The sequence below is a fragment of the Saccharospirillum sp. genome (genome assembly GCF_040881935.1).
In the GTDB taxonomy this organism is placed as follows: domain Bacteria; phylum Pseudomonadota; class Gammaproteobacteria; order Pseudomonadales; family Natronospirillaceae; genus Saccharospirillum.
This window is the reverse complement of sequence record NZ_JBBECH010000075.1, coordinates 1-57,671: the sequence shown is the minus strand read 5'-3', so window position 1 is coordinate 57,671 and position 57,671 is coordinate 1. Positions and strand designations below refer to the sequence as shown.

Below are 57,671 nucleotides of genomic sequence, written 5' to 3'. Positions count from 1 at the left end.
CGCAATCTTGATTTTGTCGCGGCTGACCGGGCTGCGGGGGCTACCTCGGGTCAGATTATCCGCCAGGAAATCCTACCCAATCTGCTACCACAGATTATTGTCATCTTCACCTTTGAGGTGGGCATCGCCATTCTGGCCGAAGCCAGCCTGTCGTTTCTCGGTGTAGGCATTCAACCTCCGACTCCGTCCTGGGGTCTGATGATCGCCGAAGGAAAGATAGCCATGTTCTACCGGCCCTGGCTAGTGGTACTGCCTGGCCTGTGTCTGTTTATTCTTGTCATTGGTGCCAACTTGCTCGGTGACGGCCTGCGCGATATCACGTCACCGGAAGGGAGAAATTAAAATGACGAGCCCCCTGCTGGAAATAAATAACCTGTCTATCCGACTGAAAGTACCGTCGGGTGTATTACACGCCGTGCGCAATACCACACTGACACTCAACCGGGGCGAAGCTCTGGGCATTGTCGGCGAAAGTGGCTCCGGCAAATCACTGACCGCCATGGCGCTTATGCGTTTACTGCCCAAGGTAGCGAACGTAGAATTCGATACCCTAAAATTTGATGGTACCGACCTGGGAGACGTACCAGAGGCAACCTTCACCAGAGACTATCTGGGCCCTCGTCTCAGCATGATTTTTCAGGAGCCCATGACCTCACTCAACCCGGTATACACCATCGGCAGGCAGTTGATCGAAGCGTCGGTACGTATCGGTCGAATGACAAAAGCCCAGGCCAACACCAGAGCACTGGAGCTGCTCGACCGTGTGGGTATTCCAAGCCCCAAAGCACGTATGGCCCAATACCCCCATCAACTGAGTGGCGGGCAACGCCAGCGCGTCATGATCGCCATGGCGCTGATGCTGGAGCCCGAGCTACTGATTGCAGACGAACCGACAACCGCACTGGATGCCACCATCCAGACGCAGATCATGACGTTGCTCAACGACCTGCGCCGGGAAATGAACATGGGCATGATTCTAATCACTCATGATCTTGCCGTAGTCTCCGAGAACGTAGACCGCGTAGCGGTCATGTACGGTGGCGAAATCGTTGAATCCGGTCGCTCGGGCGACGTGCTTGCGGCCCCAGCTCATCCGTACACCCGCGCCTTGTTGACGGCCATACCCCATATGGGTGGAGAACCGAAACGCCTGGGCGCCATACCCGGTACCGTGCCTGCACTGCTGCAGCCACCCAAAGGCTGCGTATTTGCACCAAGGTGCGCCCATGCCGAACCCCGGTGCGCCACTGAAAGGCCACCCAGCCAGGGCGACAAGCACCACCACCGGCTCTGTATCCTCACTGAAAAAACATTGGCTGAGTTACCTCCGGCTGTTCCAAGCGACCCGCTACCCAAACGTGAAATGGCTCATGAAGTAGTACTGGAAGCACGTCATGTCAGCCGGGTGTTTCATTCTCGAAGTGGCCTCTTTGGTCCGCGCCATGAAATCCGTGCGGTTGACGATGTCAGCCTGTCGCTTAAACGCGGCGAAACCCTGGCACTGGTTGGCGAAAGCGGCTCTGGCAAGACAACGCTCTCACGTTTGCTACTGGGGCTGGATACACCAACCTCAGGAGAGATCCTGCTGGATGGCCAGCCCGTGGAAGCCATGGATGGGCTGCGCCGTGCTGACCTGGTCCAACCGATCTTTCAGGACCCATATTCCTCGCTTAACCCTCGGCGGACACTCGCCGACATCATTGCGCGGCCACTCGCGTTGCGGGGTGTTGGAACAGTCCGCGAACGTCAGTTGAAAGCCCGGGAACTGATGGAACGTGTGCGTCTGCCTGACCGCCTGATGCACTCCTACCCTTCCCAACTCTCCGGTGGTCAACGGCAGCGGGTCGCGATTGCACGAGCCCTGGTAACTTCGCCTGAAATTCTAGTATGTGACGAGCCCACTTCGGCACTGGATGTTTCCGTCCAGGCGCAAATTCTGAACCTGTTAGTCGACTTGCAAGCCGAGCTCGGCCTGACGTGTTTGCTAATCACCCATGATATGGCTGTCGTCCATCAGATCGCCTCACGAGTAGCCGTCATGCTCGACGGAAAAATAGTCGAAGAAGGCCCGGCGGCCGAATTGTTGGCCAACCCCAAAATTGCTTACACCCGCACGCTACTCGACGCAGCGCCTCAGTTCCGACCGACGGAAACGCCGAAAATGGAAGCGACCTCATGAACAACCAAACAGCCAACCCAGCCCCCGAAACCTTATTCTCCCAGGAAGCGGTATGGCAGTCCTGGCTTGACGTCGAAGCAGCCCTCGCGCGGGCGCAGGCCAACATCGGCATGATCCCGGCGTGGGCGGCTGCAGACATCAGTGCCAACGCCTTTCTGGATCGCATCGGCACCGATGCACTCAAGGCTTCAATTGAAAAGACCATGGCCCCCGTGCTATCGCTCACCCGATTACTCGTGGAACGTAGCGGTAAGAGTGGCGACTATGTCCATTGGGGTGCAACTACCCAGAACGTCATGCAAACCGGTAACCTGCTGATCATGCGCAAAGCTCACCAGCAAATACTGGGTCAACTGTGCAGATTCTTCGAGAGTCTAGCCACGCTAGCTGACGAGCACGCTGACACCCCGATGGCCGGACGAACTAACCGGCGCCACGCATTGCCCATTACGTTTGGTTTCAAGGTCGCCGGCTGGATCGAAGAGCTTTGCCGCGCCCATGAACGGCTGGCTCAAATAGAATCCCGTACGTTCTGCCTGCCTTTTGGTGGAGCAGTCGGCGCCATGCATTCTTACGGCAAGCAAGGCCGTGCACTGTCCAGCGCGCTGGCAAAAGAATTGAACCTTGGCGAGCTGTTAGTACCGAGTCGGGTCGTCAACGACCTCTTTGTCGATTACGTACTGGGAATATCCATGCTGGCGATGAGCATTGAGCGCATTGCACTCGAACTCTATACGCTGATGGAAGAGGAGATTGGCGAGATTTCGGAACAGTTGGCCAAGGGCGTGGTAGGCAGCTCAACCATGCCGCACAAAGTAAACCCAAAACGGGTGGTTAAAATCATAGCGAATTGCACACGGTTAAGAGCACTGGCAGCCCCCGCCATGGAGGCAGGCCGTCCAAGCCACGAAGCCGATGCATCGGCCAACTACCTGCTAACCAGCGTCATAGATGATGCCTGCCGTCTGGGCTGGGAATTGACGACAAGTTTCGCAAATTTATTGGAGAAAATTACTGTAAACAAAGCGCGAATGGCAAAGAACCTGAAACTCTCCGGCCCGGCTATGGCTTCGGAAAATTTGATGATGGCGCTCGCACCGCACATAGGTCGTAACCGGGCACATGACATCATTCACCATGTCATAGAAGATGCACCAGGCGACGACATAACGATTAACCTGGCGAGCCATCCGGAGATAGCTCCTCATCTTTCGACCGAACGGGTTACCGAACTGCTCAATGTTTCCAACTACACGGGTGACAGTGAATATATTGCCAGGGACGCAGCGCGACTGAGCCGGGCGACCGCAAACGCCATTGCCAATTCATCTAGATAAGTTCCAGACTGGCCGCCGCGTGTGGATCAGCCACACGCATGGCCTCCACGTTGGCGCGAACGGCCTCTAAAAACGATGCTGAAAGCGGCGCCCGCTGGCCTTCCGGGTGAAGCGACGCATAGGTTGTCCACTGCTCCTCAGCCAGTGGCCGCAACACGGCCGCATCGTCTGACATCAACCGGGTTGTGACCCGGTCTGTTAAAGTAATGCCCAGGCCATCGCGCACCATTTGCACGGTTACAATCGTAGAGCTGGTTTCGATCGGCACGCTTACGGTCAGTCCGTTGCGGCCCATAATGTCGTCCAGGCGTTGCCGCCAGCGCTGACGTGGGCTCAAGGCGACAAAACGCTCGGCTGCGATATCCGCTACCGACAACACCTCCCGATCAGCCAAAGGATGATTACGCGGCAACATCACTTCAACCCGACTCTTCAGGAATGGCTCGACGTCCAGATCGAGAATTGCATTCTCTACAGGCAACGAAATAAGCCCAAGGTTATAGCCTCGAGCGGATACTTTGCTTTCAATATCAAACCGGGTTTCAACGTTAAGAGTGCACTGCAGCCCTGGTCGCTCTTTTTGCATACTCGCCAGGGCGGGTGACACCAGAGTACTGGCCAATGGCGCAGCGGTAACCACGGACAACCAGTTGGAACTGCGGTTGGTAATCTCTTTTGAAATGGCCGGAATTTCCTCCAGCCCGTCCAGCGTGTGCGCAATGCGGCGGTAAAAAAGATCGCCTTCTTCAGTCAGTATCAGACTTCGTTTTTCTCGGCTAAAAAGAGTCAGATGGAGTTCGTGCTCCAGAATGGTCAACAACCGACTGGCTGCGGATGTCGATAAGAACATATTTCGGGAAGCCTCAGACAACGACCCCGTCAGAACGATTTGCCGGAAAAGTTTGAGGGAGCGTAGATTCATGTTGACTGGGTGACCTCGATAAGTGGCCAACGGAAGCCTGAACTTTCAGAATTCATCCTACTGCATGAACTAAACAATACCAAGTAGATTAATCCATGCCAGCACCTAAAAACCCGATTAAGTCATCCCTCGTCCATATCGAAAGGAACCCGTTTGATCATATCGGCCTCCGGCTTGGATAGCACATATTATTCACTGCTTAAGAAACAATTCGAATTATCAATGGCTTACATTTTTTAGCTACTATTAGCCAGGTTCTTCAGTGCCTGAATAACTGCTGCAGGTGTCGCCAAGCCTTTCCCGGCAATATCCAGAGCACTCCCATGGGCGACTGAGCCAAACAAAACAGGCGTCCCTATGGTGATTGCCGATGCCTGTCTTGGCGAGGCAACTTTAATCGGGATGTGTCCCTGGTCATGGTACATGGCGAGATAGGCATCAAATGCACGATCGGCAAACAGCGCATCAGCCCCATAGGGCCCATGGGCGTTAATACCCTCTTCAACCGCATCATCTATTGCTGATTGTATGAACAGCCCCTCTTCTGTTCCCATCAAACCACCCTCGCCAGCATGGGGGTTTAATCCGCAAACGCCAATGCGTCCCTCTGGCAAGCCAAGGACAATGAGCGCATCTCTCGTCGCTCGCAAGGCGTTCAGGATCAAAGGCCCATCCAATCGCAAAAGGGCATCTTTCAACGGTTCATGGAGCGTAACATTCACCACCCGATAGATCGGGGACATTAACATCAGGAACGTCTTGTCCAGCGGGGTACCCGTCAACTCAGCTACCAGGCCCGGATAGCCTCTAAAATGAATTCCGGCAGCGTTGACAGCGGCCTCCGTGTGAGGTGCCGCAACAACGGCATTGACTGACTGACTCTTCGCCAGTTCAATCGCAGCACTGGCATACCGATAACAGGCCAAGCCTGTAACGGAACTTACCTCCCCAAACCGCCACTCCTGGCCCTCTAGCGCTGGAACTACATGGAGTGGAACGGTTCGGCCACCGGGTAGGGAAATAGTGCCACCGTCTATCGATACTGGTAACTGGCAAGCATCAATATGTCGCCTGAGTGGTTCAACCTCTCCAACAACGATCAGATCCATCTGCCCATACAGTGACTCTTCCAGGAGAGCCTTCAACACGACCTCTGGCCCGATGCCAGCGGGGTCACCTATGGGCATTGCAATGGTAGGACGTTGATCGCTCATCACAGAGGAATCGCCAGCAGCGTATCGAACTTCTGACTGTCGCATACGACGATGCGTTCTTCGAACAATGCGGTATCGCCCTGAATCCGAATTCGATCGAGGTACATGCCGGTCGCAAACAGATGGATTTCCCCAGTGTGCATCGTACGTACCACCATGAAGTTAGACTGAACCGTTGCGATGTCGTTTTCTAAGGTGATTAGCCGAACCGCATCACCAATATGGCGGTATACCTGCTCTTCATAAATGTTTGCTTCACGCAGGGCGCTTACCCGGTCTTTCAGCATGCCCCTGGAGTTAGCCCAGATTGCGCCATGCGCGTAACCCTGGGCATGGTTTTCACGGTTAGTGACGCTATACAGGCACTTTTCAGTAAACAGTTCAGGCCATTGTTCAAGCTCGTCATTGTCAATGAAGGAGACATACTCAGCCATCAGGTTTTCGATGAGGTTACGGGTTTGTTCGTTCATTCGAATCTCCTTGGATTCAGCTTCAGGCATTGGGAACCTGGCCTTCGATTAAGGTTCGATACTTTTTCCAAAAGCCTCTAACCGAGGTTTCAGTTGCTCGGAAAGCTTGGTTTTCCGCTGTTTCGCCGCCCATCATGACCACACTGGTATCCTCTTCAGTGCCATTGATACCGCGTTGAACAAAGTTGCCAACGGCGCCATCTTCCATGGAAATAAATCCGGCGGGGCCAGCAAGGTTTGCCTGTTTTAGCCGGCGTTCTACCATGGCATCGTCATCATCCTGGAAACCCAGATAGGTCCAAACCAACTCCGTCGTCTCGACTCCAGTGGGCACTATTTGACGTATAGCGATGGCATTTTGAATTTGTTGCAAAACCAGCCCCGGGAAAACAGTCAATATCTGAAGCGTAACGCCATCACCGTATTCATCGACGCCATCAAGCAGGCTGGGGTCTTCCAATCGATATTCATCTTTACTGGAACGAATGTTCTGATTGCCATAATCATCGTTCGACAGGCTAGGATCGATCATAGAGTAGGAGACATGGTTGCCGCCGCTTTCATCCACGATGATTCCACCTTTTTGATTGAGCCTGTTTAGCTCAAAGGTAGTGAAAAAAGTATGAAGAATACTGGCATGATAGCTGTCTTTCGTATTCTCCATATAAAGCTTCCAGTTATTGTTTAATATCTGAGTATTATGCCCCAGTATTCGCACAGGTCGATTCAGCACCCGACGAATTCGGCCCGCTATTTCGCTGCCCAAATACGTCTCGATATCTGGCGCATCGTCCGAGAAGGAACCAAATACCAGTCCGGAAAATTCGGTGACGTGGATTTTCCGAAGGTTATGGTTTTCTTTCTTAAACTGCTCGGGCATTCCACCCTGGCGTTTCACACCTCGTTGAAAGGCAACCCCTGTCAGGTTACCTTTAAGATCATAGCTCCAGGCGTGGTAAACGCAGGTCAGGTTTTCGGCTTTACCTTTATGCTTCAGACACAACAAGGATCCGCGATGCGCACATCGATTAACGAAGCCATTTAACTGACCTTCTTCATCGCGAGTAATAACGATTGGTGTCTCACCAATCCTTGAGACAATAAAGCTACCCGGTTCTGGCAACTCAGCGTTAAGGCAAAGATAATTCCAGGTTGAACCCTTGAAGATTCGCTCGTTTTCAATTTTGTACTGATTTTCATCCGTATAGACCTGAAACGGAATCGTAGATACCTTGTCCGAAGGCCATTTGATACCGCCTGAGGTCGCAATTATGTCGGTCATATTCTGTATCCCCTTAGCTAACCTTCTTGAGTAATTTCTTGACGATGGGCACCAGTGGCTGGTGCTCATCTTTAAGCTCATGATCTGAAACTGGTATCACCCGCCCAACCAGCTTTCCCATGGCATTGACATCTTTCGCGGTATCAATCCCCAGTACGGCCTTTAGCACACGATTTTTATCCAACATGAAGCTGACGTGAGCGCCGCTTTCATACTGCCGTATCAGCGTTGTGGCTATCTCGTCATCAATCAAACCCACGCCCTGGATCCGCTGTTCATATTGATCTGACCAAAACGAGGCGAGGGCTTTGTATTCATTTTCCTGACCAGCAGCATTCATCCCGACACACCGCCCATGATCTTGTGCATGTCGCCATGTTTCGAGTCTGGTCAGGCCATGTCGCCCCGGTACAGGCAAACTTGCAATATCACCAGCGGCATAGACGTTGGGAACACTTGTTCGCCCCAAACCATCGACAACAACGCCATTGTCAACGTCAACACCCGCTGCCTCTGCAAGTTCTGTATTAGGAATTACGCCAATGCCAACGACCATCAGGTCTGCTTCAATGGCAGCACCATCACTCAAGCCCAAACTCACCGACCCCTGGGCCGACTCAGTGACTGATTCGATGGATTGCCCCAAGTGAAGCTCGACTCCGTGATCAGCATGCAAGCTGGCTATACGGTCGGCGGTATATTGGTCGCAACTACGCTGCAGAATTCGTGAGCCTGCTTCAACAACCTCAACCTTCAAGCCTCTGGCCCGGGCAGCGGCGGCCACTTCCAGCCCGATCAGTCCTGCACCGACGATGACAAGGCGCTTTGAATCATCCAATGCACCCTGAAGGCGCAGGGCGTCCTCCGCGGTTCTCAGCGTGTGTATTCGGGTCGATTCAACCTGCCCAAGGGAGACTGGCAGCTTACGAGCACGGGTGCCCATTGCGAGCACTAACGCATCGTACTTGATGGTTTCACCCACACTGGTAGAAAGTGATTGAGCCGCGGTATTTATGCTCTCAATACGGGTATTCGATTCGAGCTGTATTTTATTCTGATCAAACCACTCTGGCTCCATGAGGCTGGACGCGTCAAGCCGTGCCTCTGGTTTCAGCATCTGCTTTGACAGGTGGGTTCGGTCGTAGGGTGGGTAGCCGTCTTCGCCAATCAGAGTAATTCGCACCTCTGGATCGACTTCTCTGGCACCCTGGGCCGCAGAGACACCCGCAATGCCTGTACCGATGATCACGATGTGATTTGCCGTCGACATCAGGAAACGTCCAGTTCACTCGGATCAGTCAGGATGATTTCCCCACCCTCAACTTTAACCGAATACATCTTCATAGGCTGGGTAACAGGAGACGCGCAGGGCTCTCCGTTCGTTACTTTGAAACAGCCACCATGAAGAGGACACTCAATAACATCGCCATCCAGAAACCCCTCAGACAATTTCGCATTACCGTGATTACACCGGTCATCCGACACATAAAAGGTTCCATCGACATTGTAGACAGCAAGGTCATGTCCTTCGATCCGAATCGCAATAACATCGTCGATTGGAACATTCGCAACACTGGCCAAAACCAGTTGATTTGAGGTAGTCATAAAGGCTGATTCCTCATCCACCCAATTGAATTAATTTCATTTTAGTAATATTTGTTTATGTAACGATCATATGGCAAAAAAAGCCGCTCCAGATACCCGCTTTGGAGCGGCTGATCATGCACTGCGTTTCAGATCAATTATTCAGCAACTCTTGCTGCCGCGTCTCGAGTTCATCGGTCCAAACACCTTTTTCACGGAAGAACTCAATAGCCACTTCATGATAGGGAATAACCACGTCGGTGCTGGCATAGCCATCCGGAACCCAGGTTGAAAGAGTGCGGGTGATACCCGGGAGTTCATCGGCATGATCCCAGAGCGCGTTCATAACTCGCAGGATAGCTTCTTCGTCCATATCAGGACGCGCATAAAGAGTGGTTGCGTAACTCAGTACGTGTGTATCAGTGTCGATGCCAACAGGACCGGCATTGGCCAGGAACGGTACGAAAGCGGGGCCTACATCCTGTGAACGAGCCATCGCTTCTTTGGAGGGATCAATCGGTAACAAGTGAGCACCAGACGATGCATCCAGTTCCTGCAAAATGCCGCTACCAACTGACCCTACAGCTGCATCGGCACGCCCTTCCATAACAGCGCGAACACCTTCAGGGTAACTTGAAACACGCACAATCCGGATGTCGTCTGTGGTCAGCCCCGCATTGGCAAGCGCTGCCAAAGAGGTCTTGGTGGCCCCTGCAAAAGCACCGTAGTCAGCGACAACACGACGACCTTCCAAGTCACTGATCGATTCTATGTTGTCGTCTTCCCGAGTCACCAGCGACAGGCGATTGATGGAACCCAGCATCAGGGTTCTCATGTCATAGCCGTCGCCTCCATTGGCGCCGTCAAAAGGTGCTTCAGCGTCATAGGCCAGCTTCGCTTCAACAGGGCTAGCGATACCCAGGTCTGCTTCCTGCGTCATAAACATAGGAAAAAACACAGTACCAGGCTGTGGTAATACGTCTACCCGATCCCCCGTGTGCTTACTGATCGTTGCGGCAAGCGCTTGCGCCTGGGTGTAAAAAAGACTACCCGCCGGGTTACCACCCATAACGAGAATATCTGCTGATGCAACGCTTACGGAAGCACCTGCTAGCAAGCCTATGAGTGTTCGAGACAGGGTGTTCAGGGTCTTTTTATTGTTCACGGTAATTACCTCCTGAATGTGGCCATTGGCCAGGTTTGCCGAACCGGCTTGGTCCGACGGCGAATAAAAGGGCCTTCTCTAGGCGACGGCTGTTTCAATATGATTACGACGTTGCAGGGCATAAAGCGCAACGAGTGTGAGCACCGTTAGCAGCAAAACAATCCACGATGTAGCGCCCACCCAGAACGCCAGCAAGCCAGCGGCTAATGCCACCAGGCGCAGCAAGGGGTGCACAGGCTTAACCCAGTGGCCTACCAGGCTGACGGCTAATAAAAAGACTCCGACAATACCTGCCAGAACAGCGTGAATGATACCGACTGCACTGCCTTGCATTAGAAAGGCATCGTTAAATACAAAGACAAAGGGTATTAGATAAGCGATGACCGCAAACCTAAGCGCATAGAGCGCGGTACGCCAGGGGTTTGCTTCAGCAATAGAGGCAGCTACAAATACCGCCAGGCACACGGGTGGTGTCAGAAAAGAGAGTGTTCCAAAGTAAAATACGAACATGTGCGCTGACAGCTCGTTCACGCCAACCTGCACCAGGGCTGGCCCAACGAGGATAACCAGAATGATGTAGGTTGCCGTTACCGGAACACCCATGCCCAGAACAATACAGCCCAGCGCAGCAAAGAACAGCAGCAGCCAAACATTGCCCCCGGCTATCGCTACCAGGTTCTGAGACAAGCTCGACCCCAAACCAGTCAAACCCAGGCAACCCACTACCAAACCTGCCACCGCACACATAACGGCAATAAAGATCACCGCCTCGCCCGCGCTGGCCAGTACTGTCAGGTACTTGATAATACCCTGACGCATCGCCGGTACGACCAGGCTGATCACCACGGTAGCGGCCGTTGCGGCGAAGGCAGAATTTTCCGGACTCTGCATCATGCCGAACAACACATACAACAGCACACCAAAGGAGAGTGCCACAGGAATGACTTGTTTGGCCGACTGCATCATTGAGGGAAGCTCATTCGATTCCCAAGCCGAGATCCCCCCTTTCCCTGCCTCAAGATCGACTTGCAGGTAAACGCACAGATAAAACAAAAGGGCTGGAATCGCGGCGGCAAGCGCAATGGTGCTGTAAGGCACGCCGAGAAACTCGGCCATCAGAAAACCGGTTGCCGCCATAACGGGGGGTAAAACCAAGCCACCCGTAGACGCCACCGCTTCAATCGCCCCTGATTGCGTGTCTGAATAACCGACCCGCTTCATCATCGGGATCGTGATCATACCGGTGGTGGCAACATTGGCTGACGCACTGCCAGACAATGACCCGAACAATGCGCTGGAGAATACGGCCACTTTGGCCGGGCCACCACGGCGCTTTCCCATTAAGGCAAAGGAGAAGTTAGAGATCGCATCGCCACCGCCCACTAAAAACAGCACCTGCCCAAAAAGAACAAAAGCCGTCACGATAGTTGCCGCCACATAGAGAGGCGTTCCCAGAACGGCATCCGTACCCAGGTAGTTATAAATGAGCAAACGTTCAAACGGAATGTTTCGAGTTTCGAACATGCCTGACAGAAAATGGCCAAAGAACGCATAAGATAAAGCGGCCAATCCAACCAATACCATTGTCCAGCCAGCTAGTCGACGCGCAGCTTCCAATAGCACCAACAGTCCAATGGCACTCACGATAACCTTATCTTGGGTGATAAGGCCCATCATGCCGACCAGTTCGTGATACCAGAAGGCGACATAACCACCCGAGCCCAAGGTCGCGATGATCAACAACGTGTCATACCAGGGCACCCTATCGTTTGCCGCTCCCGAGTACGCCGGTTTGAGCATAAAGGTCAGCACCAGGCACAGGGTAAGAAAGAAGGCCAGGAACTGTTCCTTATAAATCACCAAACCGAATTCCGGCAGTATCCGCAGTCCAAAAATCAGCGCCGAGATGGGGACTAACGCCGCGAGTACCATCATTAGAAACGCTACGAACCCGGTAAGCTCGCGTCTGTTGCTATTCATTTGTGTCTCCACCGCTCACCAGGACAGACAGAGGCACGACTTCCTGGCGACAATCATCGGGCTTACTTAGCCCTGAACGCTTTAAGGAATGATGGTTTTCCAAACTCACAGGCACCTCACAAATTTCATTTTAGGAATTATTGTTCACATAACGGTAGTTTTAACAACGAGGGCCTGTCAATGACAAACCAAGGCATAAAGATCTCGCTGAACGATTACAGCAACCCAAATCGCTCTGAAACCCTTCACTGACGCAGATCAAGAGAGGTGTATCTATTTGTACATCAGACGGAACGGTGTGTGCGTTCCCGGGGGCAAGTCTTACAACAACTAGAGAGTGGATTGGAAATTGTGTCATTATACGAACAAATAGATTAAAAATTGGAAACCGAAAAACATGACAAAGGACACGCTGGACAAGTCCTCAGACCGCGCTCAATCGCTCTATAAAGGGCTTGTGGTCTTACAATGCTTCTCTGAAGGCCACGCGACGATGACGCTGAGTGAGGTCGCCGATACGGTTGGCATGAACCGGGCGACCACACGAAGATTCCTGCTAACACTGGTTGATCTCGGGTATCTGTCACTAGAGGGTAAACGCTACACCCTTACACCCAAGGTCATGACCCTCGGTTACAACTACCTTTCCAACCTACCCTGGTGGCAACTGGCCAATCCGGTAGCAGAGGAAATATCCCGCACGCTCAGCGAATCCTGCTCCATTGGCGTGTTATCACGGGATCAGCTGATTTTCGTAGCTCGGGCTCAAGGGCCTAGAGCACTCACGATAAACCTGAGTCCTGGCCGGGTGGTGCCGGTTCATACAGCCGGAATAGGTAGGGTTTTGTTAGCAGATCTGAGTGATGATGAGCAACAGCAGTTTTTCGAACGAAACCCGCCTACAGGTCTTACGCCCTATACTGTCACTGATGTTTCAAAGATCCGTGGAGCACTGCGTGACATCAAACAGCAGGGGTATGCCATTGTCGATCAGGAGCTGGAAGTCGGTTTGCTGGCGATTGCCGTCCCAATCCGCGACAGCCGAGGCAGAGCAGTAGCCGCTATTGGAATCAGTACCCAAGCGCAGCGCCGCACACGGGACGAGTTGGTAAATGACCTTTTGCCGGTACTAAAGAATGGGGCTGCCAAGGTTAGCCAGCTTATGTAGAACCCAGTGACGGGCAGGCCAGATGAATGATAGGGGCCGACGTCACTTAAAACTGTAAGAGTGTTCGGGAAGAACATCATGCTGCCTGAGAGATTCGAACCGACTGAGCCGCCAATAAATGTGCTGGTTATTCTAGGGCATCCTCGTGCCGACAGCTTTTGTGGAGCGTTGGCGGAGGCCTTCTGTCATGGTGCGCGCGCAGCGGGGGTGCAGCCGCGCAGGCTAGATCTATCAGAACTCGATTTCGACCCCCACTTACACACGCCCTCCCCCAACGATCAGCCACTCGAAGACGACCTGTGCAGGTCGCGGGAGCTCTTTCTGTGGGCTGATCATCTGGTATTCGTTTATCCCACCTGGTGGGGAACCGCTCCCGCCTTACTTAAGGGCTTTTTGGATCGGCTCATGGCACCAGGCTTCGCCTTCAAAACGTGCGAAGGTGGCACGGGCTATGAAGGGCTGCTTCAAGGCCGCTCCGCCCAACTGATCACCACCATGGATACGCCCCCGCTTGTGCATCGGCTTCTGTACCGGCAACCGGGCAAGAATGCCCTGGCACGGGCAACTCTGGGCTTTTGCGGCATACAACCGGTGCGTTCGCTGGTGTTTGGCTCCGTTAAGAACTCCAGCGCGGACCGACGAGAGGCATGGCTCGCCCGCGCCGAACGACAGGGCCAGCGGTTACAGCAGGGCCGGATCACCAGGATAGAACGGCTGCGGCACAAAACGGGCGCTTGGTTGCGAAGCCTGCGGCTGCAGTTCTATCCAATGTCGTGGATTGCCTATGCCATCGGGGCTCTTGCTGCCACTCCCGGCAGCCCCGTGCTCGGAACGTCGGTGTTTTGGGCTGGCTACCTCTGCCTTTTCCTTCTAGAGGTAGCAACCGTATTGGTCAATGAGGTGGTCGATCTGCCCACGGATCATCGCAATCGCTACTACAACGCTTTCACCGGCGGGTCGCGCGTCTTGGTTGACGGCTCGCTTAGCCAGCGGGAGGTCAAGGCAGGGATTGGCGTGGTACTAGTGGGCTTGTTGGCCAGCACGATCTGGTTGCTGTCGCTATCCTCGGCGCATCCGATAGCCATTATCGCAGTACTTGGCACCTTGGCCGTGCTGGCCATCGGCTACACGGCGCCGCCACTGAAGCTCAGCTATCGTGGCTGGGGAGAGGTGGATGTGGCGGTTACCCACAGCATCGGCGTGCTGCTGTGTGGCTACGTGTTCCTTGGCGGGGTCTGGAGCGACCTCACGCCATGGCTCCTCTGCGTGCCCATGTTGCTGGGCATATTGCCCTCTATCACCCTGGCGGGAATACCGGACATCCAGGCCGATGCCTTGGCGACCAAGCGCACTTTGGCGGTGCGCCTTGGATTCAAGAACGCGCTGCGTATCGCGCTCTTCTTCGTCCTGCTCTCCGCCGCAGCCGCACTTGCATGGCAAGTCTGGGGACTGGCCGGTGGCGCCTACAACGGCATTGCCTGGCTGGTCGTCCCTCACGCCGCTGTGCTGACGTGGCTCTTGTATCGACATATCCGGAGTGATCGCACGCCTGGCCGCATTGATGGGCTGATGGTTGCTTCGCTTGGCTACGTGCTGTGGTTTGGGCTGGTTCCCTTGTTGAGGTTGGCATTCGCAGACTGGGTACGGCGATGCACAGCTTGGCTAATCGCACTCCTGGCAGGAGCAATGCGGCAAAGTCGCAGGCCATGTGGCGCTGTTTTCGAATTCGGTCCCGATGGCTCTACGGGCTGGTTCTGAGACGCTTTGAACGCTGGACGTTTATGTTATTTACCGCACAGAGAATAGTAGGCATTTATGATGGAATGAATTTTGTGGCCACTTCTATAGACCTTCGAACATAGCTTTTGCGCGCAACTGTCCGGCGCATCACTAAACGGAAGCATCCGCGAAACGATTGAAACTCTCTAAAGTATTAACGTTCCTCAAGCGGTTATGAGATTGCCCAGATCAATATCCACCCATTGCTTCGACGTTTAATGTTAGATGTGCATACCCTGACATGGTTTTCCGAAACATTGCTTGAAAGGCTACAAGGAAACCTCTCGCTATGAAGCTGACCCGATTTATTCAGACAAACATGGAGCAAATGCTCAATGACTGGGAAGAAGCCGCACTGGAAATCGCCCCGGAATTGAAGGGTGAAGACAGCGCGGCCCTAAAGGATCACGCGCGTTCGATACTGGAGTTTATTTCCGACTATCTCGTTACCTCCCAGACCAACGGCGAGACGGTACGCAAAGCCCTTGGGAGAGGCAAAGTCGTTGTTTCGGCAGAGCATGCCATCGACCGTGTCAAGCAGGGGCTTTCCATGTTTCAGATGGTACAGGAATTTCGAGCCTTGAGGGCTCGGGTTACTATTGCCTGGGGCGAATTACAGAGGGGCCTCACCGAAAGAGACTATGATGAACTGATACGGTTCAACGAAGCCGTCGACCAATTGACTGCCAACTCTGTGTCCAGTTTCTCAGCACTAAAAGAACAGGAGACACGTCTAATCGACACCATGCTCAAAGCCTCTCCAGACCCTGTTGCCATATTTGAACCCAATGGCAAGTTCCTGTTTCTCAATAAAGCGATGGCCGATATGGTCAGCGCACCACCCCGTGACGTCATTGGTAAAACCCCCCGGGAGCTGAAGCTGGATTTTGCCGAGGAAATTCACGATGAAATTGAAACAGTTGTCTCGACAGGCCGGTCTCAGCGTAAGGAGTTTCACCACCGCTTACCCCCTGATCATAAATTGTATTTTGACTGCCAATTTGTACCGGTTTATGACAGCCAGAACAAAGTTGAGGCGGTCGTCAAGACTACACGGGACATCACTGAGCGCAAACTTAGCGAGTATCAGGTCTGGCGAAGCGCCAATTTCGATGAGCTCACCGGCATCCCTAATCGGCGATTGTTTCTCGACCGGCTTGAGCAGACCTTGCTTGAGGCCGAGCGCATGGAAAGCTCCTTTGCCTTGCTGTTCATCGACCTGGACCGTTTTAAGCAAGCCAACGACCAACTCGGCCACGAAGCCGGTGACCGGCTTCTGGCGCAAGTAGCCGAACGGCTAAGCACCAAAGTCCGTGCCATGGATACAGTGGCCCGTCTAGGCGGAGACGAATTCACCCTGATCTTGAAAGAAACCGGCAGGGATGGCGCGATACAAACCGCCAAGATACTTCTGTCCAGTATCGAAAAGCCGTTCAGCGTTGATTCTCACCGGATACACATTTCCGGGAGTATCGGCCTGACGCTTTTCCCCGATGACGGGAAGGATGTAGGTCGATTGATGCACAATGCCGATCAGGCCATGTACGCGGCTAAAGATCATGGACGTAATCAGGTTCAAATCTACGAGCCATGGATGGCGGAGAGTGAATCAGAGCATATGAGGTTAGCCAGGGAACTCGAGGATGCCCTCAAAGAGAACCAACTGGAGGTTTATTACCAGCCTATCATTGATACCCGCACTGGGGTCATAGCCAGAGCTGAAGCGTTGCTCCGATGGCATCACCCGTCTAAGGGGCTATTAACTCCGGAGGCATTTCTAAGTGTCACTGAACATGACAACATGACGGACAGCATCGCCGCCTTCGTACTGGAGCAGGCGGCGTTCTGCTCGTGTCTGTGGCGCGATCTGAATGACACGGTTTTTCCGATAAGCATCAACGAATCATCTGCCTTCTTCGTAACTCAAGGCCTGATAGACCATTGGCGAGCGCGTCGTACAACAATCAGCCTGAATGAGGCGTGGATCACTGTAGAACTGGCCCAAGCCTCTTTTAACAATATGCGTGCCTGCGAATTAAATCCAGTCAATGGCTTAGGTGTGTCGGGTCCGCGGCTTAATTTGGCAATCGACAATTTTGGTATCGAACCTTTCTCTCTATTGGCTCTTATGGAATTCAAGATGAACAGCGTCAAGATAGACAGGGAGTTAATCAAAGACGCTGGCCAGGGTGGAGATGCCGACCGCATGATTGAGAGCATAATTGCTATGGCTCGGGCGATAAACGTCCAGGTGGTTGGAGTGGGCGTTGAAAAGGAGGAGCAGATGCAATTCCTCTCTCGTTCTGGCTGCGATTACGTCCAGGGCTTTTTGTTCTCCGAGCCCCTACGCCAAATTGATTTTGATGCATTGCTCAGGAGGAACCGCCAGCAACTGTCTTCGTAAAGACGGTCGGCATAAGACAAAAACGGTGCACAACTAAGGCACAACATCTAAATTGTAAGTAGCCCCGAATTCAAAGCCGTTTTGCTATCCGAATACCTGAAACTGATCAACAATGTGAAAGTGACTGTCGAGCTACATGTTCGTGCTCATGTCGATGCAAAACGCCTGCAGATCACACGCTGGGACATCGGAATTTTGGCCAAACAGGTTGACCTTCCAACCGCGACCCCGTTTAAATTGATTCACTTCTTTTTCAGCATAATGAACAGCTTGCATAGATATCTCCTGATTTGACAGTAGCGACCGATATCACGCCCGCTCAGCCGGTCTCTGGCGAATAGGGCACACTGCCTGTCGTCTAAGGCCGCCTGGAAGACAGAACGACCTGCCAGACTGACGACTGATTTCGATAGTTCCAAAGAGGCCTTTATGAATCCCAATGTTATCCTGACCTGTGCTGTCACCGGCGCTGGCGACACAACAGATAAAAACCCCCACGTTCCTATCACGCCCAAGCAGATTGCTGACTCGGCCATTGAGGCGGCTCAGGCTGGAGCCAGCATCGCCCATATTCACGTTCGCGACCCCGCTACCGGTGGCATCAGCCATTCAGTCGATCATTTTCGGGAAGTCGTGGAGCGCATTCGGGAAGCGGATACCGACATCGTCATCAATTTAACCGCTGGCGGTGGCGGTGACTGGATACCCGATACCACTGACCCCACCCGAGGAGGCCCCGGGACCGATATGCAGACGCCGGCCGAACGCCATGAAGCAATTGGCACCCTGCTCCCGGAAATGTGCACGCTGGACTGCGGCAGCCTGAATTTCGGGGAGATGGTCTATATCAATTCAGCCGACTGGCTGCGCGAGCATGCCCGCCTGGTGCAAGCCGCCGGGGTTAAGCCGGAGCTGGAATGCTTTGATCTCGGCCATGTCCGGTTCGCGCGCCAGTTGTTCAGCGAGGGGCTGCTCGACGGTGACCCCCTTTTTCAGCTCTGCCTGGGTATTCCCTGGGGCGCCGAAGCCGACACTGAAACCATGCTCACCATGCGCAACAAACTGCCGGACACCGCCAATTGGGCCGCGTTCGGAATTGGCCGCCATCAGATGCCTATGGTGGCCCAAGCGGTCTTGCTCGGTGGCCATGCCCGCGTTGGACTGGAAGACAACCTTTATCTGGAAAAGGGTGTGCTGGCCAGCAATGGACAACTGGTGGAAAAAGCCGCCAGCCTTATTGAAAATCTTGGTGCCCGGGTCATGACACCAGCCGAGACGCGTACGCACCTCGCCCTGCGCGACCCGAACACGGGTAACATCGCCGGAGGTGGCGCATGAGTCGACATCTGGCTGTCATCGGAACCGGGGTTATCGGCAACGGTTGGATCGCCCGTGCTCTGGCTCGCGGGTGGAGCGTAACCGCGTTCGACCCAGACCCAGAAGCTCCGGCTCGCACCCGAGCGTTCATCGATAATGCCTGGGAATCGCTGACCCGCATGGGCCTGGCCGAAGGTGCCCATCGTGACCGACTGACGTTTACCGACAACCTAGAAGCCGCCGTCGACGGGGCCGATCTGGTACAGGAGAACGTGCCCGAGCGCTTGCCACTCAAACAAAGCATCCTGTCCCAGCTGGATGCGGCCGCCCGACCCGATGTTATCATCGGTTCGTCCACCTCAGGCTTCAAACCGACGGATCTGCAACGTGACTGCACACAGCTACCGGGTAGGGTCATCGTCGCCCACCCCTTCAACCCTGTCTATTTGCTGCCGCTGGTCGAGCTGGTTGGCGGCTCGGCGACAGCACCGGAGCAGACCGAGTACGCACGAGCTCTCTATCAGGAGTTGGGCATGCGGCCGCTGGTGGTTCGGCGCGAAATAGAGGGTCACATCGCCGATCGACTGATGGAAGCGTTATGGCGCGAAGCTTTGCATTTGGTTAATGACGGTGTTGCCACCACCGAGGAAATTGATGCCGCGGTCATCTATGGTTGCGGCCTGCGCTGGTCGTTGATGGGCACTTTCCTGACCTTTCATCTGGCGGGAGGCGAGCCCGGCATGCGCCATATGCTGGAACAATTTGGTCCGGCACTGAAACTGCCATGGACCCGGCTGAAGGCCCCCGAACTGACCGACGAACTGATCGAACAGGTAGTGACTGGCTGCGAACACCAGGCAGCGGGTCGGACCGTCGGTGAGCTGGACAGGCGGCGTGATGACTTCCTGGTGGAGTTGCTCGACCTGGTCCACAAATACTGGCCCGAAGCCGAGGGCCTGGAGGGGCGCATCTGATGATCCTACTTGAAACCCGGGTCGATCCGACCTGGGTTGATTACAATGGCCACATGAACGATGCCGAGTACGCCCGGCTGTTCTCGCTGGCGGCGGATGCGCTAATGGACCATATCGGTCTCGATGCGGAAGGAAGGCAACGGCTTGGCTACACGCTTTACACACTGGAAACCCACCTGTGCTACCAGCGCGAAGCGCATCAGGGCGAGGCGTTACAGGTCAGGTTCGTGCTCCTTGACCACGACGCCAAGCGCCTGCACGCCGGTTTCGAATTGTTCAATGCCGGGGCTCAACGCCTAGCCACCAGCGAGCAGATGTTGATGGCGATTGATACCACGACCGTTCGACCGGCTGCTTTTCCGGCCGAAGTGGCGCAAGCAATCGATACCCTGCCTCGGCTATCGGCCGGCCAATGGCCGGACTTCGCCGGGAGGCGCGTGGGCATCCGTCGTTAAGCGCCCGGCGATTGCAAAGCCCCGCTGGCGCCCTACAATAAGCCGCTGATTCGAACCCCGGCTCACCCTCGCATGAGACTTGATTCGCCCGGCGAAACCCCTGAACACATCGGCCTGTTGCTGGTACCGCGCTTCGCAATGGTGGCGCTGTTCTCGGCGATCGAGCCGCTGCGCATCGCTAACCGCCTGGCTGGACGCAGATTATTCCACTGGACACTGATCAGCGAGGATGGCCAGCCGGTGACGGCCAGCAACGGCATGTTACTGGGCGTCGACACTGGCATAGCGAATGCTCCGTCCTGCTCCTCGCTCGCCGTTTGCTCCAGCTTCGCTCCCGAAGAGGCTTTTCGTCCGATCCTGCTGGACTGGCTGCGCGAACGGGCACGCCAGGGGTGTGCATTGGGTGGCATGGATACGGGGTGTTTCATACTGGCACATGCCGGTCTGCTGGGTGGCCAAACCGCCACTCTGCACTGGGAAAGCCTGCCCGATTTCAGGCGCTGTTACCCCGAGGTGGACGCCGTTGAATCTCTGTTCGAGGTGACGTCGGCCGGGTTTTCGTGCGCCGGCGGCAGCTCAGCTATCGACATGGCCCTGGCGTTGGTGCGCCGGCGCCAGGGTGACGAGCTCGCCAATCGGGTCCGTGATCAACTGATGCATGGCCGGGAACGCTTGCCGGCAAGCCGCCAGCGAGCGCCATTACCACCCACCGACCCCGGGCTCAATCGCGCCTTGGCTCTGATGGAAAGGCACTTGGAACACCCTTTGGCCCTGGGCGAGCTGGCACGCCGGGCCGGATTGTCCTGGCGCCATCTTGAACGGCTTTGCGCCCGGCACCTCGGCTGCCCACCTCGCGATCACTACCAGCAACTGCGCCTTGAGCACGGGCATCGCTTATTGCTGGCAACGGATCGACCGGTGCTAGACATCGCTCTGGCCTGCGGCTTTGCTTCTTCTTCAACGTTCACCCGTGCCTTTCGTCGTCGCTACGACCTGACCCCGAGCCAACTGCGTCGTCAGGCCGGTCACTGAACTCAGGCGGTTGTCGAATTGAGCATACTGGCTGTCGACCGGGGTCGTACACAAACCTGGAGAAGGCGTCATGCTGCATAAATTCGTCCAGGCTAGAGGAGGCCACAATGAGCCAGTGCCGATTCACCACCGAATTACCCCCCACACCCGATTACGACGCCTGGCCCATCGAGGCCCACCTGGTTGAGGTATACCATGGCGCCCGACAGGTGACTCTCCACTGGAGTGACGGCCGAGTCAGTACACTGCACAGTGTCTGGTTGCGCGAGAACGCCGGTGACGACTCTACCGTCAACCCGGCGACACGTGAACGCATTCTGGACTTGTCCGGTCTCGATGCCTGGCCGGAGATCGACCACGCCGATATCGACGACAGCGGTGCTCTGTGCGTCCGGTTTGCGCCGGAAGGCCGCAGCCTGTGTTTCCACCCCGGATGGCTGCGCGCTCACGACTACTCTAATGGTCATAGCCAGGAGGGCCCTCTGGTGCCCGTCACGATCTGGCAAGGTGGTCCTGATACCGCGCCTGATACACTGGATGCCAGCGGCCTGCTCGCCACAGCACCCGGAGACGAGGCGGAGGCCGCCCTCCTGAAGCCTGCCCTGGAAAGCCTGCTCGGCAAGGGGCTCGTCAGGTTGCGCGGGCTGCCCACCGAGCCCGGCTCACTGACAGACATCGCTGCGCGTATTGGGCCCATCCGCCCAACCAACTTCGGGCAACTGTTCGATGTACGCGCCAAGCCGGATCCGGATTCCAACGCTTACACCGCCATCGCGCTGCCCCCCCACGTCGATCTGCCAACCCGAGAATATCAGCCAGGCCTGCAGTTATTGCATTGCCTTGAAAACAGCGTCGAGGCTGGCGAAGCGATCATGATGGACGGCTTCGCCATCGCTGAGGCGTTACGCACGAAACATCCCCGCACTTATGGCACGCTTACCCGTCAGCGTTGGTGTTTCGCCAACACGTCGCGCACCAGTGATTATGTCTGGCACGCGCCCATAATTCAGCTGGACGAAAATGAAGAGCTTCTGGAAGTGCGCATCGCCGATTTTCTGCGCGGGCCATTACAGACCGACTTCGACAATGTCGAACCGGCCTACGACGCACTGATGACCTTGCAGCGCCTGTTGCGTGACCCGGCCTTCGCGATTCGTTTCAGCTATCATCCCGGTGACCTGGTCGTCTTTGATAACCGTCGACTGCTGCATGCCCGTGATGCCTTCGAAGGCAGTGCCGGCCGTCGTTGGCTGCAGGGCTGCTACCTCGAACGTGACGAAGCGCGCTCACGCTACCGGATGCTATTGCGCGCCGATCGCCAGCGACGAATTGAAAGCACTCGTTAAATAACGACGTCACTGGCTACCGCGCTCGGCGGTCACGCTGGGCGACTCGCCAAACCGCTGGCGATATGCGCGCGAGAAATGCGCCAGATGAGTGAAACCAGTGCTTTCCGCAGCCTGGCTGACCCAGCAGCGACTGTCCGCCAGAATGCGATGGGCTTCGTCCAGGCGCATACCCAGGTAGCACTGTTTCGGTGTCTCCCCGAAATGCGCCATGAACAGGCGTGCCAACTGACGCTGGGATTGACCTACAATCCGGCAGACTTCGGGGATCGCCAGGGTTGGCGACACATTCGCCTCCATGATGGCCAGCGCCCGGACCACAGTGCGCGGCAGGTGCGGGCTGCGATGCCCCTGGGTCAGCACCGGCTCGTCGCGGGCACGCTTATGGATCAACTGGCGGCCGATAGCATTGGCCAGCGCAGGGCCATAGGCGCGTTCAATCCAGGTGAGCATCATGTCGATACTGGCGGCACCGCCCGTGCCCGTCAGGCGCAAATCATCCAACTCGTAGCGCGCCTGACTGACGTCCAGTTGCGGAAACTCATGGCGAAAGGCGGGTACACTCTCCCAATGCATAGCCACAGAGTACCCTTCAAGCACACCGGACCGCGCCAGAATAAAGGGGGCGGTATCGACTCCACCCAACCAACCGCCATGTGCCGCGACCCGGCGCAACACCGCACGTTCCCAACTGGTTATCGTCGCTTCAGGTTCGTAGGAAGCGACGACCATCAACTGGGCAGTGTCGGAGACACTGTCGAGGCTCGCGTCGACATCGATGCGTACCCCGTTGCTGGCGACCACTTCTTCACCATCGGCCGATAGCAGTCGCCAGGCAAACAGATCCCTTCCGAAGCGGTTCGCAACCCGCAACGGCTCCAGCAAGCAGGTCAGTGTCAGCATGGAGAATTTGGGTACCAGCCAGACATCCAGAGTGTGTTCCGCCTCGACCGGTGACAGGATCGGGGGAGAATCCGGCCTGGGGTAAGGCCAGGCATCGCCGTTGGCTGCGTCCATATTAATCAACTATGTGGCTAATTTAATCAAATGCTATCACCTCTCTGGAGGTACTGTAAAAACCCCTTAGCCAACGGCCGACCGGATTCACCCCAGCCAGACCGGACCACAGGTGCCCATCCGGGCATACTTTTGCTGCGAGGGCACGGCTGCTAGGGGCACGCACCTGGAGCCAGGGAGCGTTACCGGAATCGAGTACCCGGGTGCATTCCTGAGCGAGCCAGAAAATACGGTTTTTCGCCCAGACGATTCCGCGAACGGTCAGGAATCGAGATCGGAATGAGCATCCATCAGCAAAAGTCACAGCCGGAGAAACTGCATGACGAGTGCCACAGTCCAGGTTCGAATGTCCACCGATCAGCGACGTCTGATCCTCGATACCGGCGGTATGCTGCGTGAATTCGCGGCCCTCTGGTTACGCGAGCGTGCTCCCGATGCCAATACCCTCGACCCACGCACCGGCCAGCGGTTGATCGAAGCGGCTGAACTGCCCCTGGACCTTACACTGACCTGTGCCGATCGGGCCGGTGATCAGATTGAACTTCACTTCAGCGATGGCACTCAAACCCACTATAATCTTGACGATCTAACCACCAAAGAACAGGCCAATGCGGACCCTGACCGTTTACTCTGGGACGCCAGCCTGGCAAGCGTACCGCGGGCTGATTTCGCTAAAGCCCTGGTCGACGATACCTCCTTGCTCGGATTGCTTGATCGGTTGCACCGTTTCGGTTTCGTGTTGGTCGACGGAGTGCCTGCCGAAGAAGACGGCATGCAGCCGCTGATCGACCGGATCGGTCCGCTGCGTCGTACCAACTGGGGCGGCATTGCCGATGTAAAGTCGGTCGCAAACGCATACGACCTCACCATGACCCAACGTGGCCTGGAACCGCACACCGACAACCCTTACCGCGATCCTATTCCCGGTTACATTTGGTTGCACTGTCTGAGCAACGCTGCCGACAGTGGCGACAGCACACTGGCCGATGGCTTCATGGCCGCTGAGCGACTGAAAACCTCGGACCCGACTGCCTATCAATGCCTGACTCGGGTCTGGCCCGGCTTCCGTTATCAGGACGAAACCACTTTTCTGGAAAGCGAAGGACCGCTCATCGAACTGGACAGCCACGGAACACCAGTACGTGTACGCTACTCCAATCGCACGGAACGCGTCCCGGCACTGGATCCCGATGAACTGGATGCTTTTTACGCCGCTCGTCAGGCTTTTTACCGCCTGGTCACCAGCGAGGAATTGACCGTCAGTTTGAAATTGGCTCCCGGTCAGATGCTGATCATGGACAATTACCGCCTGCTGCACGGGCGCAAGGCCTTCCAGCTCGATGGTGGCATCCGCCACCTGCGTCAGGGCTATGTCGACCGGGATAGCACCACCAGCCGGCGACGCGTTCTGAAACGCCAACTGAGCACTCACACACCGGAGAGCCACGCATGAAACAGGCCCGCTTCACCCGCTTTGAACAGGCTCACCAGCAGGACTGGGCACTGATCGATGAACGCTTCCGGCATTATCTGGCCGACGCTCCGCGCCGGGTCATCGAACACCTGCACCGGCTGGCGGGCGATACGCACGGTTACCCGGTGGATCGCTACGAACACAGCCTACAAACGGCCAGCCGTGCCTTACGCGACGGTGCTGACGAAGAAATGGTGGTCTGTGCGCTGCTGCATGACATTGGCGATGACCTTGCCCCCGCCAACCACGCCGAAATCGCTGCCGCGATACTGGAACCTTTCATCGATCCGTTGAATACCTGGATGATTCGCCACCACGAATTGTTTCAGGGGTATCACTACCGGCAGTTTTTCGGTCAGGATCCGCGGGCCCGCGAACAATACCTTGAGCACCCGGCCTATGCCCGTACCGTCCGGTTCTGCGATCAGTGGGATCAGACCAGTTTTGATCCGGATTACGACACCCTGCCCCTGGAGACCTTTTTGCCCATGGTTGAGAACATCCTGGGCCGCCCGCCATTCGGCGGTCTGCCCGAACTGACTGATCACGACAGTGGCGGCCGCTCATGACGTGCGCTCGTTTACTGCTTGACCTGCTTGCTGCGCACGGCATCGATACCGCTTTCGGCATTCCGGGTGTCCACACTCTGGAGCTGTACCGAGCCCTGAACGACAGTACCATTCGCCATCAGACCCCACGCCATGAACAGGGCGCCGGCTTTATGGCTGATGGCTATGCCCGCGCCAGTGGCCGTCCCGCGGCCTGCTTCATCATCACCGGGCCAGGCATGACCAACATCGCCACAGCCATGGGGCAGGCCCTGGCCGACTCCATCCCCATGCTGGTGATCTCCAGCGTGAACCGGCGCGCCACCCTGGGTCGGGGACAAGGCCGCCTGCACGAAATGCCCGATCAGCAAGCAACACTCAGTGGGGTAAGCGTCTTCAGCCAGACGATACTGGACCCGTCGGCACTGCCGGAAGCCGTGGCGCGCGCCTTTGCTATATTCCACAGCGCCCGGCCGGGGCCGGTACACCTGGAAGTTCCGCTTGATGTATTGGCCCAACCCGCGCCCAAGGCAAGAATTCAACCGGCACGTATTTACCCGCCAGCTCCAGCTCCGGCCGCCATCAGTCAGGCTATAGACTGGCTGGTCGGCGCCGAGAACCCGCTGGTATTACTGGGTGGTGGTTGCGTGGATGCGCCCGAGGCCGCACGCGCCCTGATTGAACGTCTGGATGCCCCGGCGCTAACCACCATAAACGCTAAGGGTATCCTGGGTCGCGATCATCCTCTGGACCTGGGCGCCACAGCCAGCCTGCCCGCCAGTCGAGAACTGGCCGCTCGCGCCGACGTCGTGCTAGCGGTGGGCACTGAACTGGGGGAAACCGATTACGATCTGGTCTTTGATGACGGCTTCGCGTTAACCGGTCGACTGATCAGGGTAGACATCGATGCTCAGCAGCTCGGTCGGAACCAACGCGCTGACCTCGCCATCCTGGCCGATGCAGCCAACATGCTGGTGGCACTCAACGAAAACCTGCCCGCTGGTACTATTGACAAGCATGGAGCCGCTCGCGCTGCGAATGTGCGCAACGCTCTGGCGCTGCACGACCAGGCTGACGTTGCACCGCACCTGCCACTGCTGCAGACGCTGACAGAAACCCTCCCGGACGCCATCATCGTTGGCGACTCCACCGGGCCGGCCTACGCCGGCAACTACTGGGTATCCATGCCCCGGCCCCGACACTGGTTCAGCGCCGCAACCGGCTTCGGCACCCTGGGCTACGCATTACCCGCCGCTTTGGGGGCGGCTCTGGCTCGACCTGATGCGCAGGTCGTCGCCCTGGTCGGCGATGGCGGCCTGCAATTCACTCTGGCCGAATTGGGGTCTGCACGCGATCTGGGCCGACCAATTGTGGTGATCGTCTGGAACAACAACGGTTATGACGAAATACGCCGCAGCATGGCCGCCAGCGATGTGAACGCGCTGGGGGTTGATCTGATTGCACCCGACATCAGCGCCCTTGCCCAAGCCTTCGCTCTGGACTACCGGCGTTGCGAACGCCCGACGCAACTGGCCGAGGCGTTAAGTCAGGCCGATGAGGCAACCCGACCCGTTCTGATCGAAATTCCCACTCAACCCTGGATGCACAATACAGGACACGCCTAATGCGCTACGCCAAACTCACTACACGGATCGCCGGCGAAGGTGCCGCGGCCTGGGACATACACAACCGGGCTCTGGCCCGCCAGGCACAAGGCGAAGACATCACCCTACTGTCCGTGGGCGACCCGGATTTCACCACACCCGCGCCCATCATAGAAAGCGCTGTGGCCAGCCTGCGCGGTGGCGCCACCCACTACGCCGAAGTAGAGGGCAAGCTGGCGTTGCGCGAAGCCATCGCCGGCCATTACCGGCAGCAGGGTGTGGCCGCCGATGCTGACAACGTGGTGGTGTTGGCTGGTGCCCAGTGTGGGCTCTACGCCACCGCCCAGTGCCTGCTCGATCCGGGCGATGAAGTCATCGTGCCCGAACCGGGCTACGTCACGTACGAGGCCGTCATCCAGGCCACCGGAAGTCGCGTGGTTCAGGTGCCTCTGCGCGGCGATAGAGGCTTCAGGCTGGACGCGGCCGACATCGCCGCGGCGATCACCCCACGTACCCGCGCGATCCTGCTGAACAGCCCGCACAACCCCACCGGTCAACTAATTGATGCTGACACTTGGCAGGCCATCGCCGAGCTATGCCAGCACCACGACCTTTGGCTGATTTCGGATGAAGTCTACGCTGAGCTGATCTTCGATGGAGAGCACCAGTGCGCCTTCGCTTTACCCGGCATGGCCGAACGAACGGTCGTAGTCTCCAGCTTGTCCAAATCACATGCCATGACCGGGTGGCGCGTAGGCTGGGTACTTGGCCCGGCTCAGTTATGCGTTCACCTGGGCAATTTGGCTTTGTGCATGCTCTATGGTTGTCCGGACTTTATCCAGGACGCCGCCATCGAAGCCCTGGCTCACCCTCCGGCTGCTCTGGAGGAGATGCGCGACACCTACCGCGCCCGCCGTAATGCCGTCTGCGACGTTCTGGCAGATTACCCCGGGATTGCTGTCGTTAAGCCACCGGCTGGCATGTTCGTCATGGTGGACATCCGTTCGACCGGGCTGACTTCCCAGGAATTTGCCGATCACTTACTGAACCAAGCTGGCGTCTCGGTCTTGTCCGGCGAGGCATTCGGGCCTTCCGCCGCAGGCTTTGTACGGTTAAGCCTGACCGTCGATGCCGAGCGGCTGACCCAGGCGTGCCAACGCATCGGACGTTTCGCCACCTCCATCACCAGCTCTGGGGAGGCGTAAGTGCTCATGACCGCAAGCAACCCGACAGCCGACGCCGCCAACAGCCATACAGCCATCACCGTCGACCATCTGGTCAAGTGCTTCGGCGATACCGAAGTGCTCAAAGACGTGTCACTGGCGGTACCAGAAGGCACGGTAACAGCCATCATCGGGGCCAGCGGTTCCGGCAAGAGCACTCTGCTGCGTTGCCTGAACCTGCTGGAACGACCGGATCGGGGAGAAGTGTGCATCGCCGGTGAGCGTTTTCAATTTGGCAATGGCCAGCGAATTGCCCACAGCGATCTGGAGCGATTACGCAGCCGCGTCACCATGGTGTTCCAGCAGTTCAACCTCTGGCCGCACCTAAGCGTGCTGGGCAACGTCATCGAAGCCCCGCGCCACGTAAAACACATGAGCCGGCGCCAGGCCAGCCAACTGGGCGACCACTACCTGGAGAAGGTCGGCATGATCGATAAACGCGACGCCTACCCAGTGGCACTTTCCGGAGGTCAGCAGCAACGCGTCGCCATAGCCCGGGCCCTGGCGATGGAGCCCGACATACTGCTATTCGACGAACCGACGTCGGCACTCGACCCTGAGCTAGTCAGTGAGGTGCTGAGCGTAATCCGCGATCTGGCGGATGAAGGCCGCACCATGTTGCTGGTCACACACGAAATGCATTTTGCCCGCGAAGTGTCCGACCAGGTGGTGTATCTCGACACCGGCCGGATCGAGGTCGCCGGCACACCCGAGTCGGTCTTCAATGACCCCCGGTGCCAGAAATTTGCTTCACCGACCGCCTGAGAGACAGTCCAGGCGCTACCGAAAACCTGAAGAAGACAGGAGAACAACATGAAATCCAAGCTGTTACTTGTTACAGCCACTCTGACCGCCTTTTTGGCGACGTCCTTCCATGCCCAAGCCGAAGATCCGATCCAGATCGGTATTTCCGGCGAACCCTACCCGCCTTTTACCTACAAAGCGTCCAGCGGTGAATGGACCGGCTTCGAGGTCGATTTGGCCTTCGCCATTTGCGAGCAGATGGGCCGCACCTGTGAAATCGCACCCACAGGCTGGAGCGGCATCATTCCGTCGTTAAACGACGGCCGCATCGATCTGATTATGAATTCCATGTCGATTACAGAACAGCGCCAGGAAGTCATCGACTTCAGCATTCCCTACTACTTCACTCCGGGTGCTTACGTCGCCGCAACCGACCGCGACCTGGACATCCCAGACGGGCTTGATGGCCTGGTACTGGGTGTACAGGCAGCTACAACCAACGCCAATTACGCTCGTCGCGCATTGCGCGATAGCGGAGTCGATATCCGCATTTATGACCAAGCCGAGCAGGTCAACGCCGATCTGCTATCCAGTCGACTGGACGTCATTCTGGCCGACCAGATCGCCATGGCCCAGTTCATCGAGCGCGATGAAGCCTCGGCATTTGAGATCAAGGACACCGCACCACGCCACGAGGCTTATGGCGAGGGTATCGGTATCGGTTTGCGCCAGGACGACGACGCCCTGGAGCGCGACCTCAATGCAGCCGTGCGCACTGTGATCAATAACGGTACCTGCGGCCGCCTCTCAGAGGAGTACCTGGGTACCGACGTTTGCGTCTACGAATAAAGCGGGCACCGACCTAACCCGCACCCCGGTCGAAACGGGCGCAAGTCGCCCCGGCCGGGGTTTGATTCGTCAAGCAAGACAGGAACCCAAACCTCATGACTGCCATGCAACCGGAGAGCTTGCTCGACTGGGCAGGGCCTATCGCCCATGGTGCCCTGATCACCTTGCAGATCGCTGTTCTGGCTTACGCGATCGGCTTGATGCTGGGTCTGATCGGCGCAAGCGCCAAACTCAGCCCTATAACTCCCTTACGTGCGCTGGCTACCGGCTACTCAACTCTGATCCGGGCCGTACCGGAATTATTGCTAATCATCCTTCTGTACTACGCCGGGGGCGACGCCATTGAGTGGCTACTGAACCTGTTCGGGTTGGACAGCCGCATCGAAATCAGCGGTTTCGCTACGGCCGTCGGCGTGCTGGCATTTGTTCAGGGCGCATACATGACAGAGGTTTTTCGGGGAGCGATTGTCGCCATTCCGCGAGGCCAAATCGAAGCGGCCGACGCCTTCGGCTTTTCACGCTGGACACGTTTTCACCGCATCGTTCTGCCTGGTATGTGGCCCAACGCTCTACCCGGTCTATCCAATTTATGGCTGATCCTGATAAAGGATACGGCTCTGATCAGTGTTATCGGCTTCAACGAACTCTTCTTCACCATTCAGCAGGCCGCCGCCAGCAGCCGCGCCCATTTTGTATTCTACGCCGCCGCAGGGGCCATCTATCTGCTTATGACCATGACATCGACCGCCATCTTTCAACGACTGGAACGCCGCGTGCGCCGGGGGGAAGCCTAATATGAATTATTCCTGGCTTGGCGATCCTTTTTACCAGGAGTACCTCTGGACCGGTTTTCTCAATACCATCTTGTTGGTGGCAATTTCCGCCGTCGCCGGGCTGGCTCTGGCTGTCCTCACCGCCCTGGCCCGATTGCGGGGCCCACGACCAGTGGCTTGGTTGGCCGGTGCCTATGTCACCGTCATTCGTGGCACTCCGCTGCTGGTGCAGTTGTTTTTCTTCTATTACGGCGTCGGCCGGCTGATGGAAGGTGTGCCCGGGTTACGTGAAAGCTGGTTCTGGCCAATTGTTCGCGAACCGTTTTTCTTTGGTGCACTGACCTTCATCTTGAGCGTCGGTGCCTACTCTGGCGAGATCTTTCGCGGTGCCATGCAGAGCGTACCGTCTGGAGAGCTGGAAGCGGGCCGGGCTTTCGGTCTCTCATCCTGGCAGATCCTGTATCGGCTATGGCTGCCGCGTGCTTTTCAGATCGGCCTGCCCTCTCTTACCGGTGAGATGATTCTGTTGCTCAAATCGGTTCCCTTGGTGTCAACTATCGCCGTTATGGACTTGCTTCAAGCAGCCAATATCGTGCGCGACGAAACCTTCCTGGTATATGAGCCGCTACTGCTGATTACCGGCATCTACCTGGCTATAGTGATTTTACTGACTCTAGTTATGCGTACGGTGGAGCGCTCCTTTCCAGGAGTAAAGGCAACACAGAAACGGTGGCTACCAATACGTCGGCTCTAACACGATCGGCTCTATAACAATTATTGTAGGGCTAATTGCGCACGGAGCTAGGTCTCATCATCGACAACCTTCGTGGCTGATTTGGCCATGCAGTGTCGCTCATATCGAACGAGCCGTTGACTCGAATACGGAAGTAAAGCGTTATGCCGAGGCATAATCGTTTCTTTATTAGTCAGTTATTGGCCTGGCAGACCAACCAGATTCAATAGTGTCAAATCAGGGACGAGTTACTTCAGATAGCTCAGATCGAAAAATTACCAGCGATATACCGACAGCCAAAAGCCCTCCAGCGAAACCCAGTAAGGCAAGCTGATAGCTATCAGTCAGGTCAAACGCATATCCGGTGAGAATAGGCGCCAGCGTCGTACCGGGGACTTGCAACAACATCAGCGTACCCTGGACAGACCCGAACCGGTGCTCTCCGTATATCCGACTGACCAGTATCATGACGATCAAGGTACCAGCCCCAACACTGATGGCCAGCATGATGAGCATGGCCATCAACCCAACCAGGGTCGGCCAGTTAGCGAACCATACCAGGCTAAGCCCCTCGGTTATTAAAATACTGCCAAAGACAATGGCGAGCGCTCTGGGTGAAAGTTGATCAGCCAAGGTTCCGGTCACTAGACGTACCGGTATCGACATCAACACCAGGCTGCTGAGCATGCCGGCCGCTATGCGGTCAGAATGCCCCTGATCGGTAACCAACGGTATTAAGTGTACAGCCAATCCGGAATTAACAGAGGCCTGCGCCATAAACCCAAGGCCCAGCAACAAAAATGCACGGCCGGTAATCAGCTCGCGCCAGCCGCTCTGGCTAACCCTGTTATCAGCCTTCAACCAAAGGGATGCTCGCTGGGTCTGTATAGTTGTTTCGCTGCCTCGAAATAAGGCAAGCGCGAAAGGTATCAGTATAAAAATAAAGGCCGACCAAACCAGGCAAGTTGTCCGCCAGCCAAGCCGGTTTACCATAGTGGCGACCACAGGTATCAAGATGGCGGTAACAATGCCGACCACAGAAAACCGGACCGCCAATGCCAGCCCCCGGCGGTGCACCGTTGACTGAACCACCTGTTTGTCCAGAGCCACCATAAAGCCCAGTGCAACACCGGCAGATACGATCCCCGACCAGACAATCACCAGACCTGTAGCGGACTGTATAAAGGTCATCAGAGCCAGGCCCAGAGAAAGCAATAACATACCCAGCAGCACGGGTAAGCGTGTGCCGAAACGATCGGACAAATAGCCCGCCAGCGGAGATACCAGGCCGGACGTCAGGCGACCCAGCCCGACAGCCATGGATACCGTGCCACGGCCAAGGGCGAGATCACCCGCTATTGGTTTAACCAGGGAAGATACGGCAAAGGCTACAAACCCCTGCCCGACACCGGTCAATACGCCAGAGGCTCCGACAACACCCCACCGCCGCCAGGCGGGGAGGTTTACAGGCTTGGCAGCCACAGAACCAGAATTGGGAATGCCAGCAACAGCGCTACATGCAACGCATCGGCCATGACGAACGGCAGAGTACCCTTGAAGATTTTGGTCAGTGGAATGTCCGGCGCTATACCGGAAAGCACATAGACATTCATACCCACTGGCGGCGTAATGAGCGCAATCTCGGTCATACGTACAACAAGCACACCAAAGAGCACCGCGTCGAAGCCAAGGTTAGTGACCAGCGGAAAGAACAGGGGGATGGTCAGCGTCATCATTGCTGAGGCGTCGAGTACCATTCCCAAAACCAGATAAACCGACAGTATGAGTAGCAATACAACAAATGGGGAGAAACCGGATTCAGTTACAAACCCTACGATGTTCAACGGGATATTGGTAACCGTGATAAAGCTGTTGAAAACCAGGGCACCAAACAGGATTCCAAAGATCATCCCGGTGGTTTTCAGGGTTGAATATATTGCTTCCTGCAGTGCCTTCCAGTTTAGGCGCCGTCGCAGACTGGCGACAATAATCGCGCCGAACGCGCCCATGGCCCCTGCCTCTGTTGGGGTAAACCAACCCAGTAGAATACCGCCCATCACCAGCATAAACAGCACAATGACCTCACCGGTCTTCTTCAGGCTGACCAGTTTTTCCCTGAGCGAATACTTGGGACCACGGGGACCCGCGTTCGGATTTATTCGGCATACCAGTGCAATCGTCACCATATAGAACAGCGCGAGCAAGATACCGGGGATAATCCCGGCGGCGAACATCTTGCCAATAGAGGTTTCGGTCAGAATGCCATAAATAATAAACATGCCGCTGGGCGGTATTAAACTACCTATCGTGCCCCCTGCCGCTACGCTGCCGGAAGCCAGGGAAACGTCATAATTGTGTTTGCGCATTTCAGGCAGTGCGACCAATCCCATAGTGGCGGTGGTTGCGATGCTCGACGCGCTTGCGGCGGCAAAGCCCGACGATGCACCAATAGTCGCCATGGCCAACCCGCCACGACGACGGCCCAGCCAACAGGCGGCAACGTCATACAGGTCCCGTCCGATACCGGAAGCAAACAATATATGAGCCATGAACAGGAACAAAGGAACTGTCCCGATGGCGTAATTGGTAGACAGATCGAAGGTTACAACCCCGACCTTGATGATGGCGGCATGAAAGCTGATCAGGTAAGCGAACCCCAGAAACCCAACCAGGCCCATGGCAAAGCCGATGGGCATACCGAAGGCAATTAAACTGAACAGACCAATTAGGCCGACAAACCCAGTGACGACCGGCGTCATGACTGACTCTCCTCACCCGTTTCTTCAATTTGTCTCGTCCGTAACAAGGCCTGCACGACCTGAACCACAAGAACGAGGCACAACAATGAAATAGCGATCACCAACATCCACCGGAACGGCGTTACCGGAAAGCCCAGTATCGGCGCTTGCTCCTGGTTACGGGCACTCTTCAACGCTTCCAATGTTCCGGCATAGGCCACCACTACCCAAAAAACGGTACCCAGCGCCAGCATCAGGGCGTCCAACAGACGAGCCAGCCGCGGTGGCAAGAGTGACGTCACCAGTTCGACTCGGGTATGAGCACCCTCATAAGCGGCATAAGCAAGGGAAAAACTGATCGACGGGATCAACAGTATCTCGGCCAATGTATAGGTACCGGGAAAGGCAATGCCAATGGCCCGGAAACTGACCGTCACCACGGTCAGAAACATCAGGGCTATAATGCAGGCCACACCGGTAAAAGCACCCACCGTCACAATACCGCGCAGAAGGCGTTCTATGATTCTCATGCTTATCTCCGCAAAGTCGGGCCGTACTGATCGCACGGCCCCGCCGGTTTCAGGTTAGTCGGAGGTCTGGTGAGCCTGGCGAACCTGTTCGAGGATTTCACTACCAGGCAGACCGCGTTCGTCAAGATTTTCCGCAACTTCACGTGCGCTGCTGGTAAAAGTCTCGGCATAGCGCTCTTTTTCGGAGGCTGCTATTTCGATAAAGGTCACACCCTGTTCAACGCCAAAGGCTTTACCTTCCTCTTCAGCTTCCATTGAATTTTCCAGATTCTTTTGGGTCAGCCAATCGATGTTATCGAGAAAGACCGCCTGAATATCTTCCGGCAAGGAATCCCACACCGCCTGGTTCATAGCCCTCGAGGCATAGGCACCACGGCTATGAGGCAGGTCGACATAGTATTCGACCACTTCGCCAAAGCTCAGTGACTTCAGGGCTTCGTATGGCGCGATCACACCATCGAGGACCCCGCGCTGAAGAGCGGGGTAGGTATCGCCCATTGGCATGGCTACGCCTTCAGCCCCGAATTCGGCCAGTGCACCGATGTAGTCGTTGGCCGAACGAATGCGCAGTCCACGCAAGTCGTCGAGCGTGTTCACCGGATCGTCCCGCAACTGCAAATGCATGGGCGTGCCAACGTTGAATCCCAGCACCCGGACACCACCGAGTTCCTCGGCAAAAGTGGGGAATTCCTCCCAAAGTTGCTGGTACACAGCGAGAACATGAGCGGGATCTGAATAGCCGTAGAAGAAGGCAGGTGTCAGGCGGTTCAATTCGTAACCAGAGGTTGCATATATTGGGGTAATATAGGCCATGTCGGCTATGCCGGCCTCCAGTTCATCAACCCCTTCCCGGCTACTGATCAGGGAGCGTCCCCAATAGGCGGTGATGTCCACTCGCCCGTTGGTCTGTTCTTCAATACGCTCGATCCAGGCTTCATCGGCAGCACCATAGGGATGGGTGGTTGAATACGGGGATGCGTAGGTAAGATTGAATTCCGCGGCGCTGGCAGCACCAAGCACCAGGGTCGAACAAACAGAAACAGCGATCAGTTTACGTGCAGATCTTATAGTAGATGTCATAACCAGTTCCTCTCTTTAGCAGTTTTATATTTGTTGTTAGCAAGACCTTGAATAGAGCGGACAACTCGATCGAACTCACTCATTCAACATGACAGATTTACTCTTAATCAGTTTCTCGACCTCCTCTTTCGACAGCCCCAGTTCATTTAGAATGGCCCGGGTATCAGACCCGGGAACCCGACCCAGATGACGGATCGATGCGGGTGTTCGCGAAAGCTTTAACGGCGACCCCAATTGAAACACGGCGTCACCCGTATTTGACGGATACTCCATTGCCATGCCTCGTGCCCGATTGTGAGGGTCCTGCATGGCTTCGCTTACGCTGTACACGGGCGCGAATTGGGTACCGGCCAGCTCCAGAACAGCGAGCCATTCCGAACGGGTTTTGGTTCTGAAAATGTCACTCAGGGCTGCTCGAATAGCAGGTCGGGATTCGATGTCGTTCTGCAGTGGAATGTAGTCTTCCCGGCCCACCACCTGACAAAACCGGCGCCAGTAACGGGGCTCCATATCCGTGGTGCAAATAAACCGATCATCGGCCGTGCGCCACAACCCCATGTCCGCGCGGCGATCGCCGCGAGCGGGCAGGTTGTCCATATCGGCATGCCGCGACAGTACATTGACCAGCAAGCTCATTGAGCAATCGCTCATCGCAATATCAATATGCTGGCCCTGCCCATTTTGATCGCTAGCCCGCAACGCGGCCAAAATGCCGAAGGCGGCGTGGGTGCCGGTTACCACATCCGCAGCAGGGACGCCCGCGAAGCCAGGTTCATCCGGATCTTCACCCAACCTCGACGTCACCCCAGCAATGGAAAGCGCCACCGGATCGTGGCCCGGCTTATCCCGGTAAGGTCCACTTTGCCCGCACAGCGTTAAACTGCAGTACACCAGCCGGGGATTGATGCTGGACAGTGCCTCGTATCCCAGCCCCAACCCGTCCAGAACACCCGGCCGGTAATCCTCAACCACGACATCGACCGTGCTGATCAAATCATGCAACAGTTTGACAACCCCGGCGTCGCCCATATCCGCCTTCAGGGAGCGTTTGTTGCGCGCCAGAATATCTCGCTCACGCAAACGGGTGCGCTCTTCGGGCGTTAACCTGTCCCAGCCGAATACCGCGGCCTGCTTCTCCAGTTCACGCGGATTCTCGACGCGAATGACATCGGCACCCATGTCGGCCAGCAGCCAGGTGCAATAAGGGCCAGGCAACAGGCGCGAAAAATCCAGCACGCGAATACCTTCCAGGGCGGCGCGACTCACAAGTCGCTCCAGCGGGTCGATTCAGTGACCAGAACAGGTTGGCGTAATACGCGCATGGGTGTATCGCCCTGCGTCGTGTGGTGAAACAGGGGACCGGGCAACCTTGTTTGCGTGCCTGTTTGCGTGCCTGTTTGCGTGCCGTTGGTCTCATCCCGAACCGGTACAAAAAGGTTGCGCTCACGCAGGTGAGCATCGGAACGGACATCGTCCAGATTCTTGATCACGGACAACCCCCAGCCGCGTTCCAGTGACAGGTCGCCCAACTCGGCCCTGGTCAGCGTGGCAAAGAAACGCCCGAAAACGGACTGCCATCGATCAACGGTGTCTTGCGGCGTATCGGCCACTAAAATGGCGTCCCAGTCTATGTCTGCCAGTTCGCCGGCTACCTGACGATCCACCATCACTGTCACCATCGAGCGCATCATGCTGGGGTTGTCGATCATCGACCAGGTGACGAAGCCGTCTGCGCAGGGCCACACCTGACGCACACCCGACTTGCCCCGTACCAGTTGATTGCCCGTCCGCCGGCCAATACGTCCGGTCCATTCGTACATAATGGCTTCCCGGTAGTTGGCAAGCACGGTCGACTGAAAAGCGGAAACATCAACGCGCTGCCCCTGGCCGGTACGCCGACGTACATGCAGGGCCAGCAACGCAGCGGTCGCCACCTGAATACCGGCAAGGGCATAGGCCTGCTCTCCCGGGAGGCGCAATGGTGGCTTGTCCGGTTCGCCAACAATGGTCATCAAACCGGACATCGCCATCAGGGTCAGGTCCGTGGCTGGCCGACTGTGGTATGGCCCCTGCTCGCTAAAAGCACGGGCAATGACATGTATCAGTTCAGGCCTTTCCTGTCGCAGATCGTCGAGCATTGACGTATGTGAGGAACGCTGGTCATCAAGCACGATGTCCGCCTCATCAAGCAATGCCCACTGGCTGAGATCGGTGCCTTCCGGCACGGTGACCCGGGTCTTACCGTGATGCCAGGCCAGGGTTCGCCACTGAGGTCTGTCGCTAACTCGTTCGGGTACCACTGAAATCACCTCGGCGCCCATTTCGCGGAGCATTCGCCCGCCCAAATCCACCAGGCCGTCACTGAATTCAATGACCTTGATGCCGCTCAACATGCTCATCCCAGTACCTCCTCGCGTTGCAGCGTCTCGACTTGCTCAGGACTCATGCCCAGCCAGTCAACCAGAACCTGTCGGTTATGCTCGCCCAGCAACGGCGACCGGCTGACGCGCGCGGGTGTCTGCGACAAAATCATCGGTGGTGTTGGCATTTTGCAAGCACCAAGAACCGGATGTTCCAGCGTTACAAAGTGGCCACAGCGGTTCAATTCGGGATCATCAAACAGGGTTTTACCGTTCAATACCGGCGCAGCGGGCACACCTGCTTCGGCCAGCTCGGAAGCCAGTGCTGCTGCACTGTACTTTCGGGTTAGGTCGCTCAACCACTGGTCCAGCTCAACCAGATGGGACCGCCGCAGCGCTGCAATGGCGAATCGGGCGTCCCCGGCTTGGTTCGGCTGATCAAGAGTCTGGCAAAGCGCCTGCCATTGGGTCTCGTTTTCAACGGCGATGGCAACCCAGCCATCCTCGTCGCCCGTCGGATATACGTTGTGCGGCGCCATCACCGGATCTCCATTGCCCGGCTTTTCAGGTGCATCAGCCTGGGCGTAGAGATCGGCCAGAACATGGACCATGGGTTCAATCTGGGAGATGTCCAGATGCTGGCCTTGCCCGGTCCGGGCGCGCTCTTCCAGAGCACCCAGAATGGCCACCGTGGCAAACATGGGGGCGATTACATCGCCATAGGCGAAAGGTGGCATATGCGGCTCACCCTCGGGCCAGCCAGACATTACTGCGTGTCCGGAGTGTGCCGCTGCGGAATTTCCGTAGCCACGAAATCCGGCCATCGGACCGGTTCGACCGGCCACTGACACACTGGCGAGAATGATGTCTGGTTTAATTTGCCTGAGTTCGTCATAGCCCAGCCCAATGCGCTCCATAAAGCCGGGCCCGAAGTTTTCCACCACGACATCGGACCACGCCACCAGGGACTTGGCGACGTCAACACCGCGTGGATCCGACAGATTAATGGTCACGCTGTACTTCGAGGTATTGGTCTGAGCGAAAAAGGCAGAGGCATCTACATTGGCGCGGTCACCGGCAAAGGGTGGTGAGCGCCGACCCAGATCGAGGCGTTTGCGTGATTCCACTTTAACAACGGTGGCACCGTTGTCAGCCAGGTCTTTGGTGGCCCGCGGGCCTGCTCCCACCCAGCTGAAATCCGCTATTTTGATATCGTTCAAAGCCGTCATCGACATGCTCCTGCTGGTAAGTCGGTTTATCACCGATCTTGTTGCACTCCACAATAGTTAACTTAATTAACTACGTCAAAATCTTTTTTTGCCTTAACTTCATCGAGCACCGCCGCCACTCGCCCGACCATGGCTTCGCGGTCCCATTCGCGCCGATCGACCATGTCTGACCATATTTCGATGACCGTCACGCCGGCGGCTTCCAGGGCATGCTTGGCGAACAGAGACCCCTGACCGGAAAAACGGTCATGGCGCGGAATCAACATCAGGGCGACGTCAATTCGATAGCGCCGGGCCTGGTCGGCCAGCCAGGAATTCACCCAGGGTGGCTGATGCAACTGCTCATTCATCGACACCACCCGGGCAGCCAGTGCACGCATCGGGTCGCCCTGGTCGTAACGGATGTAACCGTCGGCCGCGAACGGCAAATACATGGACCAGGCAAAGACGGCACTGTGACTTTCTTCAAAGGCGGCGTAGAAACTGGTATCAAACCAGAGCCCCGCCCCTACCCACATCATTCGGATAGACTCATCAGGGCAGACCGCAACCCCCTCCTCAATCCGACTTTTGACTTCATCCCGAAAGGCTTCGGCATGTTGCAAGGCCCAGTCGGACCCGCGATGCCACTGGGGAATCATCACGTTGGGAATCTGCTCGGATATCCGGATCGGACAACGCGGTGCTTGCGCCAGCATCTCGTGCACCTCGTCAAATATTTCTTCCTGGCGATTAATGGCGTCCATGTAACGGGCAAAATGTCCGGCGTCGAACGGGCGACCGGTGATGCGTTCGAGCTGCTGCACCAGCTGGTAAAGCTCCGCTTCCATCAAATCGAGCCGATCCGTGCCGTAAAGAGTTTCCCAGTCGCGTCGCGCCAGTTCCCACCAGTTCGGTTCCGGGTCCGGCACCGCCGGGGCACTGAACAGAAATAGCGGTGCGCCGGTCTGCTTGGCCCATAAGGAGAAAATGCGCTGATGATCGTCCGCGCTCTGTCGTGCACAAAGTATCGCCGGGCTTGGCAAACCGCCCCACGGCTGACGCTCGCGGTCCCCTTCCAGCTCAGCAATCAATGGGAGACTGGAATACTTGGCGAGCCGATCGTGAAAACCGAGTGAGGCCATGTGATCAAAGTAATATTCAGAAAGCTGCTTGGCTGATAAAACAGCAGACCACCATTGGTTGGTGACGATGGGCAGGCCCATAATATGAAACAGTTCATGCGGTGTATCGGCGTTGACGAAGGCGAAATCGGAACCCGCCTTGATCTGTTCACGCAGCCCCCGCACCCAATCCCGCTGGTATTCGGTCGCCAGTCGCGCACTGGCAAGTGGCTGATAGTCAGTGGTGTTTGAGTCACTCATGCCTATGCTCCCAATTCGAGGGTCAGGTGTTCCCGCATCTGCGTACAGGCGCTTTCATCCGGTCTGAAATCGCGAAAGCCCAGGTTGATCACGGGAATGCCCCGCTCGGTTAACGCTTGCTGCAGGCTGGGCAAGTCCCAGCCAAAGGTGTCATCGTTCTGATCCATCTGTGCGATCACCGCGTCACATCGAGCCTCGGCACAGGCATCGGCCAGGGCGTTGATCATGTCGATGGAGGAATGCCCTCTCGGGCAAAATGGATCCCTTGCCATGGCTTGTAACAGACTGTCTGAATCGGTTACGCCCTCGACAGGCCCGGGCCAAATTCGACCAAAAGGCTGCAGATCCGCTACCAGGATGCCTACTGAATCCAGCACGCGATAAAGCGCTTCCGAATCCGTCGCCGAGCCGACCAGACCCAACCGCTTACCCGTTCGAACAGGTTTGGATTCCCGGCCCGACAAGGCTGCCCGCAGCAACGCTTGAAATTGTTCAGCTTCAAGGTAGCGACCCGCATTGCGCCACCGGAACGCGTCCAGGCCGGTTAACCGGGGGCGCTGTTCGCACTGAGCTGCGGTCAGCTCCTCAAGTGCCAGGCATCGTGAGCGGTGGTGCTCAATGGCGGTCGCGATGGCCGCGTCATCCGGTTGCCTGTCGCCCAGAGACACCAGCTGTGACACAAGCTTGTCTGCCTGGTGCTGATTGAACCTGAGCACAGCGGCAGTACTGCCCTGCTCGGCATTCCACAGCAACAAGGCCGGGAAAGGATGTTCGGTATACCCCTGGCGCTGATACTCCAGCGCATACTGATAAGCCACCAGTGCCGCCGCATCCTGTCGGCTGAAGACGATGGCTGTAAGATGGTTCAGCCAGCCATTGGCAAGCCGGTTTAAAAACAGCTGCGTATAATCATCGAGAAAAGGCTCGATGAACTGGTTGATGCCTTCATGCCGGTCGTTCGATTCGGGTTCAGGAACAGATTTGACGTCAACCACCCGGCACCCGGCCGCGGCAAGCAATACCTCAGGGATGCCGTTCCCAAAGCAGCCCACCCAGGGCCTGGCAGTCGCTTCTTCAGTCACCGCTGGCCGGGCTTTATGGGCAAAGGCCGCCTCCAACTGAGTGATGGCATTGGATGAATCCAAACTGCACCTCCAGAGTATGGTGTTTAATAGTTAATTTAGTTAACTATATCGACCGAACCTTGTCAAACTTATTGGTTATCCCGGTTCCTCGGCCATAAGCGCCACTTGACATTGAGTTCTTACATGGCAAATTCACCGCTTAATTAACGGAATTAACCAACATGACTGATATTCCCGACATCCCGACGCCTTCAGGCAACGGACAACTTGAACTGGATTACCTGGCGAGAGATCTGCCATTTCTGTCAAGAGTGCTTCGCTCATACATTCGCAATGAAACCGCCAATGCCTATCAGGAGCTGGACGTCGAACCCGGCGAAATCGCCATCACCAACCTTATCGGCATAAACCCGGGGATATCGCAGAACGACCTGGCGGCAGCCACGGTGCTCAAAAAGCCAGCGGTGACAAAAATTGTGCGGGCGATGGAAGACAAAGGCCTGGTTAAACGTGAACGGGTAAAGACCGACAAACGCTACAATGCCCTTAAACTAACCAAAGCTGGGGAGAAGCGCCGCGACGCCATGCGCCAACGGATGGAATCACAGCGTGAAGCGCTTATGGCTGTTTTTTCTGACCGGGAGCAGACCGATTTTTTCGACATGATGAACCGGCTGTGCATGCATCTGGCCGAACGGTCTCGCGAAGCAGACAGTAAAACCAATCTGTGAAATTTGTCATTTCATTCCCGCCCAGGTTGACGGCGGCCCTATTAATAGTTAACTTTATTAACTATTAATCAACTACCGTTGGATTGACCTCATGGCAAAACCACTAGCGGGCGTGCGTATCGCCGACTTCTCCCATGTGATTGCCGGGCCACTCGCCACGCACTTTCTCAGTCTGCTGGGAGCCGAAGTCATCAAAGTCGAGCCCCCTGGCGGCGATGTGCTGCGCAACTATACCCAGCGACGGGAATTGCGCGGCATGTCAGAACCCTTCATTTCCACCAATGCCGGTAAAAAGTCAGTCGTACTGGATCTCAAGTCTGATTTTGGCCGTGAAGCAGCCCTGAAATTAATAGACAGCAGTGACATTCTGGTCGAAAACTTCAGACCCGGTGTCATCAGCCGATTGGGGCTGGGATACAACACCCTGCGGGAACGTCATCCGGGACTGATCTTCTGCTCGGTCTCTGGGTACGGACAGGAAGGGCCGATGCGGGATTACCCGGCCATTGACCAGATCATTCAAAGTGTCTCCGGCTTGATGAGTCTTTCCGGCGAAGCCGACAGCGACGCGATGCGCATCGGCTTCCCGATCGTAGATACTTACAGTGCACTGCTGGCAGCCTTTGCGATTCAATCCGCGTACATTCAACGCGAGCGTGACCCGGACAAAAAGGGGCAGTTTATCGACATGTCGATGCTGGACGCCTCCATGGTGATGATGGCCTCGGTATTCGCCCCCCTAATGATTTCCGGAACCCAACCCGAGCGTACCGGTAACCGTGGGTTTTCACGGGCACCGACGGCAGACACCTTCGACACCCTCGACATGCCGCTGACCATAGGTGCCGTGCAACAAAACCAGTATGAGCGATTGTGCCATGCCATGGAGCGGCCGGATTTACTTGCGGATACCCGGTTCAAAGACCCTGACTCGCGCATGGAACACGACGTTGAACTGCAGAATGAACTGACCAAAACGTTCAAAACCCGTTCGGCTATGGACTGGGAAAAGCGGTTGTGCGATGCAGGTGTTCCCGCCGGCGCAGTTCGTTCTGTTGACGATGCGTTGCATCTTGATCAATTAAAAGATCGTGGCCTACACCTGGACATCCCCGTGAACGGTGCGGCAATAGACCGGGCGACCATCCTGAACGCCGGGTTCAAGTTCGAGCACGATGGCCCTGGCGTCAGCACTGCACCGCCTCAGTTAGGTGAACACACAAACGAAATACTGACTGAGTTGGGCTTGATCTGATCTCGACATCATCAAGGCTTTATCGAGAACGGCATACTTTGTGAACCTGAGTTCACCGATGCCTCGGCCGGTACACAGGTTGCCCTTACTGGCGACTAAGTTGGATACCTGTCTACCATTGCAGTCTGTCCAGTGTGGCCGAGTGGATCGGCGCGAGTGCAACCCTGAAACTGACCGCTGCGCGGCACTGGCTCGACCTTGGAACGCGCTTGGCATTTTGTCGAAAACCTGTCTCTTAACTGAAGTTAGAAAAAACTTCTCAACGACTTTGAGACCTACTTTGTCGGTGATGCAACAATTCCTGATTCCTGGCTTCAGTCAACTCATAGAAACAACTATTCTCAAGCCCTTGAGATGCAGCACGGTCCAGAATGACCGTTACCTTTGGATGCAGCTGCAATATTGATGCAGGACACCTGGCAGCAATAGGTCCCTCAATCATTTCCACCACGGCATCCGATTTTGCTGCGCCGGTCGCCAATAGCACGACTTGTTTGGACTCCATGATCGTTCCTATCCCCATTGTAATTGCCAGAGTAGGTTGGAACTCTCCCTCACTAAAGAATCGCTGATTAGCTTTGATTGTCTCAGGTGTCAAAGTCTTGATACGAGTTCTTGAGCCCAGGCTAGAGGTCGGCTCGTTGAATCCAATATGACCGTTGTGACCCAGACCCAGTAGTTGCAAGTCGACCCCACCCGCCTTTTCCAGTTTTAGCTCATAGGCTTCGCATTCAGCGATCGGATCTGCAGACGTTCCATTTGGTACATAGGTGTTGGCAGGATCGATATTTACCTGATTGAACAAATGCTTATCCATAAAATAGCGGTAGCTTTGGGGGTGCTGCGCATCCAAACCCAGATACTCATCCAAATTAAAGGTAGTAGCCTGGGAAAAACTCACTTCACTAGTGCGACATCGAGCTATCAGTTCATTGTATAGAGCCACTGGAGTTGACCCTGTTGCAAGCCCGAGCACTGAAGCCGGTTTAGACGCAAGCTGTTTTGAAATAAGCTCAGCACCGTACTGCGCCACATGCTCTGGTGTTTCCAGTATCACAATCTTCACAAAGATGGACCTCCATTTGCAAACAGCTCAAGCGGTTGGCCAGCACGCCAAGCCCCTTTCAATGATGCGTCACTCCCCCACCAGGAAAAGTCGGCCCAGTAGCCTGGCCTGATCGAACCAAACTGATCAGCTACTCTCAAATACTCAGCAGGATATCGGCTTGCCATTGCAATGGACTCCGTTAATGAAACATCCTGTGCCCGATAAACATATTGAACTGCATCGACGAGGGATATGGCACTGCCCGCCAACCGTCCCTGACTATTCTGCAAACGGCCATTTACTTCCTCAATGGGTTCGCCATAAAGCTCGAAGCGCTTGTCTTGAGTGCCCACTGTTGCCATCGCATCACTGACCAGATAGACCTTTCCGACTGGCTTGGCCGAAAGGGCTAGCTGAATGGATGCCGGGTGAACGTGAATGCCATCAGCAATTAGCCCACACCAGGTTTCATTCCGGGTCAACGCAGCCCCCACAACGCCAGGCGCTCTACCATTGTGGGCGCTCATGGCATTGAACAAATGGGTGAATCCGTTAAGCCCAGCATTGATCGCCGAACAGACGGTCTCATAGTCAGCATCCGTGTGTCCGGCACTCAATCGCAGGCCCAGGTCGACAAGCTTCCTGATGTCATCCTGGGTAACACATTCGGGGGCCAGTGTGACAATGGCAGGAACGGCGGATGCAGCTCTCAGCCAGGACCAATCGTCATTCGCAATTTGGCGTAAGGCATCCAGCCGATGTACACCGCTTTTTGCAGTACTGAAAAAAGGGCCTTCCAGATGTACCCCCAGCACCCCGCTGTGCGGATCAGAAACCATTGGTACTACTGCATCAATTACCTTACGGGCCACTTCCGGAGTATCTGAGATCACGGTTGGCAAAATGCGTGAAACACCCACTGAAGCATGGCCGGAAGCCATCTGTTGTAAAGCCCGGGTATCGGGTTGATTGTTAAGCAGCACACCGCCCCCGCCGTTTACCTGTAAGTCAATCAGGCCTGGCGCCAACATGCCGGTATCACACACTGTACTTTGAAAATGGGAAGGAACCTCATTAGGATTGACCAATCCAATAATGCGACCGCTTTCCATTAGCACGGCTTTAGGACCGTGAATTTCGTTACCGTCAAACAACTCCGGTGCGACCAGTGCTGTGAACATGGATACTCCTACACCTATTGGCCATCGATACCGGGAGTACTCAGTTTCTATTCTGCCGAGTCTCGCCGACGTTCTTTGATGTATTGGTCAGTACCGACTCTGAATGGCTCTTGGGTACCAGAAAGTATTAAACAGATAAAACAAGAGGGGCTAAGGCCCCTATAGATTACAACCACCAAGCGTTAAAGCTGATAGGCTTCCTTGGTTTTCTTCAACAGATCCCAGTCTTTGTCAGATAACCAGGTAAAAGGTTTTCTGGGTTGACCCACCTTAAAACCCTGAAGGGTCAACATACCCTTTATACCAGCCAGGAAGCCTGGCTTGAGCAAAACGTCGATAATATTGTTGATTTCGTGCTGCTCCTTTCTTGCGGCAAGAAAGTCGCCCTTCTCAACTGCATCCCACAACTTTAGATACCGCTTGGGCATAACGTTGTAAGTAGACCCAATACCACCGTCAGCACCCATCACAGCGCCACTGACCAACATGTAATCTTCACCGTGGTAAATCAGCTTATCGGGACAGCGCAACTTCAATCGTTCGATAACCGTCATGTTAGTTGTCGTATGCTTAAGTCCGATCACCTTTTCCCAGGACAGCATTTCAGCCAACTCGTCAAGGCTGAAATCGACACCGGTTACCGCCGCCGCGTTATATACAACCATTGGTAAGTTAACCGCTTCAGTAATATCACGGTAGAAACTCAGGATCTGTGGCTTGGTAAACCCATAGTAGAACGGTGGTGTCGATGATATCGCGTCATAACCCACCTCTTCCGCCTTTCGGGCGAGCTCGATGGTGTTAGGCGTACTGATCGCTCCGACATGAGCCATCAGCTGTGCACGGCCGTTATTGACACGAGCGACCGTCTCCAGGAATGAAAGCCGCTCTTCCTGGGTTTGAAGATAGCACTCGCCGGAGCTACCCCCGATATAAAAACTCTTAATACCACTATCGAGGAAGTGCTCAATCAAAGCCTCGGTGGCTGATTCAGACGGGCGTCCTTCATCGTCATAGGGCGTTATCAACGGAATTATTATGCCTTTGGCATCATACATAGCAGTTATCCCAGTAAAAGATTAGGTAGAAAAAGTGTCAGTTGTGGAAATACCGCAACGAGTATCAAGACAACAAACAAGGGAACAAGGAAGGGCAGAACACCACGAGTCAGTATGTGAATCGGAATATTACCGACCTTTGACACTACAAACAGGGCCATACCCATGGGCGGTGTCAGAATCCCAATCATAAGATTCATCATCACCATCACCCCGAAGTGAACAGGATCTATTCCAAATGCGACGGCAACGGGAACCAGAATGGGAACAACCAATAGGAGCAACGCCAGAGACTCAATAAAGGTACCCAGAAAGATCAGCATGATGTTGATCAGCAACAGAAACATCCATGGACTGTCCGAAAACGTCAGAAAGAACTCGGCCACTTGTTTTGGAAGTTGTTCCATTGCAACTACATAGCCAAAGAGCGTGACACCCATAACCATCAGTGCAACCACCGCCGTGGTACTGACAGTTTCACGAAAGATGCCGATCAAATCAGGCAACTTGATCGTTTTATATACAAAGCCGCCCAGAAATAGTGAGTAAATGGCAGCTACTACTGCTGCTTCGGTAGGGGTGAATACACCCGAGAAAATGCCACCAATGATGATCGCCGGTGTCAGAATGGGCAGAAAAGCTTTTCTTGCGGCTGACAAGCGCATACGCATGGGTTGACGCTCTTCTACGGCATAACCACGTTTTTTGGCGATGTAGTAGACCATCACCATCAACGCGAGTGCACACAATACACCTGGCACCAGACCTGCGATAAAGAGTGAGCCAATGGAAGAGCCTGACACCACACCATAAATCACCAGAGGTATAGAAGGTGGCACGAGCGGGCCAATGATTGACGACGCAGCGGTAATACCTCCGGCAAAGTCATCATCATAATTTCCATCGCGCATGGACTTTATTTCAAGCTGCCCGAGGCCTCCGGCATCAGCCAGTGCACTACCCGACATACCCGAGAACAGTAAACTGGCCATGATGTTCACGTGCCCCAGACTACCGGTAATGTGGCCCACCATCGACTTGGCAAAGTTGAAAATACGTTCCGTAACACCGGCAGCGTTCATGGCAATGCCCGTCATCACGAAAAAAGGGACCGCCAGCAACGGAAAGGTATTCAGGCCAGAGATCATGCGTTGTGTAACAAAAATAATACCGATATCACTGGTCAGAAGGTAAACCACCGACACCATGATCAGTGAGAAGCCCACAGGCATCCCAAGAAAGAGCAAGGCCAGCCAGCCCAAGAATAACCACAACATTACGATTCTCCCGATTGCGGTTCGGCTTTTAAGGTCTTAATGTCCCGGTACAGCCGTTGCACCAGTCTAAGTACCAGCAATGCGGTTGCTATTGGGTAAGCACCATAGAGCCAGGACATCGGTAAATCCAAACTGACCATCAACAATCGGTGTTGCATCAACGTCATGTTGTAGCCGATATAGATCAGATAGCAGAGCAGCACGACCACTGCTATATCAAACACCATTTCGATCAGTTTTCTGGCGACAGCAGGTAATAGACCTACGAAGAAATCAATTCGTACATGTCCACGATACTTGGCGACTGTGCAAATACCCAATAGCGCGCAGTATATGAAGAGGTAACGGGATACTTCTTCCGTCCAGATCAGTGGGCTTCCGAGCACAAACCGGCTGAATATTTGAAGAAACAAGGTAATCAGCAGAGCCGCTAGCAGCAGAATACTCAGCGACTCTTCAAAATCTTTTAGGTACTTGAGCATGATTCGTTCATCCAACTGCTTGAAATTACATGGCCTGGCCAAAGCCAGACCATGCTGCTTCACGACTTAAAGTTCCTGAATGCTCTCTACCAATCGGTCATCACCGATCTGCGCCTGGAACTCTTCATACAAAGGCTGCATCGCTTCACGGAAAGGACCCTGGTCAGGACGGGTTACTGTCAGGCCTTCTGATTCAAAAAAGGCGACCAACTCAGCCTCTCCTTCCATGACTTCCTCTGCCATGAAAGCAGCGCCGGCATCCAAAGCCGTTTGCAAGGCACGACGGTCTGAAGCACTCAAACCCTGATAGGTCTTTTCGCTGACGATAGTCACAATGTCCTGCGCCATATGGCCAGTCAGTGCCAGGTAGTCCTGAACCTCATAGAACTTCTGAGCATTGATCGTCGGCAATGGGTTTTCCTGTCCGTCTACCGCATTGGTTTGCAGTGCCAGGTACACCTCGGAAAACGCGATTGGGGCTGGTGACGCACCCGCATACTTTGCGAAGTCCAGCAGCGCACGAGCGTTGGGCACACGTAACTTCAGCCCATCCATGTCATCAATCGAGTTAATGGCTCGGTTCGATGTGGTGTGACGGGTACCAAAGTAGCTGACCGCCATCGGGTGCCAGTTATAGTCCTGAGCCATTTCTTCGCGCAGTCCCAGCCCAAACTCACTGTTGTAGATCGCCTGGATGTGATCGTAGTCACGGATCACGTAGGGCAGTTGGGTTACGCCAGCACGTGGGATCCAGTCACCAATACGGCCCATCTGAGCGTAGGTGATGTCCAGCGTACCCCAGGTGACCTGAGCCAGCATGTCCCGGTCATCGCCTAACTGGCCCTCTGGGAACAGATTAATAACCACACGACCATCGGTCGCTTCTTCTACGTGATCAGCAGCCAGCTGAGCGGCCTCATACTCCAGGCTGGAAACAGAAGCTTGCATGCCCCACCGCAGTTCGGTGTCTTCTGCGGCAGCAAAGGCAGTCACGCCCAGCGATAGTGCGATGGCGGTTGTCAAATGTTTAAGTTTCATCGTTCTTCCTCTTTGTTATTTGTCGTCATGTTGTGTTTGGAACGACCACTCTGCAGAAGCGGTTATTCACCGGTTCATTGTCGAACCGACAAATTCTTAAATTCGGTTTCTTTTATCGTTTGCTATCCGTGTTTTAATGTTTCTGTGAGGCGTATAGCTGCCCCCATCGCACCCGAGTCGGCCTGAAAACGGGCCCTTTTCATAACAGGAGGGCTAACCGGACGTCTCAGACTGCTTATGTCGATACAAAGCTGCTCAAAATACCGATCCCGGATGCCTACGCTGCCGCCGATGACCACACAGTCCAGATCCAGAGACAGGTGCAAGGTGTCAACCAGATGCGCGACTTGCGTTGTACTTTGCTGAATAAGCTGGCGGGACAGCTCACGATCAAAACGACTGTCGAACAGCTCCTTGGCCGAGAGCGGTTCACCCGTCAAATGACTGGCCAAGCGCCCAAGCGCTGCGCCTGATGCCAGGTTTTCGACGCAATCCTCCAAGCCACAGCTGCACGCCTCCATTGGTGTGAATCGAGCCGGCAAGCCACGCATGTGACCAGCATGGCATGCAAGCCCCTTTGGCGACGTCATCGGTTGACCTGATAACACCAGCCCGCACCCAATACCGGTAGAAACGGTAACGAACAGAAGGTTCCCGGCAGGACGAACCTCCTGGTGCTCCAGCGCCTCGCTGAATTCTGCGTAAGCTGCCGCCGCGGCGTCGTTGATCAGCAGACAAGGCTTGCCAAATTGCCGTTCCACTTCCTTTCGAACATCGATCTGACTCACAAATGACAGAACCGAGGTATTCAGTGGCGTAATCGTTTCACTGGAAACCATTCCTGCTGAGGCAATGGCAATACCGTCAAACGAGCGGTCTTTGCAAAACAGCGCTACCTTGTCTGTCAGTGCCTGCCAGGTCTCGAAGTCTGAAGGCCACACCTCACGGGCGACGACCGATCCACCCTGGATATAGGTCAGCAATGTTTTGGTGCCACCGATGTCAATTGCCACTATGTTCATGCTTGCTCTACCCCGTTCCTGTTCAGGCCGTGCTTTATAGCGCCTTCAGGGAACTTGAAGATACGGATTGACGCATTTCCTCTACGAACCACCCTGTCACCATTTCAGGACGAGTAATGGCCGAACCGACCGTCACTGCCAGCGCACCGTTCTCAAGTGCTTGCCGGGCTTGCTCGGCTGTCCGGTAACGCCCTTCAGCGATAACAGGGATACCGACCCGGGCCCACTGGGCAACCAATTCAAGATCGGGCTCTTTTTGATCAGAATCGCCAACGTAACCAGACAAAGTTGATGCAATGAGGTCGCATCCCATGGCTGCCATCTGCCTTCCCTCCTCAAACGTCGCGCAATCTGCCATGGCAAGACACCCCAGCTCATGAATGCGTGATAACAAGGCATCAGACCCAACAGGGCGCGGTCGTTCAGTTGCATCAAACGCGATAATGGTTGCTCCCGCACTTGCCAGCGCTTCAACATCCTCCAGAAAGGGGGTGATGCGTACATCCGAGTCGGTCAGATCCCGTTTGACGATCCCCACAACAGGTAGGTCAATGTCTTTCACCACAGCGGCTACCCGTTCCGCGCCTTCAATCCGCAGCCCCTGACAACCCCCTTCTTTCGCAGCAACGGCAAAGTGAGTCACGCTTTCGACTGAATCAAAGGGACCGCCAACAGTAGGCTGGCAGGATACTATCAACCCACCTTTCAGGGCGTTAATGACAGCTTTGCGATTTTGGAACATAGTTTTATCCAAATACTTATTAATGATGAAATTTTTCACCATTATGGAACAGTAAAATCACTTTGCAAGGTACTTTTGGAGTTTTTCTTCAAAATAATCTCAGGCGACGGAGGTTTTATTGCAAGAATGACTGCCAAATGGTAGCTTAGCGGCCCTACTGTTCAGGATCTCACGCATGGCCAATCACAACATTCTCGTTCAGATTCAATCCAACTCGGTCAGCTTAAGTCCGGCACTAAAGCGCATAGCCACCTACGTCGCCGGGTCACCTGAAGCCGTCATCTATCAAACAATCACTGAGTTGTCAGAACAGTCGAAGTCCAGTGAGGCCAGCGTGATCCGGTTTTGCCGTGACCTGGGGTTCAGTAGCTTTGCAGACTTCAAGATGGCCCTGGCACTGGATCTGAACAATCGCGAAAAGCGAGGGCGGCGGCCTGACCCGGAAGCAGGTGGGTTTGTCACACAATATGGTCATAAGGCAGTTGCCGCGATCGATGATACTGCTGCCCTTCTCAACGAAGAGGCCCTAAAAGCATCCGTGAAAGCCCTGGCCAAAGGCGGCCGGATAGACCTTTATGGGGTGGGAGCATCATCGGTTACCGCCGCCTATGGTGAGTATCGTTTACTGAGGCTCGGTGCTCGAGCCCACGTTTTCAGCGATATGCACCTGGGCATAATGAGTGCATCTCAACTTAACAAGCAGGACGTGGCTCTTTGTATTTCAAGCTCTGGCTCCACGGTCGATACCGTAAAGGCCGCTCGAGTCGCCAAGGAACGCGGAGCAACGGTCATTGCCCTGACGAATACCGGCAAAAGCCCCCTTGCCTCCATAGCTGACATCACCCTGGTGGCTTCGTCCCCGGAATCCCCGCTTACCGCCGGAAAACTCGCATCGAAAATTGGACAACTGTTTATCCTGGATATTCTATTTGGCGAGTTGGCAAATGGTAAAAAGAGCTTTGAAGCTGCATTTCAACAAACAGCCGATGTAACGGGCGGGTTATCATACTAACCAGAGCGGTCCAATAGAGTAAGGGATCGCCCCGGCATATACAGTCAGGGCAGGTTCAGTCTCAAGTAGCTATGACCGCTCCAATATCCTTTGAACCACTGGCGCCAGGGAATTCGCCAAATTAGTGTGCTGAGTAACATCCCAATGAATACCTTCCTCAGTACTGGATTCTACAACGGTACCAGCATCAAAAAAGTGGCACCCGAGCTCTTCCGCTCTAGCCGAGTATTCTTCGGATAACCAGGCTGATTTCCCCGTACCCCCTGAAAACGACAGTGAATGTTCGCTAACCTCATATATTCTGGGCGGAGATACCAGTAACACTTCAGGGCATCTATTCTGTTCGTGCAAGACAAACCCCTGACATAGCCTTGCGCAGGCATTCGCTCCCATGGAAATATCGAATGCACTGAGGTTAAAACGACTTTTAAGATCATTCGTACCCAACAACAAGATCACCAGGTCAGGCTGATGGCTGATCAGGCAAGGTTCAAGATATTTGATGCCATTCTTGACCGGACCGTCAAATGGATCGTCGTGAACAGTGGTACGGCCTGGCAACCCCTCTTCAATGACTCGAAACTGCGGCCCCAACAATTCAGCTACTATCATCGGCCAACGCTCTTTGGCCGAGTAGCGTCGGCTCATACCCGGTGAAGCCCCCCAGGTATTTGAGTCACCGAAACACAGTACTGTATTTTCCATATGCACTCCCAACACGATATAAGGCAAAGCCGACAACAGAAATAAGATCTCGCTGAACGAAGCTAGAATCTAATCCCACATATATTACTATTAATTTAATCAAATAAAGTAAAAAATCTGGAAAAACAGTGAATAACAGAGGGTTTTCACTATTTAATATAAGAGCACTCCAAACCTTGATATTTACTAGACTTAGTGTAATTATCAAGGCAATCAACATGTACAAGCGAGACCATGTGACGACCATGCCAGAACTTGAGAAATCGATGAAAACCTCTGTCACCTTCCCCATCTAAGCCGAATGGTTCACAGCCATTCGGCTGTGCTCTCTTGCAAATCTAAAACCGATAAACATGCCGCTTAACGACAAAAGATCGATTGATCTTTCTATCGGTATGGGCTTTTTCAACTATTGGAATATTTTCATCTGAGGTCTTTATGATATCAGCTCAAGCTATCGTCTCTGAATTTGATGTTGAACGGTTAGACTACATCCTAGGAACACTTGGAGAGCGGGATAAACTGGTAAAAGATCGGTTAATCTTGAAACTGGATCAGGCCGATATCCATGAATCGAAAGATGTTCCACCCACGGTCGTCACACTAAACTCAACTGTTCTATTCAGGTTATCCAATGCAAAAGAACCTTTGAAAATGACACTAACACTACCCTCACGAAAACCACAACCCGAAGATTCAATTTCCATTTTAACACCAACGGGGATCGCTCTACTCGGACTCAGCGAAGGTAGCGAAACGACCTATACTCTCATGAACAGGGTTACTGCTACCTTATGGGTTGATAAAATCGTGTACCAACCAGAGCGTGGGTTGATTAGGATTGACAGTAAACAACGTGTCGGCTAGCGGCCTATTGTTTACTGGCATTCTGTTTTTCCGGAAATTTTACCGGCAGTCCCCGTTCCGCTGTATAGCGCAGAATTTTCTCCATAGCCTTGCCCTTAGCTAACTCATCGATGAGTTTGTCAAGATAGCGAATTTTCTGCATCAGCGGGTCGGCATATCCCCTTCAGGCTCTTTGATCTTGCTGCGCTACCGATTGGTTGAAGGCTTGCACCCGTCGCTAGCACTGACATAATTGGCATCAGGTTCACGTCAGCACAACCTCACCTGAGTCACCCGACTCGTCGGCCTGCTGCAACAGCCCGGCATAGACACCTTTCCGGGCCAGCAACTGCTCATGGTTGCCCTGTTCTATGATGCATCCCTGCTCGAGTACAAGAATGGTATCGCTGTGCCGGATCGTACTCAGGCGGTGTGCGATCGCGATAACGGTCCGTTCTTTGAACAGTCGGCTGATCGCGCGCTGAATCAGGTTTTCGGTCACCGAATCGACGGAACTGGTCGCTTCATCGAGCATAATCACCTGCCCCCCCTGCGCGACGGCCCGGGCAAAAGAAATCAATTGCGTCTGCCCGGCACTTAGGTTGCCGCCATTGCCGCTCAGTTCCCGGTCATACCCACCCAGGGTCTTGATAAAGCCATCGGCATAGACATAGCGAGCGGCTTCCTGTATCTGCTCACGGTCAATGGAGGGTTTACCGAGGCCGATATTAAAAGCAATGCTTTCATCGAATAAATACACATCCTGCTGCATCAGAGAAAACAAATGCATGGCGTCTTCGATCGACAGAGACGACAGTTCGATGCCGTTGAGCAGGATGCTGCCTTCGTAATCCTGATAGACTTTTGAAATCAACCGCAAAATCGTCGATTTTCCAGATCCGGTCGTACCCACCAACGCCAGCTGATGGCCCTTGTCCAGCCGAAAGGAAACATTTTTCAGGACCCAGGGGGCATCGTTTGCGTAACGAAAAGAGACATTCCGGAACTCCAGTGACTCGAATGTCTGTAGCCGATCCCCAAGGGCATCTTTACTGATAAGGTCCCGACCGTCTTCTTCCAGTGGTTCCTGAAAGAGTTCGTCGATGTGGTCGAAAGCGGCAAATGACCGCTGAATGGCCGCTATCTGACCGGTAAAGTCACGCAGCGGAACGAAGACCTTTTCCATGTTGTTAATGAAAGCAATCAGCACACCGATCGTCACCGCTTCTTGTACCACCTTACCGGAGCCGTACCAAATGATCAGACCAATGGTTATGGTAGTAACACCGGTAATCACCGAAAACAGCACGGCATCGTATTTGTTTGACTTTAACTGGGCCTGCAAAAACTCCTGCGTGTAGTCGGCATAGCGTCGCTCAACCTCTTCTTCGGCTCCATACAGCTGTACAGTCTTGACGCCGAGCAAGCACTCTTGCAGATAACCGGTTCCTTTTGCAAGGGCGCTGCGAGTAATCTGATACATGCTGCGCAGTTTGTTGCGAATCAGATTTGTGATGTAAAGCACCGGCGGAAAGACCGTCAGTACAATCAGAGTCAGTTTCCAGTCGATGGCCAGCATCAGGATGATCAGCGCTATGGTGTTGATCAGGTCACGCACCATCGAAAGAACACCCATGACGAACGAATCGGAAATGGCTTCCAGGTCACTGGTCAGGCGCGACAAAGTGACGCCCGTCGGAGTCCGGTCAAAGTAGGATCGGGGCAGTTTCAGAATGCGTCGGAACAATACCATACGGATGTCAGCCAACGCATATTGCCCGGTTTTTCTCAGAAAAAACGAATAACAGGAATCGGCTATGTAGTTGACTATGACCACGGCGACCATTAGTCCGATCAGCAGTGGCAAGCCTTCGTATTCACCGACGGACAGAAAGTCGTCAATTACCTTGATGGTCAACCACGGGAACAGCAAGTTAGTCGCGATAGACAGCGGAAGCATCGCAACGCCGATCAGAGCCCATGTTTTATAAGGCTTTGCAAACTGCAGAAAACGGCGAATGTAGCTGATATCAAGTTGCTTAATCATGCGCTCTCCTCCACTTCATGCTGCTGCAGCTCCCACGTTTCCCGGTAGTAGTCACTGCTGCCCAGCAACTGCTCATGTGTGCCACGGGAAATGATTTCACCATGGTGAAGCACAAGAATGTTGTCCAAATTCTCCAGTGCACTGATGCGATGAGAGACCACTAATACAGACTGCTGCCCGATGCGATTGAACAGACCACTGAGAATTTTACGTTCAGTCTCGTAGTCCACGGCGGACAGCACATTATCCATAATGATCAGATCGGCCGGACTTAGCAGTGCCCGCGCGATACTCAGACGTTGCTTCTGGCCACCAGACAGCATAATGCCTTTTTCGCCCACCAAGGTCTGATCGCCTTCCTGGAAGCGCGAGACGTCATCACTCAACTGGCTCAGCGCCAGGACCTCATCGACCTGATATTTGTCGACAGGCTGCTCATCGGTCCCGAAGCGGACATTCGCTTCCACCGTATCGGAAAACAGATACGGCTCTTGAGTGATGGTTCGAACCGTGCCACGCCACTGCCTGCGCGGCAGTCGGGCAATGTCGTCCTCGCCCCAGAAAATGTGCCCTTCAGGAATATCGAGATGATGGTTAATGCAATTCACCAGCGTCGTTTTTCCGGCTCCGATGCTGCCCAGCACACCCACTTTTTCACCAGGCATGATGTCGAAGCTGATGTTTTTCAGCGTCAGGGTATCCTGCTCCGGGTAGGCGAAGCTCAGACGACGGACACTGAGGGTCCGCTCAGCCGGCGCCGCAGGCTGAGGCAGCGTGCGATCCACCTCGGGAATCTCGGTGTTGAGAATGGACTGAACACTTTCAATGCTGACCATTCCCATTTGATAGACCACGGCAATCCGGCCAAGTTGCGCCAGCGGCAACGCCAACAGTGCGGAATAAGACAAAAAGGCGGTCATTTCGCCCAGCGTCAGACCCTGCTGCAGAACCATGTAACCACCGAGTCCGAGAATAACAACCTTCATCAGGTCGTTCGCATAATCCAACAAGGGCAGAATAAACGTCTGGATCCGGGACACTCTTACAATGGTGTCCAATAGGCGGGCGTTCACCTGTTCAACTTCGGCCGACACCCAGGTACCCATCTGCTGATTCTTGATCAGGTCGATCCCGGAGAGGTAGTTCATCAACTGTTCAGAAAGGCGTTGCAGCCGCTGCATGCGCTCGGTTTGGTACTTGCGCATCCGGATAAAGCCCTGATTGAATACGATAAACGCCAACACCACCGGTATGACCGAATACAGCAT

Annotated in this window: 54 protein-coding genes (1 of these 54 running past the window's edge); 23 read left to right on the top strand and 31 right to left on the bottom strand. The window is 55.0% G+C overall.

Going from position 1 to position 57,671, the window contains the following annotated elements; all coding sequences use genetic code 11:
* The 3 genes in view from WEB54_RS14060 to WEB54_RS14050 are tightly spaced (at most 1 nt apart) and all read left to right on the top strand, a layout consistent with a single transcriptional unit that may run on beyond the window.
* Window positions 1–342, top strand: the end of a protein-coding gene (locus WEB54_RS14060) for an ABC transporter permease (protein WP_368056391.1). It extends 561 nt beyond the left edge of the window; 342 of the gene's 903 nt are visible here — the last part of the coding sequence; its start codon lies beyond the left edge, outside the window; its stop codon occupies window positions 340–342.
* A gap of 1 nt (window position 343) precedes the next feature.
* Window positions 344–2,179 carry a dipeptide ABC transporter ATP-binding protein gene (locus WEB54_RS14055; protein WP_368056389.1) on the top strand — a complete coding sequence of 612 codons (1,836 nt, stop codon included), beginning with the start codon at window positions 344–346 and terminating at the stop codon, window positions 2,177–2,179.
* Window positions 2,176–3,516 carry a lyase family protein gene (locus WEB54_RS14050; RefSeq protein WP_368056387.1) on the top strand — a complete coding sequence of 447 codons (1,341 nt, stop codon included), beginning with the start codon at window positions 2,176–2,178 and terminating at the stop codon, window positions 3,514–3,516. The genes WEB54_RS14055 and WEB54_RS14050 overlap by 4 nt, the downstream gene beginning before the upstream one ends.
* On the opposite strand, the gene WEB54_RS14045 is transcribed toward WEB54_RS14050, so the two are convergent.
* From WEB54_RS14045 to WEB54_RS14010, 8 genes are all read right to left on the bottom strand, one after another.
* Entirely contained in the window at window positions 3,509–4,438 is a 930-nt protein-coding gene (locus WEB54_RS14045) for a LysR family transcriptional regulator (RefSeq protein ID WP_368056385.1), read from the bottom strand. The genes WEB54_RS14050 and WEB54_RS14045 overlap by 8 nt on opposite strands.
* A 236-nt stretch (window positions 4,439–4,674) precedes the next feature.
* The gene (locus WEB54_RS14040; protein WP_368056383.1) at window positions 4,675–5,652 is read right to left on the bottom strand and encodes a PdxA family protein; all 978 of its coding nucleotides are present in this window, start codon (window positions 5,650–5,652) and stop codon (window positions 4,675–4,677) included.
* Window positions 5,652–6,122: an aromatic-ring-hydroxylating dioxygenase subunit beta gene (locus WEB54_RS14035; protein WP_368056381.1), complete on the bottom strand. Its 471-nt coding sequence runs from the start codon at window positions 6,120–6,122 to the stop codon at window positions 5,652–5,654. The genes WEB54_RS14040 and WEB54_RS14035 overlap by 1 nt, the downstream gene beginning before the upstream one ends.
* 22 nt (window positions 6,123–6,144) lie before the next feature.
* On the bottom strand, window positions 6,145–7,404 hold the full coding sequence (locus tag WEB54_RS14030; protein ID WP_368056379.1) for an aromatic ring-hydroxylating dioxygenase subunit alpha: 1,260 nt from the start codon (window positions 7,402–7,404) through the stop codon (window positions 6,145–6,147).
* 13 nt (window positions 7,405–7,417) lie between these two features.
* Window positions 7,418–8,674, bottom strand: coding sequence for an NAD(P)/FAD-dependent oxidoreductase (locus tag WEB54_RS14025; RefSeq protein ID WP_368056377.1), 1,257 nt, complete (start codon window positions 8,672–8,674; stop codon window positions 7,418–7,420).
* Window positions 8,674–9,009, bottom strand: coding sequence for a non-heme iron oxygenase ferredoxin subunit (locus WEB54_RS14020; protein ID WP_368056375.1), 336 nt, complete (start codon window positions 9,007–9,009; stop codon window positions 8,674–8,676). Before WEB54_RS14020 ends, WEB54_RS14025 begins: the two co-directional genes overlap by 1 nt.
* 133 nt (window positions 9,010–9,142) lie before the next feature.
* On the bottom strand, window positions 9,143–10,153 hold the full coding sequence (locus WEB54_RS14015; RefSeq protein ID WP_368056373.1) for a TAXI family TRAP transporter solute-binding subunit: 1,011 nt from the start codon (window positions 10,151–10,153) through the stop codon (window positions 9,143–9,145).
* A gap of 78 nt (window positions 10,154–10,231) precedes the next feature.
* Window positions 10,232–12,133 (bottom strand): TRAP transporter permease, encoded by a 1,902-nt coding sequence (locus tag WEB54_RS14010; RefSeq protein ID WP_368056371.1) that lies wholly within the window; start codon window positions 12,131–12,133, stop codon window positions 10,232–10,234.
* Between the two features lie 397 nt (window positions 12,134–12,530).
* Between WEB54_RS14010 and WEB54_RS14005 the strand changes: the two genes are divergently transcribed.
* From WEB54_RS14005 to WEB54_RS13995, 3 genes are all read left to right on the top strand, one after another.
* The gene (locus WEB54_RS14005; protein WP_368056369.1) at window positions 12,531–13,301 is read left to right on the top strand and encodes an IclR family transcriptional regulator C-terminal domain-containing protein; all 771 of its coding nucleotides are present in this window, start codon (window positions 12,531–12,533) and stop codon (window positions 13,299–13,301) included.
* Window positions 13,302–13,379: 78 nt separating this feature from the next.
* Window positions 13,380–15,059, top strand: coding sequence for an NAD(P)H-dependent oxidoreductase (locus WEB54_RS14000; RefSeq protein ID WP_368056367.1), 1,680 nt, complete (start codon window positions 13,380–13,382; stop codon window positions 15,057–15,059).
* A gap of 310 nt (window positions 15,060–15,369) precedes the next feature.
* Window positions 15,370–17,484 (top strand): EAL domain-containing protein, encoded by a 2,115-nt coding sequence (locus WEB54_RS13995; RefSeq protein ID WP_368056365.1) that lies wholly within the window; start codon window positions 15,370–15,372, stop codon window positions 17,482–17,484.
* Window positions 17,485–17,616: 132 nt separating this feature from the next.
* Here the strand turns inward: WEB54_RS13995 and WEB54_RS13990 are convergent, their stop codons facing one another.
* Window positions 17,617–17,760: a hypothetical protein gene (locus WEB54_RS13990; protein ID WP_368056363.1), complete on the bottom strand. Its 144-nt coding sequence runs from the start codon at window positions 17,758–17,760 to the stop codon at window positions 17,617–17,619.
* Between the two features lie 153 nt (window positions 17,761–17,913).
* Between WEB54_RS13990 and WEB54_RS13985 the strand changes: the two genes are divergently transcribed.
* From WEB54_RS13985 to WEB54_RS13965, 5 genes are all read left to right on the top strand, one after another.
* On the top strand, window positions 17,914–18,822 hold the full coding sequence (locus WEB54_RS13985; RefSeq protein WP_368056361.1) for a 3-keto-5-aminohexanoate cleavage protein: 909 nt from the start codon (window positions 17,914–17,916) through the stop codon (window positions 18,820–18,822).
* Window positions 18,819–19,775 carry an L-carnitine dehydrogenase gene (locus WEB54_RS13980; protein WP_368056359.1) on the top strand — a complete coding sequence of 319 codons (957 nt, stop codon included), beginning with the start codon at window positions 18,819–18,821 and terminating at the stop codon, window positions 19,773–19,775. Before WEB54_RS13985 ends, WEB54_RS13980 begins: the two co-directional genes overlap by 4 nt.
* Complete coding sequence (locus WEB54_RS13975) at window positions 19,775–20,230, top strand: thioesterase family protein (RefSeq protein WP_368056357.1); 456 nt, start codon at window positions 19,775–19,777, stop codon at window positions 20,228–20,230. Before WEB54_RS13980 ends, WEB54_RS13975 begins: the two co-directional genes overlap by 1 nt.
* 72 nt (window positions 20,231–20,302) lie before the next feature.
* Window positions 20,303–21,262 (top strand): GlxA family transcriptional regulator, encoded by a 960-nt coding sequence (locus WEB54_RS13970; RefSeq protein WP_368056355.1) that lies wholly within the window; start codon window positions 20,303–20,305, stop codon window positions 21,260–21,262.
* A 107-nt stretch (window positions 21,263–21,369) separates the two neighbouring features.
* On the top strand, window positions 21,370–22,608 hold the full coding sequence (locus WEB54_RS13965; RefSeq protein WP_368056353.1) for a TauD/TfdA family dioxygenase: 1,239 nt from the start codon (window positions 21,370–21,372) through the stop codon (window positions 22,606–22,608).
* A gap of 9 nt (window positions 22,609–22,617) precedes the next feature.
* Here the strand turns inward: WEB54_RS13965 and WEB54_RS13960 are convergent, their stop codons facing one another.
* On the bottom strand, window positions 22,618–23,625 hold the full coding sequence (locus WEB54_RS13960) for a GlxA family transcriptional regulator (RefSeq protein ID WP_368056351.1): 1,008 nt from the start codon (window positions 23,623–23,625) through the stop codon (window positions 22,618–22,620).
* 319 nt (window positions 23,626–23,944) lie between these two features.
* Between WEB54_RS13960 and WEB54_RS13955 the strand changes: the two genes are divergently transcribed.
* From WEB54_RS13955 to WEB54_RS13920, 8 genes are all read left to right on the top strand, one after another.
* Window positions 23,945–25,078 (top strand): TauD/TfdA family dioxygenase, encoded by a 1,134-nt coding sequence (locus WEB54_RS13955; RefSeq protein WP_368056350.1) that lies wholly within the window; start codon window positions 23,945–23,947, stop codon window positions 25,076–25,078.
* Complete coding sequence (locus tag WEB54_RS13950; protein WP_368056348.1) at window positions 25,075–25,668, top strand: HD domain-containing protein; 594 nt, start codon at window positions 25,075–25,077, stop codon at window positions 25,666–25,668. The genes WEB54_RS13955 and WEB54_RS13950 overlap by 4 nt, the downstream gene beginning before the upstream one ends.
* Window positions 25,665–27,272, top strand: coding sequence for a 5-guanidino-2-oxopentanoate decarboxylase (locus WEB54_RS13945; protein ID WP_368056346.1), 1,608 nt, complete (start codon window positions 25,665–25,667; stop codon window positions 27,270–27,272). Before WEB54_RS13950 ends, WEB54_RS13945 begins: the two co-directional genes overlap by 4 nt.
* On the top strand, window positions 27,272–28,456 hold the full coding sequence (locus tag WEB54_RS13940) for a pyridoxal phosphate-dependent aminotransferase (protein WP_368056344.1): 1,185 nt from the start codon (window positions 27,272–27,274) through the stop codon (window positions 28,454–28,456). The genes WEB54_RS13945 and WEB54_RS13940 overlap by 1 nt, the downstream gene beginning before the upstream one ends.
* 6 nt (window positions 28,457–28,462) lie before the next feature.
* Entirely contained in the window at window positions 28,463–29,239 is a 777-nt protein-coding gene (locus WEB54_RS13935) for an amino acid ABC transporter ATP-binding protein (RefSeq protein WP_368056343.1), read from the top strand.
* 48 nt (window positions 29,240–29,287) lie between these two features.
* Window positions 29,288–30,067, top strand: a complete 780-nt coding sequence (locus WEB54_RS13930; protein WP_368056341.1) for a transporter substrate-binding domain-containing protein — start codon at window positions 29,288–29,290, stop codon at window positions 30,065–30,067.
* 95 nt (window positions 30,068–30,162) lie between these two features.
* On the top strand, window positions 30,163–30,861 hold the full coding sequence (locus WEB54_RS13925; RefSeq protein WP_368056339.1) for an ABC transporter permease: 699 nt from the start codon (window positions 30,163–30,165) through the stop codon (window positions 30,859–30,861).
* Window position 30,862: 1 nt separating this feature from the next.
* Window positions 30,863–31,594 carry an ABC transporter permease gene (locus WEB54_RS13920; protein WP_368056337.1) on the top strand — a complete coding sequence of 244 codons (732 nt, stop codon included), beginning with the start codon at window positions 30,863–30,865 and terminating at the stop codon, window positions 31,592–31,594.
* 216 nt (window positions 31,595–31,810) lie between these two features.
* Here WEB54_RS13920 and WEB54_RS13915 read toward each other — a convergent pair whose 3' ends face one another.
* From WEB54_RS13915 to WEB54_RS13875, 9 genes are all read right to left on the bottom strand, one after another.
* On the bottom strand, window positions 31,811–32,989 hold the full coding sequence (locus WEB54_RS13915; protein WP_368056335.1) for an MFS transporter: 1,179 nt from the start codon (window positions 32,987–32,989) through the stop codon (window positions 31,811–31,813).
* A gap of 47 nt (window positions 32,990–33,036) precedes the next feature.
* Window positions 33,037–34,332, bottom strand: coding sequence for a TRAP transporter large permease (locus tag WEB54_RS13910; protein WP_368056334.1), 1,296 nt, complete (start codon window positions 34,330–34,332; stop codon window positions 33,037–33,039).
* Window positions 34,329–34,841: a TRAP transporter small permease gene (locus WEB54_RS13905; protein ID WP_368056332.1), complete on the bottom strand. Its 513-nt coding sequence runs from the start codon at window positions 34,839–34,841 to the stop codon at window positions 34,329–34,331. The genes WEB54_RS13910 and WEB54_RS13905 overlap by 4 nt, the downstream gene beginning before the upstream one ends.
* Window positions 34,842–34,895: 54 nt before the next feature.
* Window positions 34,896–35,921, bottom strand: coding sequence for a TRAP transporter substrate-binding protein (locus tag WEB54_RS13900; RefSeq protein WP_368056330.1), 1,026 nt, complete (start codon window positions 35,919–35,921; stop codon window positions 34,896–34,898).
* Window positions 35,922–35,996: 75 nt separating this feature from the next.
* Window positions 35,997–37,187, bottom strand: a complete 1,191-nt coding sequence (locus tag WEB54_RS13895) for a CaiB/BaiF CoA transferase family protein (RefSeq protein ID WP_368056328.1) — start codon at window positions 37,185–37,187, stop codon at window positions 35,997–35,999.
* Window positions 37,184–38,320: a CoA transferase gene (locus WEB54_RS13890; RefSeq protein WP_368056327.1), complete on the bottom strand. Its 1,137-nt coding sequence runs from the start codon at window positions 38,318–38,320 to the stop codon at window positions 37,184–37,186. Before WEB54_RS13890 ends, WEB54_RS13895 begins: the two co-directional genes overlap by 4 nt.
* Complete coding sequence (locus WEB54_RS13885; RefSeq protein ID WP_368056325.1) at window positions 38,317–39,510, bottom strand: CaiB/BaiF CoA transferase family protein; 1,194 nt, start codon at window positions 39,508–39,510, stop codon at window positions 38,317–38,319. The genes WEB54_RS13890 and WEB54_RS13885 overlap by 4 nt, the downstream gene beginning before the upstream one ends.
* A 62-nt stretch (window positions 39,511–39,572) precedes the next feature.
* Entirely contained in the window at window positions 39,573–40,874 is a 1,302-nt protein-coding gene (locus WEB54_RS13880; protein WP_368056324.1) for a 2-hydroxyacyl-CoA dehydratase, read from the bottom strand.
* Window positions 40,875–40,876: 2 nt separating this feature from the next.
* The gene (locus tag WEB54_RS13875; protein WP_368056323.1) at window positions 40,877–42,019 is read right to left on the bottom strand and encodes a 2-hydroxyacyl-CoA dehydratase; all 1,143 of its coding nucleotides are present in this window, start codon (window positions 42,017–42,019) and stop codon (window positions 40,877–40,879) included.
* A 161-nt stretch (window positions 42,020–42,180) separates the two neighbouring features.
* Between WEB54_RS13875 and WEB54_RS13870 the strand changes: the two genes are divergently transcribed.
* Window positions 42,181–42,690 carry a MarR family winged helix-turn-helix transcriptional regulator gene (locus WEB54_RS13870; protein WP_368056321.1) on the top strand — a complete coding sequence of 170 codons (510 nt, stop codon included), beginning with the start codon at window positions 42,181–42,183 and terminating at the stop codon, window positions 42,688–42,690.
* Between the two features lie 91 nt (window positions 42,691–42,781).
* Window positions 42,782–43,945 carry a CaiB/BaiF CoA transferase family protein gene (locus tag WEB54_RS13865; protein ID WP_368056320.1) on the top strand — a complete coding sequence of 388 codons (1,164 nt, stop codon included), beginning with the start codon at window positions 42,782–42,784 and terminating at the stop codon, window positions 43,943–43,945.
* A gap of 259 nt (window positions 43,946–44,204) precedes the next feature.
* On the opposite strand, the gene nagB is transcribed toward WEB54_RS13865, so the two are convergent.
* The 8 genes from nagB to WEB54_RS13825 form a co-directional block, all read right to left on the bottom strand.
* A complete protein-coding gene (gene nagB, locus WEB54_RS13860) occupies window positions 44,205–45,011 on the bottom strand; it encodes a glucosamine-6-phosphate deaminase (RefSeq protein ID WP_368056318.1) in 807 nt (268 codons plus the stop codon).
* Window positions 45,008–46,174: an N-acetylglucosamine-6-phosphate deacetylase gene (gene nagA, locus WEB54_RS13855; RefSeq protein WP_368056316.1), complete on the bottom strand. Its 1,167-nt coding sequence runs from the start codon at window positions 46,172–46,174 to the stop codon at window positions 45,008–45,010. The genes nagB and nagA overlap by 4 nt, the downstream gene beginning before the upstream one ends.
* A gap of 182 nt (window positions 46,175–46,356) precedes the next feature.
* Entirely contained in the window at window positions 46,357–47,232 is an 876-nt protein-coding gene (locus WEB54_RS13850; protein WP_368056314.1) for an N-acetylneuraminate lyase, read from the bottom strand.
* A 5-nt stretch (window positions 47,233–47,237) separates the two neighbouring features.
* Window positions 47,238–48,494, bottom strand: coding sequence for a TRAP transporter large permease (locus WEB54_RS13845; RefSeq protein WP_368056312.1), 1,257 nt, complete (start codon window positions 48,492–48,494; stop codon window positions 47,238–47,240).
* Window positions 48,495–48,508: 14 nt separating this feature from the next.
* Window positions 48,509–48,991 carry a TRAP transporter small permease gene (locus tag WEB54_RS13840; RefSeq protein WP_368056310.1) on the bottom strand — a complete coding sequence of 161 codons (483 nt, stop codon included), beginning with the start codon at window positions 48,989–48,991 and terminating at the stop codon, window positions 48,509–48,511.
* Between the two features lie 66 nt (window positions 48,992–49,057).
* The gene (locus WEB54_RS13835; RefSeq protein ID WP_368056308.1) at window positions 49,058–50,029 is read right to left on the bottom strand and encodes a sialic acid TRAP transporter substrate-binding protein SiaP; all 972 of its coding nucleotides are present in this window, start codon (window positions 50,027–50,029) and stop codon (window positions 49,058–49,060) included.
* Window positions 50,030–50,151: 122 nt separating this feature from the next.
* On the bottom strand, window positions 50,152–51,051 hold the full coding sequence (locus WEB54_RS13830) for an ROK family protein (RefSeq protein ID WP_368056306.1): 900 nt from the start codon (window positions 51,049–51,051) through the stop codon (window positions 50,152–50,154).
* A gap of 34 nt (window positions 51,052–51,085) precedes the next feature.
* A complete protein-coding gene (locus tag WEB54_RS13825; protein WP_368056304.1) occupies window positions 51,086–51,835 on the bottom strand; it encodes an N-acetylmannosamine-6-phosphate 2-epimerase in 750 nt (249 codons plus the stop codon).
* Window positions 51,836–51,968: 133 nt separating this feature from the next.
* On the opposite strand from WEB54_RS13825, the gene WEB54_RS13820 reads away from it, so the two are divergent.
* The gene (locus tag WEB54_RS13820; RefSeq protein WP_368056302.1) at window positions 51,969–52,805 is read left to right on the top strand and encodes a MurR/RpiR family transcriptional regulator; all 837 of its coding nucleotides are present in this window, start codon (window positions 51,969–51,971) and stop codon (window positions 52,803–52,805) included.
* A 69-nt stretch (window positions 52,806–52,874) separates the two neighbouring features.
* On the opposite strand, the gene WEB54_RS13815 is transcribed toward WEB54_RS13820, so the two are convergent.
* Window positions 52,875–53,510, bottom strand: coding sequence for an SGNH/GDSL hydrolase family protein (locus WEB54_RS13815; protein ID WP_368056300.1), 636 nt, complete (start codon window positions 53,508–53,510; stop codon window positions 52,875–52,877).
* Window positions 53,511–53,948: 438 nt separating this feature from the next.
* On the opposite strand from WEB54_RS13815, the gene WEB54_RS13810 reads away from it, so the two are divergent.
* A complete protein-coding gene (locus WEB54_RS13810) occupies window positions 53,949–54,377 on the top strand; it encodes a GreA/GreB family elongation factor (RefSeq protein WP_368056298.1) in 429 nt (142 codons plus the stop codon).
* Between the two features lie 4 nt (window positions 54,378–54,381).
* On the opposite strand, the gene WEB54_RS13805 is transcribed toward WEB54_RS13810, so the two are convergent.
* The 3 genes from WEB54_RS13805 to WEB54_RS13795 all read right to left on the bottom strand — a co-directional run.
* Window positions 54,382–54,519: a DUF2200 family protein gene (locus WEB54_RS13805; RefSeq protein ID WP_368056296.1), complete on the bottom strand. Its 138-nt coding sequence runs from the start codon at window positions 54,517–54,519 to the stop codon at window positions 54,382–54,384.
* 102 nt (window positions 54,520–54,621) lie between these two features.
* On the bottom strand, window positions 54,622–56,403 hold the full coding sequence (locus WEB54_RS13800) for an ABC transporter ATP-binding protein (protein WP_368056294.1): 1,782 nt from the start codon (window positions 56,401–56,403) through the stop codon (window positions 54,622–54,624).
* The coding region (locus tag WEB54_RS13795; RefSeq protein ID WP_368056292.1) for an ABC transporter ATP-binding protein at window positions 56,400–57,671 on the bottom strand (1,272 nt) is incomplete at its 5' end. The genes WEB54_RS13795 and WEB54_RS13800, both read right to left, overlap by 4 nt.

Excerpts from the sequence above, each read along its gene's own strand:
- WEB54_RS14040 (WP_368056383.1), bottom strand. The coding sequence starts at position 5,652 with ATGAGCGATCAACGTCCTACCATTGCAATGCCCATAGGTGACCCCGCT.
- WEB54_RS13900 (WP_368056330.1), bottom strand. The coding sequence starts at position 35,921 with ATGACATCTACTATAAGATCTGCACGTAAACTGATCGCTGTTTCTGTT.
- WEB54_RS13945 (WP_368056346.1), top strand. The coding sequence starts at position 25,665 with ATGACGTGCGCTCGTTTACTGCTTGACCTGCTTGCTGCGCACGGCATC.
- WEB54_RS13985 (WP_368056361.1), top strand. The coding sequence starts at position 17,914 with ATGAATCCCAATGTTATCCTGACCTGTGCTGTCACCGGCGCTGGCGAC.
- WEB54_RS13865 (WP_368056320.1), top strand. The coding sequence starts at position 42,782 with ATGGCAAAACCACTAGCGGGCGTGCGTATCGCCGACTTCTCCCATGTG.
- WEB54_RS13805 (WP_368056296.1), bottom strand. The coding sequence starts at position 54,519 with ATGCAGAAAATTCGCTATCTTGACAAACTCATCGATGAGTTAGCTAAG.
- WEB54_RS13885 (WP_368056325.1), bottom strand. The coding sequence starts at position 39,510 with ATGACGGCTTTGAACGATATCAAAATAGCGGATTTCAGCTGGGTGGGA.
- WEB54_RS14045 (WP_368056385.1), bottom strand. The coding sequence starts at position 4,438 with ATGAATCTACGCTCCCTCAAACTTTTCCGGCAAATCGTTCTGACGGGG.
- WEB54_RS13990 (WP_368056363.1), bottom strand. The coding sequence starts at position 17,760 with ATGCAAGCTGTTCATTATGCTGAAAAAGAAGTGAATCAATTTAAACGG.
- WEB54_RS13840 (WP_368056310.1), bottom strand. The coding sequence starts at position 48,991 with ATGCTCAAGTACCTAAAAGATTTTGAAGAGTCGCTGAGTATTCTGCTG.
- WEB54_RS13930 (WP_368056341.1), top strand. The coding sequence starts at position 29,288 with ATGAAATCCAAGCTGTTACTTGTTACAGCCACTCTGACCGCCTTTTTG.
- WEB54_RS13910 (WP_368056334.1), bottom strand. The coding sequence starts at position 34,332 with ATGACGCCGGTCGTCACTGGGTTTGTCGGCCTAATTGGTCTGTTCAGT.
- WEB54_RS13970 (WP_368056355.1), top strand. The coding sequence starts at position 20,303 with ATGAGACTTGATTCGCCCGGCGAAACCCCTGAACACATCGGCCTGTTG.
- WEB54_RS13870 (WP_368056321.1), top strand. The coding sequence starts at position 42,181 with ATGACTGATATTCCCGACATCCCGACGCCTTCAGGCAACGGACAACTT.
- WEB54_RS13880 (WP_368056324.1), bottom strand. The coding sequence starts at position 40,874 with ATGAGTGACTCAAACACCACTGACTATCAGCCACTTGCCAGTGCGCGA.
- WEB54_RS13965 (WP_368056353.1), top strand. The coding sequence starts at position 21,370 with ATGAGCCAGTGCCGATTCACCACCGAATTACCCCCCACACCCGATTAC.
- WEB54_RS13815 (WP_368056300.1), bottom strand. The coding sequence starts at position 53,510 with ATGGAAAATACAGTACTGTGTTTCGGTGACTCAAATACCTGGGGGGCT.
- WEB54_RS14055 (WP_368056389.1), top strand. The coding sequence starts at position 344 with ATGACGAGCCCCCTGCTGGAAATAAATAACCTGTCTATCCGACTGAAA.
- WEB54_RS14005 (WP_368056369.1), top strand. The coding sequence starts at position 12,531 with ATGACAAAGGACACGCTGGACAAGTCCTCAGACCGCGCTCAATCGCTC.
- WEB54_RS13905 (WP_368056332.1), bottom strand. The coding sequence starts at position 34,841 with ATGAGAATCATAGAACGCCTTCTGCGCGGTATTGTGACGGTGGGTGCT.
- WEB54_RS13940 (WP_368056344.1), top strand. The coding sequence starts at position 27,272 with ATGCGCTACGCCAAACTCACTACACGGATCGCCGGCGAAGGTGCCGCG.
- WEB54_RS13975 (WP_368056357.1), top strand. The coding sequence starts at position 19,775 with ATGATCCTACTTGAAACCCGGGTCGATCCGACCTGGGTTGATTACAAT.
- WEB54_RS13830 (WP_368056306.1), bottom strand. The coding sequence starts at position 51,051 with ATGAACATAGTGGCAATTGACATCGGTGGCACCAAAACATTGCTGACC.
- WEB54_RS13980 (WP_368056359.1), top strand. The coding sequence starts at position 18,819 with ATGAGTCGACATCTGGCTGTCATCGGAACCGGGGTTATCGGCAACGGT.
- WEB54_RS14030 (WP_368056379.1), bottom strand. The coding sequence starts at position 7,404 with ATGACCGACATAATTGCGACCTCAGGCGGTATCAAATGGCCTTCGGAC.
- WEB54_RS13995 (WP_368056365.1), top strand. The coding sequence starts at position 15,370 with ATGAAGCTGACCCGATTTATTCAGACAAACATGGAGCAAATGCTCAAT.
- WEB54_RS13800 (WP_368056294.1), bottom strand. The coding sequence starts at position 56,403 with ATGATTAAGCAACTTGATATCAGCTACATTCGCCGTTTTCTGCAGTTT.
- WEB54_RS14010 (WP_368056371.1), bottom strand. The coding sequence starts at position 12,133 with ATGAATAGCAACAGACGCGAGCTTACCGGGTTCGTAGCGTTTCTAATG.
- WEB54_RS13850 (WP_368056314.1), bottom strand. The coding sequence starts at position 47,232 with ATGTATGATGCCAAAGGCATAATAATTCCGTTGATAACGCCCTATGAC.
- WEB54_RS13920 (WP_368056337.1), top strand. The coding sequence starts at position 30,863 with ATGAATTATTCCTGGCTTGGCGATCCTTTTTACCAGGAGTACCTCTGG.
- WEB54_RS13825 (WP_368056304.1), bottom strand. The coding sequence starts at position 51,835 with ATGGTGAAAAATTTCATCATTAATAAGTATTTGGATAAAACTATGTTC.
- WEB54_RS14035 (WP_368056381.1), bottom strand. The coding sequence starts at position 6,122 with ATGAACGAACAAACCCGTAACCTCATCGAAAACCTGATGGCTGAGTAT.
- WEB54_RS13835 (WP_368056308.1), bottom strand. The coding sequence starts at position 50,029 with ATGAAACTTAAACATTTGACAACCGCCATCGCACTATCGCTGGGCGTG.
- WEB54_RS13960 (WP_368056351.1), bottom strand. The coding sequence starts at position 23,625 with ATGGACGCAGCCAACGGCGATGCCTGGCCTTACCCCAGGCCGGATTCT.
- WEB54_RS13955 (WP_368056350.1), top strand. The coding sequence starts at position 23,945 with ATGACGAGTGCCACAGTCCAGGTTCGAATGTCCACCGATCAGCGACGT.
- WEB54_RS13950 (WP_368056348.1), top strand. The coding sequence starts at position 25,075 with ATGAAACAGGCCCGCTTCACCCGCTTTGAACAGGCTCACCAGCAGGAC.
- WEB54_RS13935 (WP_368056343.1), top strand. The coding sequence starts at position 28,463 with ATGACCGCAAGCAACCCGACAGCCGACGCCGCCAACAGCCATACAGCC.
- WEB54_RS13810 (WP_368056298.1), top strand. The coding sequence starts at position 53,949 with ATGATATCAGCTCAAGCTATCGTCTCTGAATTTGATGTTGAACGGTTA.
- WEB54_RS13820 (WP_368056302.1), top strand. The coding sequence starts at position 51,969 with ATGGCCAATCACAACATTCTCGTTCAGATTCAATCCAACTCGGTCAGC.
- WEB54_RS13925 (WP_368056339.1), top strand. The coding sequence starts at position 30,163 with ATGACTGCCATGCAACCGGAGAGCTTGCTCGACTGGGCAGGGCCTATC.
- WEB54_RS14000 (WP_368056367.1), top strand. The coding sequence starts at position 13,380 with ATGCTGCCTGAGAGATTCGAACCGACTGAGCCGCCAATAAATGTGCTG.
- WEB54_RS14020 (WP_368056375.1), bottom strand. The coding sequence starts at position 9,009 with ATGACTACCTCAAATCAACTGGTTTTGGCCAGTGTTGCGAATGTTCCA.
- WEB54_RS14050 (WP_368056387.1), top strand. The coding sequence starts at position 2,176 with ATGAACAACCAAACAGCCAACCCAGCCCCCGAAACCTTATTCTCCCAG.
- WEB54_RS13890 (WP_368056327.1), bottom strand. The coding sequence starts at position 38,320 with ATGAGCATGTTGAGCGGCATCAAGGTCATTGAATTCAGTGACGGCCTG.
- WEB54_RS14025 (WP_368056377.1), bottom strand. The coding sequence starts at position 8,674 with ATGTCGACGGCAAATCACATCGTGATCATCGGTACAGGCATTGCGGGT.
- nagA (WP_368056316.1), bottom strand. The coding sequence starts at position 46,174 with ATGTTCACAGCACTGGTCGCACCGGAGTTGTTTGACGGTAACGAAATT.